Source organism: Lachnoclostridium sp. Marseille-P6806, assembly GCF_964238185.1.
In the GTDB taxonomy this organism is placed as follows: Bacteria; Bacillota; Clostridia; order Lachnospirales; family Lachnospiraceae; genus Brotaphodocola.
In genome coordinates, this window is sequence record NZ_CAXSLG010000013.1 from 1 (window position 1) to 57671 (window position 57671).

Below are 57671 nucleotides of genomic sequence, written 5' to 3' on the forward strand. Positions count from 1 at the left end.
CTTTTGTTCTCAGCAGCAACTCGTTTATCTTATCACAGTCGCTTGCGTTTGTCAACAACTTTTTTTATTTTTTTCAACTTTTTATTTTTCTTTTAAAGCTGACCACCGTTTTTCGCGGTGGAGCTTTAATATACCATTTTATAGTGGATTTTGTCAAGGGATTTTTTCAATTTTTTTAACTGTTTTTTTCATATTCTTTTCATACACTATATCTTGTGTTTTTCCATCTGCTCTTCCACATTTTTCCATCTCCGTCTATCCCAAACTGTTGATCGCACTGTACAGGAGCCAATTAAACAAATTGTGATGATACAAATAAGAAAGCCATATACTGCCTTCTATCTGGGCAAGTACCGGCTGAGCCCACACAGCTGCTGAACAAAATCCAAGAGCCACTCCTGCTGCCCACAGCACAGCAAGCCCCTGAACTGCCCCCAGAAGCGCACCTGCTATCTGGTTCATTCCGGAAAGGATTGGAAGATGTGCCATCAAATCCAGCCATTTTATCACAAATCTAATCAGAAAATATACTGCTGCAAATAAAACCACAGAAACAATCAGATTAAGCACCATATTAGCCAGACTGGCTCCCAGATACTCAAAAAAACTGTCCACTCCCAGCAGATTGTAAATTTCATGATTATTATTCTCTAAAAGAATTTCTTTCATCTGCTCCGGCAGCTTCAAATTCTCAATAGACTGGCGTTGTTGAGCTGGAAGGGTAACAGAAAGTCCTATGCCCCCATCCTTTAATCCGCTCATATGAAGCAGCCCCTGCCCTATCGCCCTTCTGAGGCCCGTATTGGCAGCCAGAAGCCCTGTCATGTATGGAACCGCTGTCCGAACCACTGTCAAACTTAAAACCAGCGTCAGCACCCCCGTCGCCATTTTTAAAAATCCTCTGTAATGACCATATAAAACCATAGAGAGCAAGAACACCCCTGCTCCTATGGATAACCAGTGTTCTGTCAGATAATTCATATTATTCCTTTTCTGTCCTTCATTTTCTGTCTGCATCTGCCCTGAACACAATCTGCCATTTTCCTCGACCTCTGTCTGTTCCGGCAGATACACTCATTTTCTGCAAATTGCTTTCCTATTCTCAGATGTCCCGCGCGCCTTCGCCACCCAGCACCAGCATCTCAATCGCCTGGGCCACACCATCCTCATCATTGATTCCAGTTATATAATCTGCCTCCGCCTTCAGGATCTCCGCCCCATTTCCCATGGCTACACCAATTCCTGCCATGCGAATCATAGAAATATCATTTTCTCCGTCGCCAAATCCCATAGTTTCTTCCGGCCGAATCCCAAGATAGGAAGCAAGACGAAGAATTGCCTCTCCCTTTGATGCTCCGATGGCATTTATTTCCAGATTATTAGGGAAAGAGGAGCTTACCAGCACATCGCCTCTGGCCTCTAATGCCGCTCTGGCTCTGCTGCGCTCATCCAGATCGCCAAAGAAATAATTCACCTTTTCGGCAGGCTTTTTCAGTTCGCGAACCCGCTCCTCCACATCTGGAACGGCTTCCCTTGTATCCTGTATCATTTTCTGAAGCGCAGGCTGAATGCCAAAGTCTTCCATATGTTCCAGGAACCGTTCCTCACCAAATGCATGTCCATCCGTGTATACATCATACATGGTATGGAATTTCTTTGCTAATTTCAGCAGTTCTGCCGCCTGCTGCCATGTCAGCTTTCTTTCATCCAGAATTCTTGATTCAATGATATCTTCCACAACAGCTCCGTTGGTAGTAATCGCATAACGAATTCCCGGAAAACTGCGAATAAACTCCGGTACTCCAAACCAAATTCTTCCGGTACAAGGCACAATCCAAATCCCTCTCCGGATACACTCCTTTAATACTCTTTCGTTTCTGGAAGAGAGACGCTTCTGGCTATCCAGAAGCGTCCCGTCTAAATCCAGAGCAATTAATTTGATCTCTGCCATATTAAATAAAATGCTCTTCCTTTAAAATTAATAAACCATCTTTGTCATATTTTGAAGAAAACAGTCCCTTCAGACGACGTCCCACAGAAGGACGTTCTGCCTTGTCTGCCGCTTCTTCTATCAAATCCTCTGCTGCTGCCCGTGTCAGAGGAATGCCGTCCTCTTCCATAATTTCAATCCGCTCGTAGAGAGCCAGCATACTCTTTCCAGTAATACTGCAGTCTATCTCAGAAGCATATTTACATGCATACTGAGCAAATTCATCAATATCCATTTCTTCTTCATCTTCCAGATGCTCCGGTTCCCGATCATCTTCATAATAATCTCCCGGCCCCGGCATCCGCATTGCACTGCTGCTCTCTGGAACAATATGACGAATCGGACGATCATCCTCCGGATAAGCCGGCACTTCCGGCTCCGGCATTTCCTCCGTACAGGATTTTTCCGGAATTACAGGAGCCTGCTCCTTTTCTTCTGTTTGTTCCGGCTCCTGAAATTCACAGCCAATGCACTCAAATTTATCTGCCAGAGACGGATTCTGCGCATGCATCATTTCCAGCTGCCTTGGATTGTCAATCAGGATAATCCGCATACCTGTTGTATCACGGCTCATCAGCTGTTCCAGCTCCTTCTGCATCTCAGGCGTCAGATCTCCGGCCTCTTCAATAATCAAATCTTTACCTGCAATTTTATCTCTGCTGGCAAGCACGCCTCGTTTATTCAGTTTGGATCCTGTAATCTTGGCTACCGGATTTTTAACTCCGGTTTCTCTCTGAATCTGCTTTAACGTCTCAACAGCCATCTGAAAGCCCTTTTCCGGTGTACGGGCTTCTATCATCAGATGATTGGTCATTCTCGGCAGTTCTTCCTCTTCCAGCGCTTCTGCTGTCACTTCCTCCTCTGGCAGCTCAGAAACAGCTTCTGATGCAGACGGAGCCCGTTTAATAGCGCTGAGAATCCTGGTTTTTTCCAGTTCGGACTCCTCCTCTGACGGCACTTCTCTCTTCAGCCGGGACATCTCTCTTGCCAGACTTTCTTCTGTCTCTGCCTGTTTTACAGCGGCGGTAATCGTCTCACGCTCCAACGGAAGTACCGTATCCTCGTGATTCTCAGCTGCCGGCTCTGGCTGGTAATCTCCTGCTTCATATTCCGGTGCCTCTTCCGGCTCTTCTTCCTCCAAAGCAGTTTCTTCTTCATGATAAATCTGCTCCTGGTTCTCCACAGCTTCCTGTTCCGGCACTGCATAAGGACGTTCCTGACGCAGAACCTCTGCCTTACTGTCTTCCGGATCCTGATCGTCATACTCAAAAGACTGCTCTACTGCCCGCAGCTTCTCTTCGTATTTTTCTCTGTTCTCCACCAGATCCATCTGATATTGATTTAAGGGCGCATACTCCTGCTTCAGGTCCATTGCCTTATCTACATACTTGCCCAGACCAAACATCAGCATAATCTTATCACAGGTGCTGACACAGCGTTCAATATCACCAACCTCATGATACCGCTCAGCCAGCTCATACAGCCACTTCTCATCCAGCTCCTCTGCTGTATATCCTTCCAGAGAATGGATCTGCTGCTCCAGGGGCGCATCCATCTGTCTAAGAATCATATAGCGCAGCAAATGCTGGCGAGGATCATCTCCTGCCAGATCGCAGAATTCTCGATAATATGCCTCTGCCTCCTCCAGATTTCCCTCCTTCAGAGCCAAATCTGTCAGCTTGTAAAGCAGACGCTTTCCAATCGGCGCCCGCTCAAAGGCCAGAAGCAGAATATCCTTCGCATCCTGGTATTCATGATTTTTTTCATAAATTGTTGCAACCATGGAAAGCAGATTTGCATTTCGCACCTTTTTCCAGTCAATGGTATCCACAATTTTCATGGCCGTCACATAATCGCCGCGGGCCACCATTTTGCGCATCTGCTCCACTTTTATATTAAATTCATATTTATCCATCTTATGCACTCCTCACGCCTGCCAAAAGGCTGCTACAGCTCTATTCGCCCCTCCAGGGCTCTCAGCAGGGTTACCTCATCAATATATTCCAAATCGCCGCCTACAGGTACGCCGCTGGCAATCCGGCTCACCCGGATTCCCGTGGGCTTAATCAGCTTGCTGATATACATTGCCGTTGTCTCACCCTCAAGGCTTGAGTTTGTCGCAATGATAACCTCCTTCACATCTCCCTGCAGACGCTGCATCAGCTCCTTCAGCTTAATATCATTGGGACCAATGCCCAGCATGGGAGAAATCGCTCCATGAAGCACATGGTATACCCCGTCATATTTTCCTGTTTTCTCATATGCAGCGAGATCTCTTGTATTCTCCACTACCATAATCGTCCTGTGATCCCGCTTTTCGCTGCTGCAGATAGGACACAGCTCCTGATCTGTCAGCGTAAAGCATTCCCTGCAGTACCGAATATTGGCTTTTGCCTGGGTAATGGCGCCGGTCAGGCTGGCTACCTGTTCCTTTGGCATATTGATAATATGAAAAGCCAACCGCTGGGCTGATTTGCTGCCGATCCCCGGCAGCTTTGACAATTCTTCGATCAGCGTTGTGATCTGCCTGCTGTAATAATCCATATCAGAACGGGAATCCTCCGCCAAGGCCGCCTAAACCGCCGGTCAGCTTGGCCATTGCCGTCTGAGACTCCTCTTCCATTTTGCGAAGCGCCTCATTGGTAGCTGCCACAATCAGATCCTGAAGCATCTCAATGTCGTCCGGATCAACAACCTCCTCTGCCAGCTTTACAGAAACAACTTCCTTCTTGCCGGAAACTGTTACGGTAACTGCTCCGCCGCCTGAAGAAGCAGAATATTCCTTCTCCTCCAGCTCTTTTGTTGTCTCCTCCATTTGACGCTGCATACGCTGCGCCTGTTTCATCAGATTATTCATATTGCCCGGCATACCGCCCGGGAATCCACCACGCTTTGCCATGATGTTTGTCCTCCTCAATTTTCATAACGATTTTAAACGGCTCTTTTATTCCTCAAACTCAATATCTATATGAACCGCTTCTTTTAATTCCTCATCACTTACATAAATGGTATTCATACGCTCGCCGACACTTTTCAGGCGGGCCTTCAGATACAGCTCTTTTCCGTATTTTTCCTGAATATACCGCTCCAGTTCACCCAGAACCGTTGCCCTGCTGCCAATAGCATAATTATCAGGGCTGGAAAATACCACGCAAAGGCAGCTGTCTCCGCTGGGTTCCAGCACCGTGTCCCGAAAGCTGGGACGAATTGCTCCTCCTAAATCCCGGATAATTTTTCCCCAGTCCTGACGAATCAGATTCAAATCCTCCAGCTGAGCTCTGGGAATTGCCACCTGCGGCGGCATTTCTCCTCCCGAACCGCCTTCTTCCTGGCCCGGAGAAACTCCTGCAGCTGTACTGTTTAAAGACGCACCGCCGGAATTTCCCATCCGGGCTGCCATCTGCTGCATCAGCTCCGGCGTAACCTGAGGCGTTTCTTCAATCCTGGCCTCCAGCTCATTAAGCCTCTGAAGAATGGAGTCCAGATTCGGCTCCATCTGCGGCTTTGTCAGCTTAATCAGGGCTATCTCAATCAAAACCCGTTTCTGGGAAGCATAGCGCAGCTGGTTGGAAAGCTCAGAAAAGATGCGGATAAACCGCATCAGCGTCTCCCCGTTTACCATCTTTGCCTCTTCTCGAAGAAGACGCAGATTGTCCTCAGACATTTCCAGCATGACCTCCGCGTCCTCTGTGGTTTTCAATATCAAAAGATTTCTCAGATACCAGATAAAATCCACCACAAACTGTCCCAGCTCACGCCCTTGAATCACCATTTCCTCCAGACAGTGAATACAGCCAGCTGTGTCTCCTGCAAGAATTTCCCGCAAAAGCTGACTGAACACGCTGGAATCGACAGCTCCCAGCACCTCCAGCACATTATCATAAGTCAGCAAAGTACCGAAATGGAATGCAACACACTGATCCAGCAGACTCAGCGCATCTCGCATGGAACCATCTGCCGCCTTTGCAAGATAAGTCAGCGCCCGCTCCTCTACCGGAATCTGCTCCGCATCTGCCAGCTCCCGCAGCCGCGCCGCTATGGTCTCAATGGTAATCCGCCGGAAATCATAGCGCTGGCATCGAGACAACACCGTAATAGGTATTTTATGAACCTCTGTTGTTGCCAGAATAAAAATCACATAGGACGGTGGCTCCTCCAGGGTCTTTAAAAGTGCATTGAATGCGCCCGTAGACAGCATATGCACCTCGTCAATAATATAAACCCGGTACCGCCCTTCTGTGGGCGGATACTGAACCTGTTCCCGAATTTCTCTGATATTTTCCACACCATTGTTGGAAGCCGCATCAATCTCAACTACGTTCATAGAACGGCCGGATACAATGCTCTGGCAGCTCTCACACTCTCCGCATGGGCTTCCGTCAACAGGATGTTCACAGTTGACTGCCTTTGCAAAAATCTTGGCAATGGTAGTTTTTCCGGTTCCCCGTGTTCCGCAGAACAGATAGGCATGACCAATGCGCTGCCCGGTTATCTGATTTTTCAGGGTCTGTACAATATGATCCTGTCCCTTAACGTCCGCAAATCCTGTCGGCCTCCACTTGCGGTACAGCGCAGTATATGACATAAATCAAAAACTCCTTATTTTCTGCAGATCTCCGGAATTCTATCTGGAGCTTTGCAGTTATTTTTATTCGTCACCAAAACTGATACCCAGCATTTTTGCCTCTTTAATAATAGAGCTGTTCGGATCTACAGTTTTCAAACGTCCCGCTACCTCTGCAAGAGGAACCTTGGTAATCTCATTGTTATGCACAGCAACCATGTAGCCATATTCCTTATCCTGAATCAGCTTGGCTGCTGCTGCGCCTAAACGGGTAGAAAGCACACGATCATAGGGGCAGGGTTCTCCGCCTCTCTGAGTATGGCCCGGAACAGTAACCCGCACCTCCTGGCCTGTCTTTTCTGTAATCTTTGCTCCCAGCTCATAGGCCACAGACGGATACACAACTCCGTTTTTCTTCTTTTCTTTCAGCTCCTTTTTGGTGAGCATGGCGTCCTCTTTGGAAATGGCGCCCTCTGCCACAGCCAAAATGGAAAAACGCTTTCCCTGTCTATTGCGCTCTCTCAGCGCGCCTACAATCACATTCAGATCATAGGGGATCTCCGGCAGAAGAATAATATCTGCTCCGCCTGCCAGTCCGGCATAAAGCGTCAGCCAGCCAACCTTGTGCCCCATAACCTCCACAATGAATACACGTCCATGGGATGCTGCGGTAGTATGAATGCAGTCGATGGCATTGGTTGCTACATTAATGGCGCTCTGAAAGCCGAAGGTCACATCTGTTCCCCACAGATCGTTGTCAATGGTCTTTGGCAGGGATACCACATTCAGCCCTTCCTCTCGAAGAAGATTGGCTGTTTTCTGGCTTCCGTTTCCGCCCAGAACCACCAGACACTCCAGCTTTAATTTTTTATAGGTGTGTTTCATTGCTTCTACTTTGTCAAGGCCGTTTTCATCCGGCACCCGCATCAGTTTAAAGGGCTGGCGGGAGGTTCCCAGAATGGTTCCGCCCTTGGTCAGAATACCAGAAAAATCAGATGGTTTCATAATTTGATAATCTGCATACATCAGGCCTTTATAGCCGTCCTCAAATCCAATAATCTCCACATCATCGTACATTTTATACAGAGACTTTGCCACGCCCCGCATGGTTGCGTTCAGGCTCTGGCAGTCACCGCCGCTGGTCAGCATTCCAACTCTCATCGAAGCCACATCCTTTCTGTTGTTATCACATCTTTTTTCGTTGTTTTCCACATCAGATTAAAATAAGCCCATTCTGATATATTATAATACATATAGCAAGCGCGGGCAAGTAGGAATCTGCCGAAACAGCAGGAAGAAACGAGGTTTTCCGGGAATAAACAGACAGAAAAAGAGCCGCATGCATCTCTGCACCCGGCATACTGATTCTAAATTATTATTTTAATCCGCGCACCCCGCTTTGTATACGGCTCACAGGCGTTACCCTGACAGCCAGCTCGGTCCAGGCACCCTTGCGGCACACAGAAGGACTCACTTAGTGCTGCTGCATTCCTGCCCTGACACGGTTCATGAGGTTCTGTTGCGCAAGACCCAAACGTCAACGCCGCTTACCAGGGGCAGCCCTGCAAGAACATATCCGAGGCGGGATATCACCCCTGCTGGAGCGGATTGCAGGTTCAGGGCACCGCTATCTCCCCGGCTGCGCGGAAGCTTTATGACAATTTTACGCCAGTTAAGTATACCCTACCGCCATAGTTTTGTCAAGATTTCTATTGCCGAAATGCCTGTGCCTATGTTAAACTGGCCATTAAAAACACAAATAGATACTGATACACACCACCTATTATGATTTCAAGGAGGCTGCTTTTATGACTGCTTTTACTGCATATGTCCTGATTCCCGTCTACACCTTTCTTTTTGCCATAAACAGCGACTGGTTCCGCACCAATTTTTCCGTGCTGGGAAATATTGCCGGAAGAAAAGAAGCCTTTGTCCTGTGGGGACTGATTGTGGGAATCTATTTCTTTTTTATTCTCCGGAGAATTATCCGCCATATGCCCCGAAAGCCGACAGCCAGCTGGCTGGTCTATCTTGCTCTGGTGCTGTTGGACTTTGCTGTTACCACGCCTTATCTTCCAGAGCAGATGCCCTTAAAGGCCAGTCTCCACATTGTCTTTGCTTTTCTTGCTGCTGCCTGTCTGACCATCTGCCTGTTTTTCATTGTGCTCCGACTGTACCAGACTGCGGAACCAAAAAACAAAACCATTTACCGGTTGTATCTGGCAGGGCTGGCAGCCATTGTGCTGATTTCCGGCTTTCTGTTTGTTCTGGCAGGAATTGTCAGCAGCGCCCTGGAAATCTTTTTTACTGTTTCCGCTACCCTTATGGCTTACCGGCTATATCTGCGGGTTTGCCCCCGTCCATAAGCTGCTGCGCTTTCTGTTCTGCTTTTTTCTTCCGGAGATTCCGGAAGAAATCAGAAAGCATGGTAGAACAGGTTTCTCCCAGAATTCCAATTCTCGTTTCCACCTGGTGGTTAAAACCCTCCTCATGAAGCATATCCAGCACCGAACCGGCGCAGCCGGCCTTTGGATTCATACATCCAATTACAACAGCAGGAATCCTTGCCTGGACAATCGCACCGGCACACATAGGGCAGGGCTCCAGGGTTACATACATTGTGCATCCCTCCAAACGCCAGTCTCCCATTTTCCTACAGGCTTTTTTTATCGCAATCAATTCCGCATGGGCAAGAACCGTTTTATCTGCCATCCGGCGATTGTAGCCCCGCCCAATAATTTTCCCCTCATATTCAATCACACATCCAATCGGAACATCTCCCAGGGCCAGCGCCTTTTTGGCCTGACGGATCGCTTCTCTCATAAAACGCTGATCCTGTTTTTGCTGAATGATTTGATTTTCTTCCTGTAAATTTCCCATTTTTCTTTCCCTTCAGGTATTTGGATTTCTCTGAAAACCCTTCCTCCTGTTTCTTATTTCCTGTGGTATAATATCTGCATAACTGTAAACGCTGCCTTTCACAGCAGTTTCAGTATATACGAAAATCAGAGAAATGGAAATATGTAAAATGCAAGAGTCAACAAATCCCCTTATTATCTGCGGACTGCAGAAAACCACGCTCCTAGACTATCCCGGATATGTGGCTGCAACAATTTTTACTGGAGGCTGCAACTTTCGCTGTCCCTTTTGCCATAACAGTGAAATTCTTGGAAACGATGCACCCCCTCTGTACTCTCCTGATGACATTCTGGCTTTTTTAAAGAAAAGAAGCCGAATTCTCGATGGAGTCTGCATCAGCGGCGGAGAACCCTGCCTTCAGCCAGAAGCGCTGGAGGACTTCATCCTTCAGGTCCGCAGTCTTGGACTGCGCATCAAACTGGATACGAACGGAAGCCGCCCTCAGGTTATCCGGCATCTGGCAGAACAGGGACTTCTGGACTACATTGCCATGGACATTAAAGCCGGACCAGAGCATTATCCTGCAGTCTGCGGAGTTTCCCCTGATATAGATTCTGTGCAAGAATCGGTTCAGTGGCTGCTCTCCGGAGCAGTTCCATTTGAATTCCGTACGACAGCTGTAAAGGGCCTGCACACCAGCGAGGATTTCCGTCAAATCGGTCCCTGGATTGCCGGGTGTCCTGATTATTATATTCAAAATTATGTTCCATCTGAAAGAGTCCTTCACCCAGACGGATTTTCCTCATTTACAAAAGAAGAGCTGCTTTCTTTTGCGGAAATTACTGCCCCCTTTACAGGTCAGGTTAATCTTCGCGGAATCGATTACTAATGGCTCTACAGGCGTATATCCGTATACCAGTATCCGAATCTCCCGTCTTCATCTGGCTGTTTTTTTGCCAGCACAAAATGGGGAAAACCGAACATCGAGGCCATATATTTTTCATTGCTGAAATAGTGTCCCGGAACGCCTAAAAGATAGCGGATTTTTCCTCCGGAATCAGACAGACGGGCCAGGATCAAATGGCGGTAATTATAGTATCCGTGCAGCAGAAAGCTGTTATTGCCGTACACCCATATTTCTCTTGGAAGCAGTCCAATATCCTGAGGCTTAATGGAAAGAATTTCACAGCCACTGTCACACTCAAAGGCCAGAACTCTTGTATACTTTCTCTGAAAGCGTTCCCACAAATCACTTCTGTTGTTTTCCTCTGCCTCCTGACGTTCCAGTTCCCGTAAAACTGCCGGATTTTCCAGTTCGGGATATGGTGTCTCCTGTTCTCTTTTCAGTCCTGATGTCTGCGACTGCACTTCCTGTCCAGCTGTTCCCTGCCTGATTGAAGCAGGCGGCGCTGTCTGGGACTCCTCCGGCTGCAGAAGCAGGGACTGAAGAACCCCTGGCTGCAAAATATTTTTCAAACGTGACAGACGAGCTGCTGCTGCGCTGTTTCTTGTTTTTCCGAATGACTTATGAGGCGGTCTGTTTACCAGCTCATCTGTCGAGCCAGAAACTGGCTCACCGGATAAACCAGGCGTTGGCTGCGCCTCCATTCTTCCAGAGAGAGCATCTGAAATTTTTCCCCTCTCCTCCTGATTTTTACTGCTTTTCTCATCCTCCTCCCAGGGAGCAATTGTCTCCAGGCGCTTCTCCTCCCGTTTTAATTCCCGTTCAATTTCTGCTGAAACCGGGAGATGCATTTCCAGTATTTTTTTCATCTGCTGCTGTTCTGCCCATTCCTCCCCCCTTTCTGTTTTCAAAATCTCTTCCTGTTTTTCCAGATTCCTCTCCCCCGAAGGTTCTCCTCTTGGCTCTTCCGGAACTTCTGGATTTTTCAGGTTTTGAACCTCAGATTCTTCTTTCTTTTGCTCTTCTGGCTGCTTTTCGCTCTGAGCCTTAAATTCTTCTCCTCCTTCCTGGCTCTTATCTTCCGGCGCTTTCTCACTCACCCCCTCAGTCCCTTCCCCTATTTGCTCTTCTGACCTTTTCTCCCCTAAAATCCCGGAGACTTTTCCCCATGGCTCTTCTGATACCTTCTCGCTCTGAGCCTTAAATTCTTCTCCTTCTTCCTGTTTCCTCTCTTCTGTTTTCTCCTCACTCTGAACCTCTAAAGCTTCTCCCCCTTCCGGCTCTTTTTCACTCCCTTCCCTCTGCTTTTCCAGTTCTTCTGTTTCCAGCTCCTCTGATATCTCAAGCTGTCCTGTTGCTTCCTGTTCTATTTCAGTCTTCAGGGCTTCTGCTGCCTGAAGTCCGTTTCTGCCAGTTTCTGCTGTCCGCTTCAGCGCCGTCATAGTCAACGCCCTGCTGATTGCTTCAACACTGCTGTCCCGTCTTCTCATATTTTCTGATGTAATATCTGCCAGCTGAACCTCTGCCGTCTGTGCCACCGCATCCTCCCAGACCGTTGTATAACTTCTCCAGGTACTTGTCACATCATGGATGGTCAGCCCATAGAACTGATCTGCGGAAATCCCGCTCCCCTCCACATTTTCTGCATTTACCTGTGTTCGAAACTCCCCTGCGCCTCCCCGAATAAAAATTCTCCCAAGAAGAATTTCCGCTTCTGGAGCCAGCAAATAAACCCCTGTTTCATTACTTCCCACAAAAACTCTTTTCACATTTACCTGTATTCTGCACTGTCCCCCTCGTATCTCCACCTTGGCATATCCAATATTTTTTCCTTTTATGCCGCCCTCATATGCATAAATGTATGAGATTAATCTTCGATAATCAGACATGCTATCACTCCTTTGATAAACATTTTATGAAATAACCATTGCAACTATGACCTAAAAATGCTATCCTATGATTAGATTTTAACAAAAAATTTTTTATTTTCAGGGGGTATTACCATGCAAATCATCAAAGCAAAGGATTACAATGAGTTAAGCCGCAGAGCAGCCCATGTTATTGCAGCACAGGTTATTTTAAAACCAAACTGTGTACTGGGACTGGCTACCGGTTCTTCACCCATCGGCACCTACAAAGAGCTGATTGAGTGGTACAATCAGGGCGATCTGGATTTCTCCGGCGTTTCTACTGTTAACCTGGATGAATATAAAGGACTGAATAGAGATAATGACCAGAGCTACTACTATTTCATGTACAACAATCTGTTCAAGCATGTAAATATCGATCTGGCCCGCACCAACATTCCTGATGGAACCGAGCCGGACAGTGACAAAGAATGTGCCCGCTACAACAACGTTATCAAAGAGATCGGCGGCGTGGATCTTCAGCTTCTTGGCCTTGGCCACAATGGACATATCGGATTTAACGAGCCGGATGACACCTTTGCTACTCTGACCCACTGCGTAGATCTGCAGCCCAGCACCATTGAAGCAAACAAGCGTTTCTTCGCCAGCATTGACGACGTTCCGAAGCAGGCTTATACCATGGGAATTCAGACCATTATGCAGGCAAAGAAGGTTCTGATGGTTGTCAGCGGCGCTGACAAAGCTGATATTCTGAAACAGGTTATCAGCGGACCGGTTACTCCTCATGTTCCGGCTTCTATTCTGCAGATGCATCCGGATGTAACCATCGTTGCAGATGAAGCAGCTCTTTCCAAATGCGATCTGTAATTACGCAGCCTATTTGAGAGAAAGTAAATTTGTTCACGAAAACTATCAGTCGATAACTGTGTATAATAAAACAGGGCTTCGCAGCTGCAGATATATCATCTGCAAAAACGAAAGCCCTGTTTTTTGTCTGAAATCTCATTTTCTAGGCATTTTCTGTAAAATAATTAGCCAGACGGGCAAACTGTTCCAGAGTCAGAGCCTCCCCGCGCACTGTTGCCGGAACGCCGAGACTTTCAATTGCCCTGGCAATCTGCTCCTTGGAATAATGCAGCTCTGAGGAATTGTTCAGGCCATTCTGAAGAGTTTTTCTCCGCTGATTAAAAGAAGCACGAATCAGACGGAACATCAACCCGCTGTCCTTTACCTCAACCGGCGGCTTCTGATGTCTGGTCAGCCGAATTACCGCAGATCCTACATTAGGACGGGGAATAAAGCAGTTGGGCGGAACATTCGCCACAATATAAGGCTCTGCATAATATTGAACAGCCAGAGACAATGCTCCGTAATCCTTTGATCCGGGACCGGTCTGCATCCTGTCTGCCACCTCTTTCTGCACCATAACCGTAATATTATCAATAGGAACTTCACTCTCAAACAGCCCCATGATAATCGGCGTTGTAATATAATAGGGCAGATTTGCCACAACCTTAATGGGTCGGCCGCCATTATATTCTTCTGCCAGCTTTTTAATATCCACCTTCAGGATATCCTCGTTAATGACCGTGATATTATCATAATCCTTTAAGGTATCTTTCAGAATCGGAATCAGATTCGAGTCAATCTCCACTGCAACTACCCGGCCGGCTGCCTCAGCAAGACACTGAGTCATTGTGCCAATTCCGGGACCGATTTCCAAAACCATATCCTCTTTTGTCACTCCTGCAGCCCGGATAATTTTATCCAGCACATGCGTATCAATCAAAAAATTCTGTCCGAATTTTTTTTGAAAGGCAAATTCATACTTTTGAATCACTTCAATTGTGTTCTTGGGATTGCCTAATCTGTTTTCCATGCAGTTCCATCCTCTCACAAATCTTTCACATTTTTTCCATATTCCAGTCACATTTTTCAGATATATTAGTTATTGTCAGCAACATAAATACGCTTTTAACTTTTTTTCATGCACATGCCGGCAGGATCCCCCTCAAACCCTGCCGGCCTTTCCTCGTTTTCACGGAATCTCCCAGCAGTCCTCTTTTCGTCGATTTTCCTACGCTTTTTCCGGATTTACAGCCGATACAGATTTCTTGCATTCTGATTGGTGATCTTTATCACCTCTTCCGGTGAGATGCCTTTTATCTGGCTGATCGCCTCTGCCACATAAGGAAGATTCAAAGAGGAATTGCGTTTTCCCCGATTAGGAACAGGGGAAAGATAGGGGCAGTCTGTCTCCAGAACAATCCGGTCAAGCGGCATATACTCCACTACCTCTTTCAGCTTTCTCCCATTATTGAAGGTCACAACTCCACCGATTCCCAGATAAAATCCCATATTCAGATACTCTCTGGCCATCTCTGTTCCGTAAGAAAAGCAGTGAATCACTCCGCCGATTTCTCCTGCCTTCTCTGCCTTCATAATATCAAGCGTATCCTGGGCCGCATCCCTGCTGTGAATAATCACAGGAAGCTTTACCTCTCTTGCCAGCTGAAGCTGGCGCACAAACCAGTGCTTCTGAATCTCCGGATCCGGCTCTTTCCAGTAATAATCCAGTCCGATTTCGCCAATGGCTACGACCTTTTTTTCACCGGAAACGTGCTTCAGCCAGTCCATCAAATTGTCGTTTAATTCCTCTGTTTCACTGGGATGAACCCCTACAGCTCCATAGACAAAGGGGTATTTTTTCATCAGCTCCAGCGTATTTTTTGTTGTCTGGATGCTGGCTCCTACATTAACTACTGCTTCAATTCCATGAGTACTCAGGCTATTTAAAAGCTCATCCCGATCCTCCTGAAATGCCTCATCATCATAATGAGCATGAGTATCAAAAATCATATTATGACCTTCCTTCTGATTGTTTTTCGGAAAATTTCCTGGATATTTCTTTATACAAGCCCATATATCAGCGCAAGCACCGCCATGTGCAGTGGATAAAAGAAATAACCTGCATATTTGCCTTTCCATTTCCCCCGCGTCCCATTATAAAGAAAAATGAAAATAAAAGACAGGGCAAATGCCGGTAAATATTCCAGACGCTGTTCGATAACTGCCATCCATAAAAATCCCATAATACACATCTGCTTCCTATCCCACCGGAACCAGTAGAAAATCGCAATCAGCATAATTCCTGTATAATCATAATCGCATCGTACTATCCAGGCGGCCGCGCAAAAAAAGAAAATTACAAATAATTGGGCCATAAGCTCCAGCTGAAAAATACCCGAACTGTAATTTCGCCCTTGATCCAGGGTATTCTTTTTTTGAATATCAAGTCTCTCCAGCACTTCCATCATCAGCAACCCCAAAAACAGTGTTATCATCACATTCTGGGAACTCCAATCAACAAAAAGCCTGGTTCCGCTGGTAAGCAGATCAAATGGAATCTCTGAAATCAGGGAAAATATTCCCAGGCGTATCGCGTATCGCCGCCTGCTCTTTGTATGTAAAAAACCTTCCACCAGCAAAAAACAAAAAACAGGAAAGGCCATCCGGCCAATCGCCCGCAGTACACGATACAGCAGAAAAAGGGCAGGCACTTCTTCCCCTGCCTGCAATGCAGGCGTTAGCATTCCCACTCCGATAAACAGATATGCCATATGATCCACAAGCATACTGACAACGGCAATCAGCTTTAACTGATTGCCGTTAAATCCTATCCGCATTTTGTCTGCGTCCCTATTAACAAATCTCTGCGCCTGCCGGCATCTTCTTTTCCGGAACCATCAAAGAAAGATTGCCCTCTTCATCTTCCGCGCACAGAATCATACCTTCAGACATTACTCCGGCCAGCTTTGCAGGCTTTAAATTTACCAGAACCATCACCTTTTTGCCCACCATCTCTTCAGGAGAATAGTGCGCCTTAATGCCGCTGACAATCTGCTTTACCTGGCTTCCGATCTTAACCTGAGAGCAAAGCAGCTTTTTGGACTTGGGCACTGCTTCACAGGAAATAATCTCGCCAACCTGGAACTGCATTGCTGCAAAATCATCATAGGAAATCTCCGGCTTTGCCTCAATATCAATCACCGGCTCCTCCTGCTTTTCCTCTGCGTCAGCTGCGCCGTTTTCTGCTGCGGCAGCTGCCGCCTGCTCTGCCTGAAGCTTCTCTGCCTTTTCCAGAACCTCCTTCACATCCATACGGGCGAAGAGAATTTCCGGCTTGTCTGTTACCTTTCCGCCTGACGGATACAGACCAAAGGTATCCATCTGATCCAGAGTTCTCTTTTCTGCCTGAAGCTGAGACAGAATCTTCTCAGAGGTTTCCGGCATAAAGGATTCCAGAAGAGAAGCACCAATGGTAATTGCCTCTACCAGATTGTAGAGAACCGTTGCCAGACGGTCCTTCTTATCCTTATCCTTAGCCAGAGCCCAGGGCATAGTCTCATCAATATATTTGTTGCAGCGGCGGAAAATGCCAAAGATCTCGGTAATAGCATCTGCTACTCTCAGCTGATCCATTTTTGCTACTGTTTTCTTCACAGCATCTAATACCACTGCCTTTAAGTCCTCATCTACTGCCTCAGCTGCGCCGCCGTTTCTTACGGTTCCGTCAAAGTATTTGTTGGACATGGAAATCGTGCGGTTGACCAGATTTCCCAGGATATTTGCCAGATCAGAGTTCAGCCGCTCTACCATCAGCTCCCAGGAAATGACGCCGTCATTATCAAAGGGCATCTCGTGAAGAACAAAATAGCGGACTGCATCCACACCAAAGAAATCTACCAGCGTATCTGCATACAGAACATTTCCTTTGGATTTACTCATCTTGCCGTCGCCCTGAAGCAGCCAGGGATGTCCAAACACCTGCTTGGGAAGGGGCAGATCCAGAGCCATCAGGAAAATCGGCCAGTAAATGGTATGGAAACGGATAATATCCTTACCAATCAGATGAAGATCTGCCGGCCAGAATTTGTCAAACAGCTCGCCGTGATTGCCATCACAGTCATAGCCCAAACCAGTAATATAGTTGGTCAGAGCATCCAGCCATACGTAGGTTACATGCTTCGGATCAAAGGATACCGGAACGCCCCAGGTAAAGGAGGTTCTGGATACGCACAGATCCTGCAGACCCGGAAGCAGGAAGTTGTTCATCATCTCATTTTTCCGGGATACCGGCTGAATAAACTCCGGATGCTCATTAATATAAGCAATCAGACGATCCGCATACTTGCTCATTTTAAAGAAATACGCCTCTTCCTTTGCTGGCTGAACCTCCCGGCCGCAGTCAGGGCACTTGCCGTCTACTAACTGAGATTCTGTAAAGAAGGACTCACAGGGAGTACAGTACAGACCTTCATAATAGCCCTTGTAAATATCGCCCTGATCATACAGTTTTTTGAAAATCTTCTGAACCTGAGCCTCGTGATCCTTGTCTGTAGTACGGATAAACTTATCGTAAGAGGTGTTCATCAGATCCCAGATCGTCTTGATCTCTCCGGCAACGCCGTCAACAAAATCCTGGGGAGATACGCCTGCTGCTTCAGCCTTTAATTCGATCTTCTGACCGTGCTCATCAGTTCCTGTCTGAAAGCGGACATCATAACCTTCCGCTCTTTTAAAACGGGCAATGCTGTCTGCAAGCACAGCCTCGTAGGTGTTTCCAATATGGGGTTTTCCGGATGTATACGCAATCGCGGTAGTAATATAATATGGTTTTTTACAATTACAATTCTGATTCTGACACATGAGCCATTTCCTCCAAATTATAGAAATAAGTAATCAAACTATAGCATAAACCGCCCGAAAACACAAGGAATCCGGGCGGAATGTTACATAAGTTGTAATTTTATTGAGTATAGATTATAATAGGAACACTTAGGAGGATTCATTTATGCATACAAAAAGAACCTGGTTTTCCGGCCCCTTTGCGGCCCTGCTTCTCTGTGTGGCTCTGCTTTCCGGGTGTGTGCCGCGGCCCTCGGCGGACATAGCTACTACAGCAGCACCCTATCCCCAGGAAGAGAAGCTTCCCTACGAACAGTATCAGGAAAATGAACTGAAGGAACAGTCGCGATTTTCCCAACTAGAAGAACAATTATTCCGCGAACAGGTATGTGGCTGCCAGCTGGATCTTCAGTATCTTCTGCGGCATCCGGAAAATTTTGGAATTTCTTCTGCGGAAAATCTCTTCGCGCCGATTTCCATGGATGCCATGGAAGAAAACCGGCAGACCCGACAGCAGCTGAAGGAAGAGCTGGATTCTTTCTCTCCTGCGCTCCTTTCTGAAAAGCAGAAGGTCACCTTTCACATTCTGCAAAGCCTTTTAAAAACAGAAGCTTTAAGCGAAGGGCTGGAGCTTTACTATCAGCCGCTTTCTGCAACCATAGGCATACAGGCTGAACTTCCGATTCTGCTGTGTGAGTACTCTTTTTATGAAAAACAGGATGTAGAGGAATATCTTGCGCTGCTGGATGCTATTGATGATTATTACAAGGAGATTCTCGCCTTTGAACAGCAGAAGGCTGATGCCGGTCTGATGATGAGCGACACCTGCATCGACCATGTCATCGAATCCTGTGAAAGCTATCTTTTAGTTCCGGGAAACAATTTTCTCATCGACAGCTTTAACCAGCGGCTGGAGCAAATTGCCGATCTGACAGAAGAAGAAAAAAACTCATTCCGCCAGCGCAATGAACAGCTTCTGGAGGAGAGCTTCGTTCCCGCCTATCAGACACTGATTGACGGCATGAAAGCGCTGAAGGGTACAGGAACCAACGAGGGCGGTATGTGCGGATTTCCTGACGGAAAAAAATATTACAAATATCTGGTCTATGCCAGTACCGGCACCTCATACCAGTCCGTAGAAGAGCTGATTGCCGCTGTGGAGCAGACCATCAATAAAAAGCTAAAAGAAACCTCTGCCATTTTAAAAGAGCATCCGGAGTTTGGCAGCCTTCTGGAAACCAGCCAGTTCCGCCAGACAGAACCGGCTGCTATGCTCGAAGAATTAAAAACTCTGACTGCCGCTGACTTTCCACCGCTTCCGGAGTGCAGCTACACACTGAAGGATGTCCCCAAGGCTCTGGAGCTTTCCTTAAGCCCGGCCTTTTACCTGACATCCCCCATTGACGACATTACTGACAATGTCATTTATATTAACCACAATCCCCAGTATACCTCTGAGTCCCTGTACCCGACCATTGCTCATGAGGGGTATCCGGGACACCTGTACCAGAATGTGTATTTCCACAGCTCCGATGCTTCTGATTTGCGGAAAATTCTGTCCTTTAATGGCTACAGTGAAGGATGGGCTGCCTACGTAGAAGCACTTTCCTACACTCTGGATAATGGTCTGGATCCGGAATTTGGGCGCCTGCTGGCATCTAACTCCACGGCAATTCTAGGGCTTCATGCCTATCTGGATCTGGCTGTCAATTATCTTGGCTGGGATCGAAATCAGGTTGCTGAATACCTTTCTCAGTTCTATGAGGATCCAGGCGCTGTCAGTGATGCCATGTTTGAAGCCATGATCGAAAATCCGGCCAACTATCTGTCTTATTTTGTAGGCGCTATGGAAATTCAGAATATGCGTGAAAACGCAGAGAAAAATCTGGGCTCCCGATTCAGCCCTTCAGAATTTCATAGATTTATTCTGGATATGGGAAATGCCCCCTTTGACGTGATTCAGCCCTACTTTACCTCCTGGCTGATGGAACAGAAAATGTAGCAAACTTTCAGATGAAAAAATGAGACAAACGGTACCCTGATAGTTGAGCACAGTCTCTTTTTCTGTGTCTCGCTATCAGGGTACCGTTTGTCTCTTACATGTTTAACAATTTATAAATTTCCTATGAAAAATTCCTGCGCAGTTCGCACCCGTTCACGCTCTCCTCCTTCATGTCCAAAACCAGGAAGAATTTGAAGCTCTGTTTTTACCCCCCAGTCTTCAAGGTTTTTCTGAAGACTTTTCATTCTCTCTACACGGTTTGTACCGTATGGGGAGTCCCCTATAAACTTTGTATCATTTTCTCCGACAGTAATCTGAACTGGTATTTGTTTCACTGCCTCAATATCCACAGATTTTCCAAAATATTCTTTAAAATCTCTAACTCCCCAAAAGTAATCTTCATTCAGATCGAGAAAAGTCGGGCGCCCCGGAGCGCCAATAGAAACAGCCAGCAGCCGCTCTGGATGAGCAAACAGAAACCTGTTGGTAAACTGTCCGCCTCCAGAATGTCCAAAAAGGAAAAAACGCTCTGTATGGATACCGGGATATCGGTTTGCCATATCTTCTACCATATCCAGTAAAATTTGATCATACCGGATTCCATCACATGATAAAAGTTTGTAGCTGTTAAAATCATCATGATCAATCAATCCGCCGGGAAACAACGGCGCCAGAATTGCGATATGATTCTGATCTGCTAATTCCTTAGCTTCTCGAATATAATCTTCTACCGCACAGCCGGTTCCATGAATAATTACCATCAAACGGTAATCTGGATTTTTTTCGTCATAATAACTATCCGGAAGATGAGCCCAATAGGAAAACCTCTGGTCTGCAGGACAATACCACAGCATATTCAGATATGCATTTCCAAATAGATTTTTTTGTTGTTCCAATGTTAAATTGGATACTAATGGATTTTTCCCTTCCATGAAATTCTACCTCCAATTTTACAAAAATCGTCCAAAGAAGAAACTTGCTACAACAAGCATGATTGCTCCTCCGATTCTAGATGAAATCTGAGCATATGACATCATTTCCATGCGGTTAGCTGCACCAAGACATTGAACGTCGCCTGAGCCTCCGCCATTAGCCATACAAAGACCTGCTGTAAGCATAGCCTCTACCGGATAGAAGTGGAGCAGTCTGCCCACAATAAAAGTTCCCAACATCGCTCCGATAACGGTTACTACAATAATAAGAAGGTTTGCTGGATTGGTAAAAACTTTTGCATAATCACTTAAATTTGTTCCGATCCCTACAGTAATCATTAAGGGGAAGGACATATACTTAACAAAAAACATCTGCATTCCCTTAGCTCCAGCCTTGATATTTGCCGGAAGAATATTGGAAATGTTAAGAGCAGCCATAAGAATAACCATAAATGCGAAGGTATGAATGGAAAAACCAAGATCCAGGCGGTTATTTACAATGGAAATATGCTTGGAATAAAGGTCTGCCATTGAAAAACAACAAAGACCAAGAGCTAATCCAGTAGCATAGTCCGCTATAGTCGGTTTTACTTCTTCCGTTTTTGCTGCTGCATTTTCTATTCCGCGCATAAGCTGACCGTTTCCAGTCCAAGAAGGCTTCGCCTGCCCCAATTTATTCAATAAAGCACTCATGAAAACAGCCACAAGATTTCCCAGACTGATAATTGCAAATGCTGATGCATACCATGCAGAACCATCACCACCAGTAGCGGCTTCCCACATACGGCTCATGGGCTGGATGCCTGCGCCATTTCCACCGCCCATAACAGGAATCGCGTAAGTTGTAATTGCATCAATCGCTCCAACTCCGGTAATCGCACCGACAATACCTGCAAGTCCCAAAGCTCCTGCTACACCTGCAAGAATCGTCGGAATATATCCTGCAAAAGATTTTATTAACATCTTACGATCAACGGATAAAACGGATCCTGTAATTAAAACCATTATGTATAGATCAAGGAATCCTGTTGATCCATTAAAATTATTCAGAGCTTCTTTCGCACCCTCTCCAATCAAATTAAATGTATTCATAGCGCCAGCCATCAGACAGGTGAAAAGCATTCCGCCTCCAAACCAGCTGTTCCAAATCGGAATGTGATCTCCAATCCATCCCAGCATAGTTCCAACGATCAATGCAAAGCCCAATGCTCCAATCATATTAGACAGCATCCAATCTTTTGAAGCTAAAAAAATCATAATAATGTTCAAGACCAAAAACATCCAGAGTGGAAAACCAAGAACTTTCGTATTTTTTAACTTTTCCATAACAACCTCCTGAAATTTTATTTTCACGTTACATTTACCGGTAAATATTATGGCTATATTATATAATAATCATTGTAATGCGTTCAAGTTTTTGGTTATTCTGTATATGGTTTGCTTTTATAACTGTTTGGAATCAAACTATATCTGTCTAAAAAAAGCCTGCTTTTCAGCAAGCTTTTTTATGCAATACAGAAGAAGGCTTCCAATATTACTCATTTTTTTATTCTAAACCGGAATAACGCCTATTCCAATTTGGTATTACGAAATCTCTGTCCTACCATAAAACGCCAAAATTCCTGGGCCTCTTTAGGAAGAATACGTCCCTTTTTTCTAGCAACAATAACATAACGGTAAATACCTTCTTCTTTTAACATACCATAAACTACCTGGTCAGTATGCTCTGCCTTCATTACAGTAATCCTTGGAACCAGGACAATTCCACCTCCTCCGCAGGCTATCGCGTAGCGGGTGTCCACATAATCAATCCGTAATGGAGCCGTGGGCCGGATTCTAAATTTTTTTAAGAATGCACACTCCGCATAATAAAGACTGTGTTCCGGTGTAGATAAGATATAACGAAGAGCGGGAGAGCGGAATTTTTCAGCTTCGATAAGCACCGGATGAAATAGATTTGAGCCTGTAGTATCTATACCCGAAAGAAGTTCATTGCCGATTGGGATTACGAATACTAACGGATCCTCCTCCAAAGGCATATATTCTATTTGCCCCGACATGACAGGATCTGTATAAATAGCCAAATCTACACTTTCCTCTTCCAAAGCTTTTTCACATTCTTCCGCACTCATATCCAGATACTCTAAAGATGTTTCTGGATAACATTTTAAAAAATCTGCTGTATGTACGCCTGCATAGTGTCCGCCTCGATGAGTGGTTGCCACTCGGACTGGCCTGACCGGCATTTTATTTGCTTGAGCAAGACTACAATTCAGTTCCTTTTCTAATTCCTGATATTTAACAGCAAATTCTAAAAAAATTTTCCCTTTTTCTGTAACCGTCAACGGCGAATGGCTGCGATCAAATATCTTAAATCCCAGTTCAGATTCTAACTTCCCCAGTTGTTTTGTCAGAGCTGGCTGCGACATGAATAATTGCCTCGCAGCTCCGGAGATGCTCTTACTGTCTGCAACAGCAAGGATATATGAAAATACATTCGTATCCATTGCGCCCTCCTTGTGTCATTTTTTCTTGTTACTTGTTGAAAAGAATAGAGGCTAAGGTAAAATTTCTCCTAAAAACACTGCAGGTAATACCAGGGCAGAAACAACCGTCCCAGCCACCCTGCTGCCGGAAAATACCTGCTGATATCTGCCAAAACAGGACAAAAGATCAAACTTCCCATAAGAAAAAACGGAATCAGACAGCAAAGAATTTCCGGTTTTTTCCACATCAGTCCCAGCAGCCGGGAAAACAGAACAACTGCCAGCCCATAAGCGGCCATGATTCCCGCTTCCGCTGCAAGACCTGAGATTCCAGAAAAATTCTCCTCTCCCAGCCAGGTAGCCGCCAGTGCTGAAACTGCTGCCAAAAATACCGGGGCGGCCTGGGCAGTCAGCCTGCACCAGCCTCTTTTTCGTCTGTCTATCCATACATACAGATTTCTCCGTTCATCCTCTGCTCCAATGACTGAACCATAAATTCCTGTTACAAATACATACACAGCCGCAAGTCCTCTTACTGGAAATACCCCTTCCATTCCGGCTTTTCTGCCTGAAGCTTCCTGTTGTATTCCCACGATAGAATTCAGAGTTTCATATTCAAATTGAAAAATTCCTCCATTTTCCATCCAAATATTATAATACTCACCGGCCTGAAAGGCAAGCTGTTCTCTTTGTTCCCCTCCAGCTTCTCCTGCAAAAGAAAAACCACGGCCATTTTCCACATAATTTTCTAAAACCTCGCGGTTATACACAGATGCCAGTTCTGCAAATACCACCTCTGTGGATAATTCTGCCGTTGTTGTGGATGGCGCAGAAAAAACACGGATACTTCGTTTATAACTGCCCTCTTCCATCCGCTTTCCCAAATCTGCTGCCACTGCATATCCACATTCCGCTTTTCGGGACGCCACCTGTTCTTTGATTTCTTCTGCAGATTCACACCGGTAAAACAGAAACATACTCTCGCCGGATGCCCTGCTTTTTTCCGTAAGCGCCTGCACCAGCCCCTCTGCCAAAGCATCACCGGAATCAGATTCCACGCACACTGCAATCCGAATCCTGTTGTCTCCGCTTTTTTCCAGATTTCCTATCCACCAGGCCCCTGCCGGAAGGCAAAGAAGAATAAGCACAAAAGAAAAACGGCGCAGATATCGTTTACAGGAAAGAAAAAACCACATAAAGATCTGTCTCATTTTTCCCTCACCTCCAGCGCATAACTTCCGGCAAAAAACACCGCAAACATAAGAATCAGCCGGAACACTGCTGAAAAATTCCAGACTCCGCTTACTGCTGTTTTCATTACATCCATCAAAATTCCTGAAGGAAGAAACGGCGCCAGCTTTCGGACTGCTCCAGGAAGAAACACCAGAGGAAGAAAACCACCTGCCAGGAAATGCTGTGCTGCCGCTGTCAAAAATAAAAGCATCATTCCTCCAAGCAGACTTCCAGATGCCTCAAACAAAAACACTGCCAAAACCGCCGCCCCTGCACAGACAGAGCATATGCAAATCATCTGCCGCAAAAGATCAAACAACTGATTTCCACTTATTTTTCCTGTAAAAATCTCTCCCTCTAACAGCCCATATATCAGCCACATCGGAACCGCTGCCAAAATAAACAGATAACCAAGCCCTGCCACTCTGGCCAGAACTCTCTTTCCCCCTCCAATCCCTGCCCGAGTCAACTGGCTTTTCATTGCCTCATTCCATGGCATCAAATAGCCTGATACAGGAATTGCCATCAAAAGCAGTGCCAAAATAAAACCGCTGATGCCATAATAAGAAACCATATCCAAATCTCCGGTTGCTGAAACCTTCTGGGCCAGAAAATAATCCTCTCTGGCAAGGCTGTAGGACAGATATATTTCATTCAAATCCTGTTCGGAACAGGCAATCGCCTCCTGACTTTCCTCCGGAGAAAGCCCCATGCTTTCACCTTTCGTCTGAATCACCTGATCCCCGGCGTAAATTCCTGCCTGAGCTGAGCCAAGGATTGCTGCTCCTGCCTCTGTCAGCTCCCGGAAAATACGGCCCTCTACTGAAGCTTTCCCTGGAAACACCACGCGGACAGGAAGATTGGTCCCATCCATAATGCTTTCTACCAGACCCTCCGGAATTTTCATAACTGCATAAAATTCTCCGTTTTTCAATCCCTCTTCCGCTGTTTTCCCATCCACAGTAACAAAATCGCAGAGACTGCTTACACTTTCCAAAGACGCGGCCATAGACATGGCTTTTCCAGCCAGTCTGTCATTTTCCGGAAGAACAACGCCAATGGAAATTCTCTCAGAAACCCTGTCTCCATATGCCAGACGGCCTGTGAGGAAGGCGGCCGTCCCTGCCAGAATCAGCAGGGCAGCCATACCAAGATACAGATATCCAAGCCGTTTCAGAGCCCGTTTTACTTCTAACTGAATCAATATGAAATAGGACTTCATTTTCTGTAAACTCCCGCCGTCTTCTATTTTACCTCTATGCCTACTGTATACCTGCAAGCTGAGACATCAGTCCGAAAATATTCCCGTATACCTCCATCATAATCTCTCCCCAGTCCTCTTCTGTTGCTGCCAGCACATCCAGCTCCTCTCCCTCCAGAGGCAATACTTCTTCCGAAAGAGGACCGTATCCCAGCTCACCGCTGAAATTCATGGTAATTCCTTCTGCCTCAACAGACAAGGAGTCTATATCTGCATAGATAGATTTTCCTTTCTCCAGCTCTGTCACCATGCCAGACCCGTGAATCTTTATCGGCTGCATTTCTGGAACAAGAAGTTCCATATCCAGCTGGCAGGATCCACTCTCCGTTATGTAAGTACCAGATGCATTCATTGTAATATTTCCATCTGAGGAAAGAACAGACACCGTATGATCGCTGTCCAGCTGCTCCCCGTCATAGCTTTCCTCTTTTTCATACAGAATATCCGTTGTCGCGCCCTCTGACGTAATGCTGAGACGTCCGTTCATATTCTCTGTCAGGTAGCTTCCACCATGAAGATCCAGAGCAAAATCAATCTGCGCCTCTCTTTTCTCCTTTACAGCCTCATCTGTATTTGCTCCGCTGCCCTCGCCTGTTCCTTTCGCCGCATCACTGCTGTCTCCTGTCCCGGCTTCTTCATTTGTCGGTTCCGATTCTGCTGCTTCCATATCTGCTTCCACAACTGTTGTTGTTCCTGTCAGGCTGGCAAGCCGTCCTTTCGGATCTACATAAACCGTCATATCCACATCCTGAAGAGACTGTTCCAGAATCTGAATCATCCAGTCTGTCTGCTCTTTGACTTCATCATAACTCTGCTGCAGCATTTCCTCTGCGGAGGGAAGATCTCCAGCCGCCATTGCTCCAGAAAACAGCTCTGTCATAGATACGCTCAGTCTCAGCTGATCCAGATATTGCTCTTTCAGTTCCTCATCATTCAGGAAAAAATCCGAGGATGTACGGAGAAATGCAATCAGAGAATCCTTGCTGATCTGTACATGGTATCCTTTACAAACGGTCTCCTTTCCATCTACCAAAAAGCTTCCTTTTTCTGCTTTCTCTACCATCATCGCCTGCTGAAAACTTTCCTTCGCCTTACAGCCCTTTTGATACCTGTCCAAAAGTCCTGGAAAATCAAGCTGTCCCTTTGCGGTTCCATTTTCCGGCTTTTTCATCATCTCCTGCACCAGCTCTGCCAGCTGCTCTGTATCCACTCCAGATGCCTCCAGATAGGGAGCCACCGTTGGAGAATTTTTCAAACTGTCCCCCAGGCTGTCATTTATTTTCAGAGTAAAAACACGATCCACCAGCTCTGGTACAGCTGCCATAAACACCTGATCTCCATAATAGAACTGGAGTTCTGCCAGATCCATATGATTATAATTCAGAGCCATTTCTGCTCTTGATTTCCAGTTTTCCAAATCTGCCTTTGAGCGGATCTCCAAGCCAGCTCCTGTCAGCATCTCCATTCCCGGTTGAGAACAGCCGTCTATCTGCATTCGAAAAATACTTTCACAGTTGACCTTTCCATAATTTTCCAAAAATTCCCTTAAACCAAATATTTCCTCTGCCCCGGTTATCTGATTATCAGAATTTACGCTTTCGAAAGCTGCAATCACCGTTTTTTTCGGATCCTCCATCAGCCGCGGTACTACTGCAATTCCAATTCCCACTGCTGCCACTGCCGCAGCCACACCGATCATCATTTTCCCGGACTTCTTTTTCTCGGGCTTCTTTTTCTCGGGCTCCGGACTTTCGGAAACTGCCTGCTCTGATGCTGCCAACCCATCCGTCGTATCTGACGTCCCTTTTGTTTCCTCCTTCAGGGCATTTGTCTCCACAGTCTCTGTTTCCTGACCACATACACGGCAGATCTTTTCATTTTCCTGTAGTTCAGCTCCGCATTTCATACACTTCATACACATTTCCTCCATTGTTTTTATGGTACCTCTCTCTGTTTCAGCTCCTGAGTATCTGCAAAAGTCCCGTTTTTAAAGCACTTAATCAGTTCCATTTCTGATAATCCGCCGGGAACTGATTCCATGTGCCCGTCCCGCAGCACATACAATTCTGTACACAGGCTTAGCTCCGCCATCTCATGAGATGTTAAAAGAATCGTTCCCCCAAGCCTTCTGTACTGCTCCAGATAATCTCGAATCACGGCCTTGCATTCTAAATCAAGCGCCGCCCCCGGCTCATCTAAAATCAATACAGAAGCATGATTAGACAGGGCACAGGCAATACTCAGCCTTTTTTTCATTCCGCCAGACAACGTGCAAACCGTCTTTTTCAGCATCTGATCCACTCCCAGCATTGCAGCTGGCCCGGAGATGAGATCCTTTTCCAGCTCCTTTTTGCTGCCCCGGTACCAAAGCCTCAGATTATCTCTCACAGTCAGTTCCTCTATCAGCGGATTTTCCTGAGGAACGTAAGCTGCTGCCTGAGAAAAAATCTTTGGATTGCTCACAGCTTCCTGGCTATCAAATAAAATCCTTCCCCCATCTGGTTTCCTTGCTCCGGCAAGAATAGACAAAAGCGTTGTTTTCCCACATCCGTTTCCTCCCACAATGCCCACACAGGTGCCTGGCTTTGCTGAAAATGATATCTTTCTTAATACCGGATGATGCCCGTATGATTTTTCCAGATCGCAAACCTCAAGCATTGCCTTTCTCGCCCCCTTCCCAGAAATTATTCTGAATTTTCTACACTTTATGCTATCACTATACTGTTTTTTCAATTCTTATGCAATGGATGTAAGAAAATTGTATGAATTTCAATACATTCACTTATTCTCTTTTACCCTGTTCCTTCTGAATCAGCACCACATTTGCTTTTTCATATTGATTAAAAACACTTTCATCAAATGCGGAAGCTTCCACTGTACCGTGATACCAGGACTTACCTTCAAAGTATATCTGCAGATCCTGATCCTGAAATCTGCGGCCATGACGGGCATAAATCTCATTTTTTGCCAGCCGCAGGGCATCATCTGACAGATTCAGCAGCTCTGACTCCTTTAAATACACCTGATGGCTGTTCGGGAAAATATATTCTCCCCCATCATAAGAAGCTGTCTTAGAATCAATCTGGAATGTTTTTATAATCTCTTCTATTTGATTCTGCAGTCTGGCATACTCTTCTCGAATGGACTCATCTTCCCAGTAATAACACACATCTGTAGGCTTACAAAGCAGATACACATAGGGACCATCTGTGCCTAACACACGACTTTCTGGTACATCAATGTAAGAACCGTCATCATAAATAACTATGGAAAATATCATCCCATCCCCCATCTTTTCATAAGAGCTTTTCTGATAATAGATCCGTCCGCCATTCTCTCTCTCTTCTTCCACAATCAACTCTAACCATTCATCTGGAATATCAATAGAAAATGCTGGGGGAGATAAACGCTCTGTTTCTTCTTCATTTTCTACCTGAAGCCGCCCGGCTGCCCCGGCTTCCCCGGCTTCCCCCTCTGTCTGAACCGCCTCGGCTGTACTGGCTTCCCTCTCTATCTGAATCTCCCCGGCTGTACTGGCTTCCCCCTCTGTCTGAATCTCTCCGGCTGTCTGACTTTCCGCCTCTGCCATATCCACTGTAACTGCTCCAAAAGCCAGCTCCTGGTTTACCCAAACGCCAATCATTAAAGCCAGAATCACACCTGCAGCTGCTCCAATTCCCGCTCTGAGAATTCTCTCCTGTTTCCTGAATCGCTCCAGTATGCCTGCCTCCTTCTCACATCTCTGCCCCGGCATGGCGTAATTTTTCATAAGCTCCGCCACTTCCCGGTTTTCAGAACTGAAGCTCATAAGCTGACATTCCAGCTCCTGCGCCTCTTCTTCCTTTCCCATTTCCAGATATATCATCCTCAGTTGATTATAAATCCAGGGCCAGGTTCCAGGCTCCTTACTCATCTGGAGATACTGTCTCCCTGCCCTGCAGGCATCCTCCAGCCTGTGTTCCTCCAAGGCAAGTTTCATTTCCAGCCCCTTTGCATAAATCCGTTCTGCCTGTCGCTTTGTAAAAGAAGGCTTCTGAGCCTGAATCTGCTTCTGAAAGTCCTTCTCCGCCTTCGCTTCCTCCATATTTCCCATAAATTCCAGGCATACTGAACGCACCCTGCTCTCCTGAAGACGAAGATACTGGTTTTTACACGGCCAGGTTCTCCAGCAATTTGATATCAGCAAAGCCGCCTCAAACCTTCCGGCCCTTTGAAATCCCAGCGCTGCGTGATACAAAAGCACCTGTCTTTCCCTCTGCATACAGGATCCACAGGCAGCCGCCATCAGATTCGCATATGCAGCCGTAAGCGGTCTTGTCTCCTGCTGCAGCAGTGTCTGCAGGCTTCTTTTTCTCCGTCTCACAATATATGCCCATGGAATCATAATGAGATACAGAAAAGCCATCATGACATAAGAGCTTCCCCGGCAGCTTCCTGATTTCATTATTAGCATATACACCATAATCAGTATGTCTCCGCCAAAGATGATACAAAACGCAGCCTCCTCCAGCGCAGCCCGTTTTTCATACATATGGAAAAGCTGCTCTCCCATTTTCCATGCTGATACGTCTCCTGGCAAACTGTTTTGATAAATCTGATTTGCCACAGACTCTGCTGCAGATCTATATTTTCCTCTTTTTCTCTCATATAAAAACAAAATTAAAAATAAAGTCTCAAACACTGTGGCCAGAAGATATATCCATTTCAAAGTTTTTTTCTCAAATCTGACAGTCAACGGTATTCCTGTTTTCTGCCAGTTTCTTATTTTCCAGCTTCCCTTCTCCTGGTCGTCCACACAGCTCACAAGAATCTCCTGCCTGGTTCCCACTGATTCTTTTGGAATCGTTCCCTGGATTATCCATCCGGTCATCCCTTCCTTTTGCATTTTTTCCTGCTTGAGCTTCAATCCATCCGTCAATGAAGCAATATCCAGCTGAGGATTAGAGGAAGTCACCTCCAGCTGGAATGCAGTATCAAACGGCTGCACAGAAATATCTATTATATGCCAATTTTCCCCTGTTATTACATATAACCGCAATATTATCAAAATCATCAGCACATAGACCGCCGGAACTGTCAGCCACCAACGACTGATTTTTATACACCTGTTTTTTTCTTTCACTTTTCTTCCCCCTTCTTCCTGCCTTAATCTTTGCATAACTGTTACACCTGAAATGATAAAAGAGCCGCCACAAAACGCAGTGAAGTCATTTTAACTTCGTCTGCGCCTTGCAGCCGCTCCCTGTCAATCAACTTATTGGTAACTGCTCAAAACGAGCCATCTTCTTGTCCGGCAAGGCCGAACAAGAAACATCAGAGATTGCTCCCGCCGTCCTGAATAGTTACCATTTATTTCCCTGCATCCTCGAAGGTCATGTTCTCTCCCAGAGTCTGACCATCTGCTGTTACAGTCAGATAAACCAGCTTCATATTCTCAATAAAGGTATTTGCTACAGCCTGCAGCTTCATCTCTGCCTGATCCCCCTCCGGGAACTGTGACAGCTCCAGCGTGCCGTATTCCTTTGTATCATTTTCAATCTTAAAGCCTGGAATCTTCACAACACCAGGGCCAACCTCTTCACTTGCCGGTGTACCCTCTGCCGTAAAGGATACTGCCTTTGTTCCCTCATCAAGAACGTTATACTGAATCAGCAGATCCACCAGCGCCTGAGCATCCAGTGTCTCTACACCTTCCATGGTGCCTTCCAGCTTGGAACCGTCCTCGCTGACTGTATATATCGAAATAATATCCAGATCCGGTGCGTCCAGATCCGGTGTCTTATCTGTTACAACGCCAGGCCCCTGAGTACTCTTGGGAACTGCCATATCAGAATTCTGTACCTCGCCAACCTTATGCTTTTCCATAGTCGGCGTACATGCTGCCAGTGACAAAACCATCATGGCACCAATAAAACACATGACTGCCTTTTTCATAATTGAAAGTGCCTCCTTCTAATTCTCCTCAGTTCTGCGGAACCATCGTTCCAGCTTCGCAAGTGCTTTTACCAGACTTTCTGTCTCATCCTCAGTCAGATTTTCCAGCACAGCTTCGATCATCTGCCGATGAAACTCTTCATGATGGCGGTAAGCCCGCAGCCCTTTTTCCGACAGAGAAATATAAACCACTCGCCGATCCTCTTTTCCTCTTTCCCGGATCACATAACCCTTTTTCACAAGGCTGTTCATGGCTATGGTCAGAGTTCCTACTGTCACAGAAAGCAGCTTGGCTATGGTTGACATATTCTTAGGCTCTCCCACTCCGATGGCCTCGATCACATGCATATCATTGTTTGTTATATCCTGATATTCCTGAGTAATAATCGCCTGTTCCTCCAGTTCCATAATATCACGGAACAGATTCACCAGAACATCGTTCAATGCTGCATAAGTATCCACATTTTCTCCTTATCGCACATGAAGGCAAAAAGTCTCTTCATGATTATACATGATTTCTATTTGTTCGACAACCTGCTATTTATTAGGAAATTCTTACAGGGTTGTGTTTTTTTTATGAAAAACCCAAAGTCAGCCATATGCTGACCGCCACTCCCACACCTGTGGCAAATAAAGCTCCTGCCAGGGCATACCGGGTTTTTCTTACATTGACAGAACCAAAGTATACACTGAGACAGTAAAAAACCGTCTCTGTGCAGCTCATCATAACAGAAGCACACATTCCCAGAGGGGAATCCGGACCTGCCTTTTCAAACAGATCCAACAGAAGCCCTGTGGCAGCCGAGTTGGATACCAGACGCACCAGCGTAACAGGAACCAGTTCTGTCGGCAAGTGCAGCCACCCAGCCGGGATAGAAAGCCACTGTCCCAGAGTCTCCAATAGGCCAGAGCTTCTCAGAACACCTACAGCAATCATAAGTCCCACAAACACCGGAAGCAGTCCGGCTGCCGTTTTCATTCCTGACGCAGCTCCCTCTAAAAAATCATCAAATACCGGCCGTCCTGACAACAGACCAAAACCTATAATGTAACAGACTGTCAACGGAATCAGAATCTGGGAAATCCACAGGATCATAGACCTTTCCTCCCAGATATCCATTCCGCAATTTTACAGAATATAACAGCTGCCAGTGTAGAACAGCCTGTCGCAATCAACGCAGGCCCTACCACAGCTGCCGGAGCCGCGGAGTGATACTGACTGCGGTAGGCAATCATAGAAACAGGAATCAGCTGCAGAGATGACACATTGAGAACCAGAAAGGTACACATGGCATTGCTTGCCTCTCCCCTGCTTTCCTTTGCCAGCGCCTTCATAGCCTCCAGTCCGGCCGGAGTAGCCGCCATGCCCACCCCCAGCATATTTGCTGCCAGATTGACAGCCAAAGGCTTTCTGGCCGGATGTCCGTCCTTTACATCAGGAAACAGAAAATCCAGCAAAGGACCCATTTTTCCCGTAAACCAGTCAATCAGTCCGGCATTCATTCCTACCTGAAGAATTCCGCACCAAAAAGACATGATTCCCAGCATGGTAAGGGCCAGAGACACCGCCGCCCCTGCAGAATCAATGAGGCTCTGGGTAACCGCACTTAAATTGCCATTTGCAGCTCCCCAGAGCACCCCCGCAAGAATCATAAAGCTCCATATATTATTTAACATCTTCCTGTCTCTTCCCAGCTTCCTTGCTTTCAGTCTATGGAAATAACAGGCTTTTTATGTCTGTCAGACAGGCTCTCCTGCCAGATCCTTTATTACAGCCTCAACCGTTTCAATTTTCTCGGCACGGCTGGCATTGGTGCCGCAGAAAAGCAGAGCCTGATCAAGAACTCCTTCTGCTGCGTTGGACAGGGCCTTTGTAATACAGTAAGGAATGCTGGCCGGATTACAGTGCTCCAGACACTGATAGCAGTGAGAAATCTTTGCATTTTCTCCCTTGGCCTTTCTTTCCTCTACCTGCTCCAGAAAATGGTTCCTGATTGCTCGTCCCGGCATTCCCACCGGACTCTGCGTAATCACAATATCCTCTTCCTTCGCATCAATATAGGACTGCTTGTAGCACATAGGAGCATCACACTCCTCTGTTGTTACAAAACGGGTTGCCACCTGAACCCCGTCTGCCCCCAGCTCCAGCGCGTGAAGAACATCCTGATGCGTGTAAATTCCTCCGGCAACCGCTACAGGAATATGCGTTTCATACTTATCTTCATAGGTCTTTACAACCTTCATAATTCCGCGGATTTCCTCATCGTAGGCATCCTGGCTGTAGGTTTCAGAAACATGAGCCGTATCTGCCCCGTACTGAGCCAGCTGCTCTCTGGAAAAGCCCAGATGGCCGCCTGCCAGAGGCCCCTCAATCACCAGGAGATCAGGAATTCTGTGAAACTTCCGATCCCACATTTTACAGATCACCATAGCTGATTTTGCCGTAGAAACAATCGGGGCAATTTTTGTTTTTGCTCCCTCTGTCAGCTCCGGCAGTGTTACAGGCAGTCCTGCGCCGGAAATAATAATATCAGCTCCAGCCTTGATTGCCTCCTTCACATACAGCGCATAGTTTTTTGTTGCCACCATAATATTGAATCCGATAATTCCATTAGGCGCAATCGCTCTGGCCTTATCAAATTCCGTTTTAATTGCCTTTAAATTGGCTTCCAGAGGCGCCTTTAAAAAGTCCGGATCCTGAAATCCAATCTGAGCAGTGGAAATAATTCCGATTCCTCCGGCCTTAGCCACGGCTCCGGCCAGAGAGGAAAGGCTGATTCCGACCCCCATTCCTCCCTGAATAATCGGGTATTTCGCTATCAGTTCACCTATTTTCAATGGTTTTAATATACTCATTCCTATCTCCTGAATCTGTTCTCCAAAGCTGTATCTCAAACAGAGGAGGCTATATTCTGCGGAACCGCTGATACCTCTGTTCTGCAAGCTCCTCAGGCTTCATATTTTCGTATCTGTTCAGAAAAGCAGACAGCTTTTCTCTGATGATTCCGGCAATTTCAGGCATCGTATCTGCACAGGCCGGCTGTTTCTCCGGAATAACGTCCTCGATCAGACCCATCTCACAGAGATCTGCTGCTGTGATCTTCATAACTCTGGCTGCATCTGCCGCCTTCTTGCTGTCCTTCCACAGAATCGAAGCAAAGCCCTCCGGTGAAAGAATCGAATAAATGGCATTTTCCATCATCCAGACCTCATTAGCCACAGCCATAGCCAAAGCTCCGCCGCTGCCGCCTTCACCAATAACCAGAGAAAGCACAGGCACTGTCAGAGATGCCATTTCAAACAGGTTTCTTGCAATCGCCTCTCCCTGTCCCCGCTCCTCTGCCTCAATACCGCAGAAAGCTCCTGGAGTATCCACAAAGCAGATAATCGGACGGCCAAAGGTTTCTGCCTGCTGCATCAGCCGCAGAGCCTTCCGGTACCCATCCGGAGACGGCATACCAAAATTCCTTCTGATATTTTCCTTTGTGGTTTTTCCCTTCTGCTGGCCGATTACCGTAACCGGAATCCCCTTAAAGGTAGCAATGCCGCCCACAATAGCGCCGTCATCCTTAAAATACCGATCGCCATGGAATTCCATAAAGTCATCAAAAATTGCATCAATATAGTCGGTTGCCACCGGTCTTGCTCCATCTCTGGATAAAAGAACCGTATCCCAGGCACTCTTCCCGGAACGGTTAAAAGAAAACTTTCCAGAAGCCTCAGCCTGTCCGTCTCTTCCGATTCCCGCATTTTTCAGAGTCAGTGCATCTGGCTTTCTGTGCATTCTCAGAATATCTGCAATCACCCGCTTCTGCTCATCACGGGGCACAATCTTATCTACAAATCCATGCTCCAGAAGAAATTCTGCTCTCTGGAAGCCCTCCGGAAGCTTCTGACCAATAGTCTGCTGAATGACACGGGGTCCTGCAAATCCAATCAAAGCTCCTGGCTCCGCCAGAATAATATCTCCCAGCATGGCAAAGCTTGCCGTTACTCCTCCAGTTGTGGGATCTGTCAGAACACTGATAAACAGCTGTCCTGCCTCATGATGGCGTTTCAGAGCTGCTGAGGTTTTCGCCATCTGCATCAGAGATACAATTCCCTCCTGCATTCTGGCACCTCCGGAGCATGCAAAAATAATCACAGGCAGCTTCTCCTCTGTTGCCCGCTCCACCATCTGTGTAACCTTTTCTCCTACAACATGGCCCATGCTGCTCATAATAAACCGAGCATCACATACGCCCACAGCAGCCGGAAGGCCGTGAATCATTCCCTTTCCGGTTACAATGGCCTCATTCAGCCTCGTTTTTTCTCTGGTTGCCTGAACCTTCTTTTCATATCCCGGGAAATCCAGAGGATTGGAAAACTCCATTTCCTGGTTCCATTCCTCAAAGGTTCCTTCATCAATCAGCATTTCGATCCGACGATAGGCATGAACCCGGAAATATCCGCCGCATTTGGGGCAGACATAATAATTGTTTGTTACATCTTCCACGTAAATGGGCTGTCCGCATTTATTGCATTTTCTCCACAGTCCCTGAGGAATACTCGGTTCTTCCGTTTTCTCCCGTTTCCCAGTCTTTACACGACTGTCAATTACAGTATATGTTTTTTTAAACATATCTCTCAGCATAATACTTCTCCTTGCCCTCTGGGCGAATCTCTGAGAACTTCAACAGTTTTTTCCTTCTACTTGCAGTATTCAGGAAAATAATTCGGAATAAAATCCGTATCAATCTCATGGCCATCCTGGTAAACCGGATTGCTCAGAATCTCATACTGGAAATCCAGGTTTGTATCAATTCCCTCTATGATCAGCTCGCCCAAAGCGCTTCTCATTTTTGCAATAGCTTCTTCCCGGTCCTTTCCATGGACAATCAGCTTCATCAGCATGGAATCATAGTTGGCCGGAACCCGGTAATCATTATAAATATGAGTATCTACGCGAACACCGTTTCCGCCTGGAAAATGAACGTTGCTGATCAGTCCCGGACAGGGCATAAAATTCCTGGACGGATTTTCTGCATTAATACGGCATTCAATCGCATGTCCCTGAATATGGATATCCTCCTGGCTGACGCTTAAATGCTCTCCCGCAGCCACACGGATCTGCTCTTTAATCAGATCAATACCACTGACAAATTCCGTTACCGGATGCTCTACCTGAATTCTCGTATTCATTTCCATGAAATAAAAATTCTTGTTCTTATCCAGTAAAAACTCAATAGTTCCCGCATTCTCATAGCCTACCGCCTTTGCGGCACGCACTGCAGTCTCTCCCATTTCCCGGCGAAGCTCCTCTGAAATTGCTACAGACGGAGACTCCTCCAGCACCTTCTGATGGCGGCGCTGAATCGAACAGTCACGCTCGCCTAAATGAACCACATTGCCGTATTTATCTGCCATAATCTGGAATTCAATATGTCTCGGCTTCTCCACATACCGCTCCAGATACATGGTATCATCAGAAAAGCCTTTGATCGATTCCATCTGAGCATTCTGGAAGTTGGAAGTAAAATCCGCCTCACTCCAGGACACCCGCATTCCTTTTCCGCCGCCGCCGGAGGATGCCTTGATCATCACCGGAAAACCAATGGCTTTTGCCATTTCCAGAGCCGCCTCTGCGGTGTAAACCGGCTCCTTGCTGCCGGGAACCACCGGAACTCCGGCCTCAATCATCGTTTTTCTTGCCTCGGATTTATTGCCCATTCTGCTGATAATTTCTGCAGAGGGGCCGATAAATGCAATGCTGCACTTTTCGCACAGCTCTGCAAATCTGGCATTCTCAGACAGGAAGCCAAATCCCGGATGGATTGCCTCCGCCTTCATAGCTACGGTTGCCGCCAGAATTCTCTCAATATTCAGGTAGCTCTGGCCGGACGCAGCCGGACCGATGCAGATAGCCTCGTCCGCCAGAAGCGTATGCAGACTGTCCCGATCTGCTTCTGAATAAACCGCTACAGTCTTAATTCCCATTTCACGGCATGCTCTTATAATTCTCACTGCAATTTCGCCCCGGTTGGCGATTAAGATTTTTTCAAACATGGCTGCGCTTCCCCTCTGCTTCTTAGTCACCTACAACAAAGGTCAGCTCTGCAGAAACAGCAACCTTGCCCTCTGCATTGGTAGCCACGGCCTTGCCTACGCCTACCTTGCCTTTGCTTTTGATAATTTCACATTCCAGCTTCAGCCGATCGCCCGGCAGAACCATCTGTTTAAACTTGGCATTGTTGATAGCTCCGAAAAACGCGGTTTTTCCCTTGTTTTCCTCCAGGCTTAAAATTGCCACTGCACCAACCTGAGCCAGTGCCTCAATCATCAGCACACCCGGCATAACCGGCTGCCCTGGAAAATGGCCGTTAAACTGCGGCTCATTAAATGTAATGGATTTATAACCAACCGCCCGTTTTCCCGGCTCCAGCTCATCGATAAAATCAATCAGCAGGAAAGGATGACGATGCGGAATAATCTCCTGAATTTCTTTAATTCCCAATCTCATATCTTTTCTCCTTACCGGATACGGAACAGGGGCTGTCCGTATTCCACAACATCCTCGTTATTTACCAGAATAGCTTCCACCACTCCGTCATACTCACTCTCAATCTCATTCATCAGCTTCATTGCCTCAATGATTCCGAGAATCTGTCCCTTCTTGACAGTGTCCCCTTCCTTTACAAAGGGCTCTGCCTCCGGAGAGGAAGAACTGTAGAAGGTTCCAACCAGAGGAGAAACCACTACCTTATCAGAATCAATTCCGCCCTTATTTCCGGAACCCGCCTTATCAGCAGCGCTTTCCGGAGCCGCCGAAGCGGTTTCAGCTGCTGCAGGAGCCGGAGCTGCTGCAACAGGCATGGGAACAGGACTCATCATAGGAGCTGCCGGCTGGGAAATTACAACGGGAGCCACCGGAGCCTGGGCAATATTTTTCTTCTTTTTCTTTTTCAGAACCAGCTTCTGGTCCCCTTCCTCATATTCAAAACTGGTCAGTCCATTATCAGAAACTGCCTGAATCAGAGTTACAATCTCATCAATCGTCATGGTCTTATATCCTCCCGTCTTCTCCATCAGCCTTCAAACTTCTTTACCAGCAGAGTTGCATTATGTCCACCAAAGCCCAGAGAATTGGAAAGCGCACAGTTCACATTCATAGAAACGCCTTCGCCCTTGGTATAATCCAGATCACACTCCGGATCCTCTTCCTGAAGACCTGCGGTTGCGTGTACAAAGCCCTCTTCAATAGACTTGACACAGGTAATAAATTCAACGCCGCCTGCTGCTCCCAGCAGATGTCCTATCATAGACTTGGTAGAGTTGATTTTTACATTTCCAGCATGATCGCCCAGAGCCAGCTTAATTGCCTTTGTCTCAAATAAATCGTTGTGATGGGTGCTGGTTCCGTGAGCATTGATATAGTCAACATCCTCTGGCTTCAGCCCTGCATCTGCAATCGCCATCTCCATAGCCTTTGCAGCGCCGCTTCCGTCCTCTGCCGGAGAAGTAATATGATAAGCGTCGCCAGTTGCTCCATAGCCAGCCAGCTCTGCATAAATCTTTGCGCCTCTTGCCTGAGCATGCTCCAGAGACTCCAGGACCACAATGCCTGCGCCCTCACCCATAACGAAACCGTTTCTGTCCTTATCAAAAGGAATGGATGCGCGCATGGGATCCTCGCTGGTGCTCAGCGCTGTCAGAGCTGCAAATCCGGCTACGCCAATAGGAGTAATGCTTGCCTCAGTACCGCCTGCAATCATAACATCTGCATCTCCGTACTGAATGGTACGGAAAGCCTCACCAATACTGTGAGTACCGGTTGCACATGCAGTAACTACGTTAATGCATTTTCCTCTCATGCCAAACTGAATCGAAACATTTCCTGCTGCCATATTGCTGATCATCAGGGGAACTAACAGAGGATTGACGCGGTTTGGTCCCTTCTGAAGCATCTTGCTGTATTCTCTCTCTACAGACTGCAGGCTTCCGATACCAGAGCCTACACTTACGCCTACGCGGAAAGGATCCTCCTGCTCCATATTCAGTCCTGCATCCTCAATGGCCTCTTTTGCAGCACACACTGCAAACTGACAGAATTTCTCCATACGCTTTGCAGCCTTGGGATCCATATACTGCTTCGGATCAAAATCCTTAACCTCACCAGCCAGCTTTGCTTTATAATCTGCTGTATCAAAATAAGTAATAGGGCCGATTCCGACCTTTTTCTCCTTCAGGCCATTCCAGAACGCTTCTACATTATTGCCAATCGGAGTAATTGCTCCAAGACCTGTCACTACAACCCGTCTGCTCATATGTCTCTTTCTCCTTCTCTTTCCTTTACATGGCCATTCCGCCGTCTACACCCACTACCTGTCCAGTTATGTAACCAGCCTCCTCAGAAGCAAGGAATGCAACCAGATTTGCTACATCCTTTGTCTGTCCAAATCTTCTCATAGGAATCTGATTGGTAATATTTTCCTTGATGGTATCAGAAAGAACATCCGTCATCTCTGTTACAATAAAGCCCGGAGCTACTGCATTGCAGGTAATTCCTCTAGTTGCCATCTCTCTGGCAACTGCCTTGGTCATACCGATAACACCGGCCTTTGATGCGCTGTAGTTTACCTGTCCTGCATTTCCCATTACGCCGGATACAGAAGAGATATTGATGATTCTTCCAGACTTCTGCTTTAACATCTGGCGGGAAATATTTTTAATGCAGTTAAAGGCGCCCTTTAAGTTGGTGTCAATCACTGCGTCAAAATCCTCTTCACTCATCTTCATCAGAAGATGGTCTCTGGTAATTCCTGCATTGTTTACAAGAATATCCACGCGGCCGTATTTTTTCACTACATAATCCATCAGCTCTGCTGATTTTGCAAACTCAGATACGTTGCACTGAACAGCCTCGGCCTTTCCGCCGGCCTCTTCAATTTCCTTTACCACTTCTTCTGCTCTTGCTGCAGAACCATTGTAATTGACAATCACCACAGCGCCCTTTGATGCCAGAGTAACTGCGATCTCACGGCCAATTCCGCGGCTTGCACCGGTTACTACTGCAATTTTATCTGTTAACATCTTAATTCCTCCACAACCTTGTCTACATCTTCTAGCTTCTCTATATTAAGAACCTTTACCGTTCTGTCTATCTTCTTCATAAAACCGGCCAGAGTTTTTCCCGGTCCGATTTCAATAAAGGTGTCCACTCCGTCAGCCAGCATTGCTCTCACACTCTGCTCCCATCTTACGGAGGAGGATACCTGCTTCATCAGCAGAGGCTTTACATCAGCTGCATCAGTCACATACTCAGCCGTTACATTTGCCACATACGGAATGCTGAGCGGATGAATCTCCACCTGCTCTAAAACCTCTCCCAGCTTCTCGCCTGCTCCTGTGAGCATTCTGGAATGGAAGGGGCCGCTTACATTCAGCATAATCGCGCGCTTTGCGCCTGCTTCCTTTAACTTCTCACAAGCAGTTTCTACTGCTTCTTTCTTTCCGGAAATTACAATCTGTCCCGGACAGTTGTAATTGGCAATCTGAACTCCGTCTATTCCGGAAATCACCTCTTCAATAGCAGAGGCATCCATAGCCAGAATTGCAGCCATGGCGCCCTGCCCTACAGGAACCGCCTCCTGCATGAGAATTCCTCTCTGTCTTACAGTAGCAATGGCATCCTTTTCTGTCATTGCACCGGCAGCATAGAGTGCGCAATATTCACCCAAGCTCAGTCCTGCTGCCACATCCGGCTTCACACCCTTCTCTTCCAGCACCTTTGTCATAGCAATGCTGGTGGTTACCATAGCCGCCTGTGTATACTCGGTGATATCCAGTCTGTCATTTTTCGTAAAACACAGCTCCGGAACGGAAAAGCCCAGAATCTCTGTTGCCAGGTCAAATACCTGTTTTCCGATCTCCGTCTGCTCATAGAAATCCTGTCCCATACCGCAGACCTGTGCTCCCTGGCCCGGGTAAATAAATGCGATCTTACTCATTCACTCCTGCTCCTTTACATCTTACTTGCGTCCAAGCAGCTTCTCTGCCTGTTCCATCATTTCTTCAATCATTTCCTGACAGGTCTGTTCCTTAGAAACCATACCTGCAATCTGTCCTGCCATTACAGTACCGCCGTTTACATCGCCTTCCTGAACAGCCTTCCGAAGGGTTCCCAGAGTCAGATACTCCAGCTCTTCAAAAGACTTTCCTTCGTTCTCCAGTTTAATGTATTCCCGAGTCATCTGGTTGCGCAGACAGCGAACCGGATGGCCGTGAGTTCTTCCTGTTACTGTGGAATCAATATCCTTTGCTTTCAGAACTCTGTCCTTGTAATTCTGATGCACCACACATTCCTTTGCTACCAGGAAGCGGGTTCCCATCTGAACTGCCTCTGCTCCCAGCATAAATGCAGCTGCGATTCCTCTTCCGTCACCGATTCCGCCTGCTGCGATAACCGGAATGGAAACTGCGTCTGCAACCTGAGGAACAAGAGTCATGGTTGTAGCCTCACCAATATGTCCGCCGGACTCAGTGCCTTCGGCAATAATGGCATCAGCGCCATAACGCTCCATTCTTCTTGCCAGAGCTACGGAAGCCACAACCGGAATCACCTTAATTCCTGCCGCCTTCCACATCTCCATATATTTTTCAGGATTTCCGGCGCCTGTAGTAACTACCTTTACGCCCTCTTCCACAACAACCTTTGCAACCTCATCAGCGTGAGGACTCATCAGCATAACATTCACGCCAAAGGGCTTATCGGTAACTTCTTTAACCTTCTTTATGTAGTCGCGGATTACCTCTGCCGGCGCATTGGCTCCGCCAATCAGACCCAGTCCGCCTGCTGCAGATACTGCAGCTGCCAGATGATTCTCAGCCACCCAGGCCATTCCGCCCTGGATAATCGGGTACTGGATTCCCAGCAGTTCTGTAATTCTTGTTTTCATTTCCGTTCCTCCAACAGCCTGAATTCCTTTTTTAAAAGGTGCAGGGCATTAAGCCTCTACACCTTTCTCCTTCAGATAATTCATAACATCACCAACAGTCATCATGTTCTGCAGGTCATCAGAGGGAATCTCAACGGAGTACTCGTCCTCCAGAGCCATAACCAGCTCGAACAGGTCCAGGGAATCAGCGCCCAGGTCATCCTTAAAGGAAGATGCCTCTGTAATGGAATCTGCGTCTACGCTTAACTGATCTGCAATAATCTCTTTCATTTTTTCTAACATGGTTCTTTCTCCTTTTTCATTTAAAATGTTTTATATTTTTATAAAGAGAATGCGCTCCGGGCACATTGCTCCATATTACCCATCATACCATACTTCCTTTTTATCAGAAAGTACTTCTTTTCCGTAATCTTCCTGTTTTACCACTCTACCAGGGCTGCTCCCCAGGTAAGACCTCCGCCGAAGCCTGCTAAAACCAGCTTATCGCCCCTCTGCAGCCTTCCCTGGCGGTTTAATTCGTCCAGAAGAATCGGAACTGTTGCGCCGGAAGTATTTCCATAGGAACCGATATTCATGGGAACCTTATCCAGAGGCTGCTTCAAACGCTTTGCCACTGCCTCGCAGATTCGGTAATTGGCCTGATGCAGCACGAAATATTTTACCTCTTCAATATCTGTTTTACTCTCCTCCAGCACCTGACGGATACATTCCGGAACCTTCTTTACTGCAAATTTGAAAACCTCCTGGCCATCCATATATATGTATCCCAGCTCCGGCTTCCTTTCGTTCAGGAAATTCCCCTCGCTTCTGGCTACACAGGAAAGCACAGGTCCCTTTACACCATCAGATCCCATAACACTGTGAATCACGCCTGTTTTCTCTGCACGAATCACTGCTGCTCCTGCACCGTCTCCAAACAGAACGCAGGTGCCCCGGTCTGACCAGTCTGTCAGCTTGCTCAGACAGTCTGCGCCGATAATAAGAGCTGTTTTATAAATTCCTGCCCGGATAAAAGCCTGTACAGTACTCAGCGCAAACTCAAATCCTGAACATGCTGCGCTGATATCATAGGCCACTGCATTTACCGCGCCAATAGCTGCCTGCACTTCACATGCCCCATTCGGAAAACAGTGATCCGGGGATGAGGTTGCCATTAAAATAATGTCCAGCTCCTCAGCCTTTATTCCTGCATTCTCCAGAGCCCGCTCTGCTGCCCTGGACGCCATGGCGCTGGTTCCCTCCTCCACAGCAATTCTCCGCTCATGAATTCCGGTGCGGGTAACAATCCACTCATCACTGGTTTCCACCAGTTTTGCCAAATCTTCATTTGTCACGATCCGTTCCGGCACATAAGAGCCGGTTCCAATGATCCTGCCTGTCACTGTCATTTTCTTTCCCCGTTCCCAATTGAGATTCATTCTAATATTAGTTTTGTTATCAAATGTTTTGAAACTCAAAGTATTTTCATCTTTTTTATCTTATTCGATCATGAAACGTTTGTCAAGGAAATTTTTGCGACAAAAATCAGGAAAAAACGCCGAAAGAAATACCTTCGGCGCTTTTAAGACGAAAATTAAAAAATTATGCATTTTTTCCCTGATTACTATACCCTGCCGGTGTTGGCCAATGATAACCTCGTTGATTATAAAGTCCATAATCAGATTTAGTATGATACTCTCCTGGACAAAAACCTTTTAATTTTCCATCCTGAATCCATTCCATATCATTTCCGTGAAGGCTTTCTATTAAATATTCCTTCATTTGTATTTCAATTTCCGTATATGCAGCTTCCCCAATACAATTATGAGTTTCTCCCGGATCTTTTTCTAAATCAAATAATTGAAATACGTTTCCACAGGGATAATAAATTAATTTATAATCTCTCCATCGGATCATTCGTGTTGCCTTATCTCCTTCACTCACTTCTCCATAAAGATATGTGTGCTGTTGATCCGAAAATAACGGAATACCTTCCACTGTTTCAGGAATAGGGATATTGCATAAATCTAAAAGTGTCGGCATAATATCACCAAGCTGTGCAAGCTTCTTTTCCACTGTTCCTCGATAATTTTCCAGCGGTTTTCCTGATAAAATAAGGGGAACGCATGTTGCATTTTCATAAAAACAGCGTTTTGCCACCATATTATGATCAAAAAGCATATCTCCATGATCACTAGTAAAAACTAAAATAGTATCGTCTAAGAGATTGCTCTCTCTCAATGTTCCAATCAAAAGTCGTATCTGGTAATCAATATGAGTACACTGGGCAAAAAAAGCTCTCCTTGCTCTTTTTATTTCTTTTTCTGTGTAAATTCCTGCAGCTTCACACATAGCCTTAAAGATATAACTGTCATCCAGCCAATCCTGACCAATTGGTTCCTCTAATTCCTCCTCCTGATACATATCAAGGAATGTCGAAAGTGGAACCAGAGGAGGATGCGGAAACTGATAAGAGCAATAAAAGAAAAATGGGCGCGTAGGATCTTTTCTTTTTATTTGATGCATCATTTCCATAGTTACCCAATTTGTCGGATGTGCCTGTTCATCCAAATGCCATGGACGCGTATAGTAGGTGTTATTCCCCATTGCATGTAAAAATTCTTTTCCAAGATAACCATGCTCGCCCAGCCATATTTGATAATCATCTACTGCTCCCAGTTCATAGCGCCCTTCTTCTGCCAAAATCACATCTTCAAAACCAATACGGTTTCTCTGAGGGTAAACATGAAGTTTTCCTACCGCCATTGTCTGATAACCATTCTTTCGGAAAGTTTCTGCCAGTGTTGGAACATCTGGCATTTCCATACGATCGGAATATACTCGATCTCCATGTGTTTTCGGCGATAATCCAGTCATCATGGTACGACGTGCAGGAATACATACAGGACACTCACTATAACAATTTTCAAAACGAACTCCATTATTTGCCAGATAATCTAATGTGGGAGTCATAATATCTTTCCTTCCGGCACATCCTAAAAAAGATCCTGGCCAATGATCAGTACAAATCATTAATACATTTTTCTGATTACTCATCACAAAATCCTCCTTATAACAATCCCAACATATTTGGAAGAGCCAGTGTAATAGATGGGATATAAGTAATCAAAAGCAATACAATCAACATTACCACAATTAGAGGTAGTGTATGCTTAAACAAGCGTTCAATTGGAACTCCTGAAATACCACTTCCTATAAATAATACGCCTCCTACTGGAGGAGTTATCAGACCAATTCCGCAATTCAAAATCAAAATAGCACCAAATTGGATAGGACTTAATCCAATACTTAACAGAACCGGCATCAAAATCGGAGTAACAATGACAATGATGGATGCCATACCAAGAATGGTACCCAAAACCAGAATAATCAGGTTAATTAACAATAAAAGCAAGAATTTACTATCTGTTAATCCCAACATTCCATTTACTACCATTTCTGGAATTTTCAAATATGTAATGCAAAAACCAAAAGGACCAGATGCTGCAATCAAAATCAATACCGTTGATAATGTTTTAATGCTCCTTTTTACAACATGAAATAATTGCTTCCAAGAAAGCTCACGATAAACAAGCATTGATACAATTAATGCATAAACACATGCAATTGCAGCACTTTCTGTTGCTGTAAAAACTCCCTCCACAACTCCAATGACAACAATCAGAACTGTGCCTAAACCCCAAATTGATTTTTTTAATGCCGTCCAAAGATTAGCTAATGTAAATGGTGTTCCTTTTGGATAATTTCTTTTTACAGACAAATAATAACTGTAAAGCATTAATGCAATTCCCAAGAGAACTCCAGGAACAATGCCAGCCATAAAGAGCGCACTAACAGAAATACCACCTGCTGCCATAGCATAAATAATCATATTATGACTGGGTGGAATCAACATTCCCTGAACACTGCTTGTCATGGTAACTGCTGTAGAAAATTCCTTATCATATCCCTGTTTATGCATCATAGGAATTAAAATGGCTCCCAGAGATGCTGTATCTGCTGTAGCTGAACCAGAAATCCCTCCAAAGAAAATAGATGCTAAAATGTTTACCATTGCAAGTCCACCGCGCATCCATCCCACCAACGCATCAGCAAGTAAAATTAATCTGTCAGAAATTCCTCCCTGTGCCATAATATCTCCAGATAAAATAAAAAACGGAATGGCCAGAAAAGTAAATCCATCGACACTGTCTACCATGGTGTTAATGATCTGAGTCGGCGACAGACCAAGATAAAGGATTGTTAAGGCTGCCGATGCCATCATGGAATAGGAAATATGAAAGCCTAAAATAATCATAATAAAAAAGGAGGCAAGCAAAAGAATAATCGCTGTCGTATTCATATCCTAAAAACCTCCCTTCAAAATACGATATAAAGACATTGCTGTTCCATAAAATCCTCCAATCACAACAGAAAGATAAATCGTACTCATTGGCCATCCTGTTGCAGACATTTTTGCCTTTTGTGTTAAATGCAAAATTTGGATTCCATAAACTATCCACATCACATTTACCAGCATAAGCAAAACATAAGCAAGACGGTGTAAAAAAGCTGCAGCTTTTTTAGGAACCAAAAATTCAATAATTGTCATACGCACATGAAGACCTTCTTTAATTGCATAACCAGCTCCCAGAAAGCACAGCCAAACCATACAAAGAATTGCCAGCTCCTGGGTCCACCGAGGATTCCTGATAAACGGAAGATATCGTCCCAAAACTCCATAAGATACAGAAAATACCATAACGGCAAATATCATAATACACATTACTATCATAAACCGGGAAATCATATCTGCTATTCGATCTAAAATAGACTCCCGTTTTTCTTCTATATTTTGTTCCATATAATATGATTCCTCCTGACAGGAAAAGAAAATCGGCGGAGGTATAGTATACTCCACCGATCCCCCATTCCATAGATTTTAAAAATTAATAAGAAGTGTTTTTAATCTGAGAAATAATTTCTGCATACTCCTCGCCATATTTATCATATACGCTACTGCAAGCCTCCTGCCATTCATTGACATTGACTTCAATTACCTCTGTTCCAGATTCTTTAATTGTCTGTAAATATTCCGCATCCTTGGCATCAGACAATTCTTCAAAGAACGGAATGGATTCCTCAAAGCATTCTTTTATTAACTCCTGATCTTGTTCATTTAACTGATTCCATGTTGCTTCAGAAAACAGGATAAGATTCGGGCTGATTTCATGCTGATCCATTACATAATACTTGGATACTTCCTGAAATGCATTATTCACAAAGCCAGATAATGGCTGCTCTGCTCCATCTACAACCCCAGACTGAAGAGCACTATATAATTCAGAAAATGCAACGGATTGTGCAAAGGCGCCTACTGCTTCTACAGCATCATAGTAAATAGATCCTTCCTGACAACGAATCTGCATATTTTTCATATCTTCCGGCTTTTCTACACGTTTTTCAGTAAAGAAATAGTTTCTGGCAGATTCCTGATATGCCCCAACGCACACCATAGAACTTCCTGATGACTGAACTGTATCAAGCAGTGCCTGACCTTCAGGTGACTTCTCAAAAGCTCGCGCGTGCTCCACTGAGTCAAACAAATATGGAAGTGTAAATACTCCAAGCCCATCACAGCCATAATCCGCAATAACTCCGCTCATAAGCATAGCGGCATCAATAGTTCCTGTCTGAAGTCCCTGCACTGTCGTAGCTTTATCTCCCAATGAACCACTATAGAAAAGTTCCAGTTTAAATCGCCCATCACTTTTTTCTTCTAGAACTTCACCAAATTTTGCGATTCCCTGACACAGAGGGTGATTTTCTCCGTTCTGAAGAGCAAATTTTAAAGTATAATTATCACCTGACGGCGCTTCTTCAGAGGATGCTTCTGACGCTGCATCTGAAGAAGCTGCTGTATTTGCAGCCGCAGACGAAGTCTTTGTCTGCTCCGTATTAGAATTGCCGCCTCCACAGGCTGTTAAAGAAGCCGCTAGTGTACAGGAAATGAAAAATGCCATAAGTTTTTTCATGATAAACCCTCCTAAATGATAAAACAAATCTCTTTACGTTATTTACAAGTGCGCGCTTGTTATGTTAAATTCATTTTATCAATGTAATTTGTAATTTTCCACAGATAAAATCGACTCTTTCTATAACAAAATCGATATTTTTTATATTTTCTTTATATTTATCGTGCAAAAAATGTTTTATTGCACAAAAAATAGACAAATTAGATACTATTCTATATCTTTTTTGTCCATTTTTCCCTGTTCTTATATACAATATTTTTATGTGAAAATGTACTTTCAAATTATGTAATCATACTTCAAGAATCTTTATGAACACTTTCACGGTATTTAGCAGGAGAAATTCCTGTAACCTGCTTAAATGATTTTGCGAAATATGCAGGATCTCCAAAACCTGTCTTCTGAGCAACTATCCCTGGCGTCATTCCATGAAGAAGTAACTTTTTTGCGTGAGCAATTCGAACATTTTTCAAATATCCCATCACTGTCATCCCACTCTCTTCACGGAATAAGCGTCCTAGATATGAACGTTCTAAACATACTTCATCTGCAATATCCTTAAGTGTAATATTTTCAGAATAATGTACTTCTAAATATTTTTGGACTTTTTGAATAGTTCCTGCTTTTCCATAAAGCAGCTCCTCTTTTTGAGCTGGTAAAAGCCCCCGTTCCACCGCTTCGTGAAAAGATTCTATCGAATATGGCTTAACTAAATAATCTAATGCCTGATTCAAAATTGCACCTCTCATATGCTCATAATCTGAATAGGCAGATACAATAATAATTTTTATATCTGGAAGGTTTTCACGAATTTGCGAAGCTGCAGAAAGGCCATCTAACAATGGAAGGTTAATATCCATTAAAATTAATTCTGGCTTTTCCTGAAGGGCAATCGATACAGCCATTTCTCCGTTTGAAGCAGTAAGGATACTTTGCACTTTGGGAAATCCGTCCTGTACCATTTGTACCATTGCCCGACATTCTAAAAGCTCATCTTCAACAATTAATATTTTCATTGGACACCTCCTGAGGAATTAACAAAGTTACACTGCTGCTAATACCAGGTATACTGGCAATCTCCATTTTCGCATTTTCCGGACCATAAAGAAGTTCCAAACGTTTCTGTATATTCGACAGTCCAATTCCGCCCCAATCCTTTTTTAATACTTTTTCTGGTTCAAATCCAACTCCATTATCAGTAACACAAATAGAAACTTTATTTTCTTCCCAAGTAATTGAGATATGAATATGAAGACTCTTTCTATTTCCGAATCCATGCTTAAAGCAATTTTCTACAATTGGCTGAATAGACATCGTAGGAATTTGAATATCGTCTCCTTCTAAATCATTATGAATTTCTGCTTCTATTGCATCATTAAACCGACATTTCTGCAAGAAAAGATATTGTTCAACAATTTCTAATTCTTCGTCCAAAGCTGTCATTCTCTCTTGATGATACAAAGAATAACGTAAAATACGTCCTGTTGCCTCTACCATCTGCATTACTATTTTAGAATCACCAATCAAAGCAGTTACTCCAATTAAATTTAAAGAATTAAACAAGAAATGAGGATTAACTTGAGCACGTAAAGCAGAAAGCTGTGCTGCAATCATCATTGCGTGTTGCTTTTCATTAATCAACCTTTCCTCATTCAATTGTTTCTCAAGACGAGCTTTATTCTTAATATCTCGAATATACTCTCTGATCTCTTGCTTCATATGATTTGCCGTTTGAGAAATTAAAGTAAATTCTCTATATCGAGAAATTTCCAAATCCGGAACATTCCAATTCCTATGGGCCAGCTGATTAAAGTATGTAGTCATATTTCCAAGAATTCTGCGCGTTACAATCGAAAAATGAACCAGAACAACCCCCATTGCAACCGCAGCTACCGAAAATAATGCTGCTACAAGAGAAACTCTGCGTGACAAAGTTTTTGATGCTGTTTCATAAGCTTTCCTTGCATATGTCATATCAGTCTGAGACATTTCCAGTGCCTGCTGCTGATGCATTTTAAGTCCATCAAGAACATACGTATAAACAGTATACCAAGGGGAATGGGTATCAAGACTTTCTTTAATCTGCTCCTGCTGATAAATATTAAAATTATTTAATCGACGGATATTATTCATTGTTACAGATTCACCTTCGCATACCCTCTGGAATGCTGCCAAATCTTCCTCCAATACACGACAGGAATCCAGATAAATTTCAATTCCATCTTCTGAACGTGTACGTACAAATTCTGTAAATACCTGCTCCATATGATATAAATCAGCAAAAATAGAATCACATAATGCCATACGATTAAGAAATTGAAGCTGTAAACGATCCTGTACATTTATTTCATAAATCATAGTTCCTATTACAGAGACAGCCATTAAAAATAACGCAATGCAAAAAGAAAGAAAAAAAGACATAATACCCGGTTGTTTTTTCATAATTGTAGAATCCTCTATATAAAAATATATTTACTTTTCATTATACATGAAGAAGCGACAAGTTTCCACGTTTCTTATTCTATGCTTATTTTTATAATTACAAAAAGGTTCTGCACCGCCTGAAACCATACTTCCTGGCAATACAAAACCTTGTATATTTTCTTTGTTCCTATTCGTCCCTTTCCATCAGCCCCTGATACACATCTCGCTTGGAAATCCCGCGATCTTTCGCCACTTTTTTCATAGCTTCCTTTCGATCCATTCCCTGTGTCAGATACACCTCCATGTGATCTTCCAGGCTCATTTCCTCCCAGGATTTCTGCTGCTCCCGTTTCAGATCCTCTATGCTTCTTCCCTCGATCACAATCACACATTCACCCTTCGGCTCCTCTGTCTCAAATCTTTGAAGAGCCTCTGCAAAGGTGGCCTGATACGCCTCCTCGTACCGCTTAGTCAGCTCCCGGCACAGTGTCAGTCTTCTCTCCATTCCAAGAGCAGCCCCCAGCTCCTCCAGAGTGCGCACCAGATGGTGAGGAGCCTCATAAACAATCATTGTTCTTGTTTCCTGCTTCAGCTCCTCCAGGATCCACTGGCGTTCCTTTTTATCCGTTGGCAGAAATGCCTCAAAACAAAATCGCCTTGTAGGAAGCCCAGAAAGAGTCAGAGCTGTAATGCAGGCCGCCGGACCAGGCAGAGAGGTAACTAAAATTCCCGCTTCATAACACTGCCGCACCAGCTCTTCACCAGGATCTGAAATTCCAGGCGTTCCTGCATCTGTTACCAGAGCAATATTCACGCCCTGCTGCATCTGTCCTACCAGATATCTTGCCTTATCCACCTTGTTATATTCATGATAACTGGTCATAGGCGTTTTAATATCAAAATGATTCAGCAGCTTGATCGTATGGCGCGTATCCTCCGCAGCAATCAGATCTGCTGTTTTCAATGTTTCCAAAACCCGCAGCGTAATATCATCCAGATTTCCAATGGGGGTCGCACATAAATACAGCTTTCCGCTCATGTTCTTCCTGCCTCCTCTCTCATATTCCAGCTTTAATATCCGTATATGGTATAAATCTCATCCGTATAAACTCCTGGTTTTTGATATACAATCACAGGTGCTTCCACCTTCATCATAGAGCGGCCGCCCCGTACTGATTCGATCAGCACCATATTGGCATCCCGATCTACAAAAGGATGAACCAGCTTCATCCTTTTAGGCTCCAGCTTATATTCCTTCAGAACCGTAATAATCTCAGCCAGCCGATGAGGCCGGTGTACCATGTAAAAACGACCGCCCGGCTTTAAAAGCATTGCCGCTTCTCTCGCCACATCCTCCAGAGTACAAAGCACCTCATGGCGGGCAATCGCCTTGGGCAAATCCGGATTTTTCAGTCCGTGGCTGTCATTCATATAAGGAGGATTGGACGTAACCACATCAAAAGAAGCCTTGCCGAAAAGACGGCTGGCTTCCCTGATATCGCCCTGTACAATCCTTACTCTGTCCTCCAGGCTGTTAAGGCCGACGCTTCTCCTGGCCATATCTGCCATTTCCTGCTGAATCTCCAGTCCCGTAAAATCCTTTCCCTCTGTTTTTGCTTCAAGAAGAATAGGAATAATTCCGGTTCCTGTTCCCAGATCAATAGCCCGCTCGCCTTCCTTCACAGCTGCAAAGCCAGACAGAAGGACTGCATCCATGCCAAAACAAAAGCCCTTCTTTTTCTGAATGATCCGGTAGCCATTTCTCTGCAGATCATCAATCCGCTCGTCCTCCAGGCACATACCTGATACTTCCTCGTTCCGATTCATTTTTTCTGCAGTATTCTCTCTATTCATTCAGCTTTGACTTACCCTCTTTTTTCTCCAGAGCCTCCAGCTTCTTCAGCTCAGAATCCTCAACCTCAACTCTTCCCTTTTTCCGTCTCGGTTTAAATTTGAGCTGCTCTACCTTGTACTCCCGAATCTCCTTCTCATCCTTTTCCACAACCACGATCACCTTAACCAGCTGGCGCAGAACATTCACACTCTGAACCTCGCCTTTCAAACCGTCATCGGTTGTTACATAATCTCCGATACCTGGAAGTTTGCTGTTTAAATATTCATACGTTTCTTCTTCGTTTTTTAGACAGCACATCAATCTTCCGCAGACACCGGAAATCTTGGTCGGATTCAGAGAAAGATTCTGTTCCTTTGCCATCTTGATCGATACAGGAATAAACTCAGTCAGATAGGAATGGCAGCATAAAGCCCTTCCGCAAATGCCTACGCCTCCTACAATCTTTGTTTCGTCCCGAACGCCTACCTGACGCAGTTCAATTCTGGTCTTAAACACAGAAGCCAGATCCTTTACCAGCTCACGGAAATCAATCCGGCCATCTGCTGTAAAATAAAACAGAATTTTATTATTATCAAAGGTATATTCCACATCGATCAGCTTCATTTCCAGATTGTGCTTGCGGATCTTTTCCTGACAGATCTTAAATGCATCCTTTTCCTTGGCCCGGTTCAGCTGCTCTTTATTTTTGTCGTCCTTCGTTGCCATACGAATTACAGATTTTAACGGCTGGATCACCTTGCTTTCCTCTACGTCGCGGCTGCCCAGAACCACATATCCATATTCAATTCCGCGGGCTGTCTCCACGATCACATGATCACCCGTCTTAATCTCCATATTTCCGGGAGAAAAATAATAAATCTTTCCTGCATTCCGGAACCGGACTCCTATTACCTTTATCATCTATATTACCTCTTTCTAATTCTCCTTCATTACCAGAAGCATCAGCTCCATTGCCAGATCCATATTGACATTGGCATCCAGGCGCACTCTTGCCTTGTCTATGGCATCCAAAATCTGCTCCAGCCCGTCATAGCCGCTTACCTGGCTGATTTCATTGATCGACCGGTACTCATCCTTAAAGACCAGCAGATTGATATCCTTCGTCACTTTGTAAAGCAGAACGTCCCGATACCACAGCTGCATAAAATCAAGACATTCATAAATATCCAGATTATCCTCCTTCAGTTTTCGGATATAATCCAGAAGCTCGGAAATATCTGCATCCTTCACATGCTTCAGCAGATGAAGAACCTCCTGCCGCATCAAATTAAAATCCTCAGAAGATGCCAGCGCAATAGCCCGTCCCAGATTTCCCCTGGCGAACGCCGCATAAATATCTGCATCTGCTTCCGCAATCTGCATATGCTCTGTCAGATAACTTTTCACTACAAAATCCTTTAGAGGCTTCAGCTTCAGCTGAACACACCGGGAAAGAATTGTCGGCAAAAACGCATCCTGATTGGTTGTCAGAAGAATAATAACCGCATAGGACGGCGGCTCTTCTATGGTCTTCAGCAGGGCATTCTGCGCCTGCTGAGTCATCTTCTCTGCCTCGTCTACAATATAAATCTTATAATAGCTGCTGTAAGGCCGTACCATAATCGTGTCATTGATCTGCTTTCTGATATCATCCACACCAATGCTGCCCGGTTTCTCATGCTCTACATAGATCAAATCCGGGTGATTTCCGCTTAATACCTGTTTGCATGCATGACATTCCATACAGGGCTCGCTTTTCCCTTTTTCACAAAGAAGCGTCAGCGCAAATGCATTTGCCAGAGACTTCCGTCCCATCCCTGCTTCTCCTGTCAGGATATAGGCGTGAGACACTTTATTATTCGCAATGGCCTTTTGAAAATGATCTTTTATCTGTTCATGTCCAATAATATCATGGAAGCTTAACATGGCCTGCACCTCACAATCTGTTCTGAATTTCTATCTTATGTGAAAGTATATCACAGATTCAGGGTTCTGTATAGGAAATTGTATAACTGTTCAGGACGGCATCTTCTTGTCCGGCAAAGCCGAACAAGAAGCATCGGAGATTCCTCCGATGTGAGATCTGGCAGAAAAATCCGCTTACAAGCAAGCTTGACACAAATTTTTCTGCCAGATCTCCCGCCGTCCTGAATAGTTACACAATTGTGTTTTTCAGCTGGAGGACACACTCCTCAAAATCCTCGTTTTCATAGGCTTTTTCAATTCCCAGCCGCTGTAAATTCTCCCTGGAAAAGTCCGCTTCATCTGCCAGAAATCTCCGGCACAGCTCCGCATAATTTGGTTTTTTCTGCTGCCGTTCCCTCCTGAGGGCCCGTTCCAGACGAACGCCGTCATCCACAGCAATATAAAGCGGAATAACATGATCCTCTCCATAATAATTTCTCATATTTTCATAAGAAATCAAAGTCCCAATCGCAAGGTAATCCTCATTTTCCAGATCCACCTGTCCGTCATCTACTGTAGCATAGCTCCAGGGACCGCTTACTGTCTCATAGGTGCGCAGCTCAATCATTTTCCCCTCTTCAGAAAATCTCTGAAGGACTTCCGGCGTTGTAAAATAATATTCTACTCCATCCGTCTCTCCGTCCCGCATCGGTCTGGTTGTATACAGTATAATGGTTTTAAGCTTTGGGCAAACTTCCAAAAGCCTCTTATAAAGGGTATCCTTTCCAGAGGCGCTTTTTCCCATTAGATAAAAAATCTTTCCCATATTATTTCCTTTCCGTCCCAGGACTTTCTTTTAAAACGCGAAGCTTCATGCAGCTTTTATCTGCCATTCCCTGCACTGGAAGTCCCAATCCTTTATAATAAAAAATCTGGTTCAAAATCATTTCTGTTATACACTCTCCCGGCGTCACAATCGGAATTCCCGGCGGATATAAATAAATAAATTCCGCTGAAATTCTTCCTTCGCACTGTTCCAGCAAAAGTGACTCCGACGGCAGATTCGCCGCCTCTGACGGCTTCTTCCGGATATCAGGCTGTTCCCAAATCCAGCAGTTATTTTCCTCTGGCTTCCCGATTGTCACGAAAGCCTTCTCCCTTACCATTTCGACAGATGATTCTGAAGCTTCTTCTGCCAACCTGTTTTTTTCCAGACTTTCATCAATTTCCAGCAAAGCATCTGCCAGACGATCAAGATTCTCCTGACTGTCCATATAAGTCAGGATCGCCACTGCATAATCTGCTCCGCACATCTCCATCTCAATTCCATAATCCCGGCGAAGCCAGTCTCCTAACTGTTCTCCAGATAGATTTTTTCTGCATCCTCTGCACGAAATCACCAGCTTTGACAAGTCAATTCCGTACACTCCATTTTTTAAATTTTCGGACACAGAATATTCATTCAAACCACTGTTTATTTCTCCCAGAATCCGAAGCACCCTCAGATTTTCCAGACGTTTCCGAAGCAACATCAGTCTTTTCCAAAACTGAGCCATCGCGTCCTTTCCATTCTGGCTCATTTCATAAATACACTGTTCTATTCCCGCCATAAATATATAAGATGGACTGCTGGTCTGAAACATCTGCAGATACCGCTCCACCCGGTCTATATCAATTCGTCCCTTTTGTCCATGAAGAAGCGCTGTCTGCGTAAAAGAAGGAAGGGTCTTATGAACACTCTGAATCACCAAATCTGCACCGCACTGAATGGCAGATTTTGGAAATACTCTATTTCCAAAGGAAAAATGAGCTCCATGAGCTTCATCTACAATCAGAGGAATTCCGTGGGCATGAACTATTTTTGCTATTTTTTCAACATCAGATACAATTCCATCATAGGTTGGGGAAACGATCAAAACTGCTTCTGTATCGGGATAACGATCCAAACTATTTTCCACATCCTCCGGAAGAATTCCTCCCTGTATCCCCATATCTTCAATTATTTGTGGATAAATATAACTCACTTTCGCATCCATGAGGATAACTCCGTGATAAGCAGATTTATGACAGTTCCGGCTCATAAGAATCCGCCCTCCCGGCCGTACTGTTCCGCAAATACTGCTGAGAATGCCGCAGGTGCTTCCATTAACCAGATACCATGTTTTATCACAACCATATACTTCTGATGCCCACTCCATAGATTCCTTCAAAATACCTTCCGGATGATGGAGATTGTCAAATCCATCTATTTCTGTAATGTCGATCGAAAAAGGATTTGGAAAATCAAATGTCAGCCAGCTTTCCTGATTTCGTTTGTGACCAGGCATATGACACGGTACCTGATCCGATTTTCCGTAATTCCTTAGTCTCGTAACGAGCAAATCCTCTTTTTTCACATGAATACCCTCTCTTTTTCACCGTTGAATCATAGCTGCTACAAATCATATGAATTGTAGCACAGAACGCCTTTACATTCCACATTCTTTTCTCTATAATAAATGTGCGAAGGAGATGATTTTTTATGCGTCAGATGGAATTTAAAATGGAACGCCAGGGACTTGTACAGGTTGGAGATAAAGTAGAAGTAGTTGAACGGGAAGGTGTTAATTACAGTTATATTATTGAGCCGGCTGTAGCCATGTCCGGCTGTTACAAATCCCGTGATCGTCTGAAATCAAGAGAAGGTATTATCCGGGATATCCGGGAAAATGACCGAGGCTTTTATATTATCGCAGAATTTGATGAATAACAGAAAAACAGGATTATGACAGCTCTTATTTCACTGTCATAATCCTGTTATGATCCGGAATAATCAACGTTTTTCTCCACTTTACAATAGGTG

Annotated in this window: 54 protein-coding genes and 1 other RNA gene (1 of these 55 running past the window's edge); 5 read left to right on the forward strand and 50 right to left on the reverse strand. The window is 45.2% G+C overall.

The genetic code is table 11. The features are described from left to right. Positions 1-255 precede the first annotated feature (255 nt). The 8 genes from ACESON_RS14380 to ffs all read right to left on the reverse strand — a co-directional run bounded on the left by ACESON_RS14380 (position 256) and on the right by ffs (position 8201). The gene (locus tag ACESON_RS14380) at positions 256-981 is read right to left on the reverse strand and encodes a CvpA family protein (RefSeq protein ID WP_177958269.1); all 726 of its coding nucleotides are present in this window, start codon (positions 979-981) and stop codon (positions 256-258) included. 121 nt (positions 982-1102) lie between these two features. Beyond that, complete coding sequence (locus ACESON_RS14385; RefSeq protein ID WP_373110607.1) at positions 1103-1951, reverse strand: Cof-type HAD-IIB family hydrolase; 849 nt, start codon at positions 1949-1951, stop codon at positions 1103-1105. A 1-nt stretch (position 1952) separates the two neighbouring features. Then, positions 1953-3905 carry a tetratricopeptide repeat protein gene (locus ACESON_RS14390; RefSeq protein ID WP_373110608.1) on the reverse strand — a complete coding sequence of 651 codons (1953 nt, stop codon included), beginning with the start codon at positions 3903-3905 and terminating at the stop codon, positions 1953-1955. A 32-nt stretch (positions 3906-3937) separates the two neighbouring features. Then, positions 3938-4534, reverse strand: coding sequence for a recombination mediator RecR (recR, locus tag ACESON_RS14395; RefSeq protein WP_177958266.1), 597 nt, complete (start codon positions 4532-4534; stop codon positions 3938-3940). Position 4535: 1 nt separating this feature from the next. After that, entirely contained in the window at positions 4536-4889 is a 354-nt protein-coding gene (locus ACESON_RS14400; RefSeq protein ID WP_373110610.1) for a YbaB/EbfC family nucleoid-associated protein, read from the reverse strand. A gap of 45 nt (positions 4890-4934) precedes the next feature. Continuing rightward, a complete protein-coding gene (dnaX, locus tag ACESON_RS14405) occupies positions 4935-6575 on the reverse strand; it encodes a DNA polymerase III subunit gamma/tau (RefSeq protein WP_373110612.1) in 1641 nt (546 codons plus the stop codon). 63 nt (positions 6576-6638) lie between these two features. Beyond that, a complete protein-coding gene (locus ACESON_RS14410) occupies positions 6639-7715 on the reverse strand; it encodes a 6-phosphofructokinase (protein WP_373110614.1) in 1077 nt (358 codons plus the stop codon). Between the two features lie 224 nt (positions 7716-7939). Next, positions 7940-8201: signal recognition particle sRNA large type (gene ffs / locus ACESON_RS14415), an RNA gene on the reverse strand. 161 nt (positions 8202-8362) lie between these two features. Between ffs and ACESON_RS14420 the strand changes: the two genes are divergently transcribed. Continuing rightward, positions 8363-8920 (forward strand): hypothetical protein, encoded by a 558-nt coding sequence (locus tag ACESON_RS14420; protein ID WP_177958263.1) that lies wholly within the window; start codon positions 8363-8365, stop codon positions 8918-8920. Here the strand turns inward: ACESON_RS14420 and tadA are convergent. Beyond that, positions 8877-9434: a tRNA adenosine(34) deaminase TadA gene (tadA, locus tag ACESON_RS14425; RefSeq protein WP_177958262.1), complete on the reverse strand. Its 558-nt coding sequence runs from the start codon at positions 9432-9434 to the stop codon at positions 8877-8879. The two genes, ACESON_RS14420 and tadA, sit on opposite strands and share 44 nt — an antisense overlap. Before the next feature lie 148 nt (positions 9435-9582). Here tadA and ACESON_RS14430 point away from each other — a divergent pair, with 148 nt between their 5' ends. Continuing rightward, positions 9583-10302, forward strand: coding sequence for an anaerobic ribonucleoside-triphosphate reductase activating protein (locus tag ACESON_RS14430; protein WP_373110616.1), 720 nt, complete (start codon positions 9583-9585; stop codon positions 10300-10302). Between the two features lie 5 nt (positions 10303-10307). On the opposite strand, the gene ACESON_RS14435 is transcribed toward ACESON_RS14430, so the two are convergent. Next, positions 10308-12206, reverse strand: coding sequence for a DUF6128 domain-containing protein (locus ACESON_RS14435; RefSeq protein WP_373110618.1), 1899 nt, complete (start codon positions 12204-12206; stop codon positions 10308-10310). A gap of 114 nt (positions 12207-12320) precedes the next feature. Here ACESON_RS14435 and nagB point away from each other — a divergent pair, with 114 nt between their 5' ends. After that, on the forward strand, positions 12321-13052 hold the full coding sequence (gene nagB / locus ACESON_RS14440; RefSeq protein ID WP_177958259.1) for a glucosamine-6-phosphate deaminase: 732 nt from the start codon (positions 12321-12323) through the stop codon (positions 13050-13052). Positions 13053-13194: 142 nt separating this feature from the next. Here the strand turns inward: nagB and rsmA are convergent, their stop codons facing one another. The 4 genes from rsmA to metG form a co-directional block, all read right to left on the reverse strand. After that, positions 13195-14064 (reverse strand): 16S rRNA (adenine(1518)-N(6)/adenine(1519)-N(6))-dimethyltransferase RsmA, encoded by an 870-nt coding sequence (rsmA, locus tag ACESON_RS14445; RefSeq protein ID WP_177958258.1) that lies wholly within the window; start codon positions 14062-14064, stop codon positions 13195-13197. 215 nt (positions 14065-14279) lie between these two features. Continuing rightward, the gene (locus tag ACESON_RS14450) at positions 14280-15044 is read right to left on the reverse strand and encodes a TatD family hydrolase (RefSeq protein WP_177993582.1); all 765 of its coding nucleotides are present in this window, start codon (positions 15042-15044) and stop codon (positions 14280-14282) included. 50 nt (positions 15045-15094) lie between these two features. After that, positions 15095-15871 carry a TraX family protein gene (locus ACESON_RS14455; protein ID WP_373110621.1) on the reverse strand — a complete coding sequence of 259 codons (777 nt, stop codon included), beginning with the start codon at positions 15869-15871 and terminating at the stop codon, positions 15095-15097. A gap of 16 nt (positions 15872-15887) precedes the next feature. Next, the gene (gene metG, locus ACESON_RS14460) at positions 15888-17894 is read right to left on the reverse strand and encodes a methionine--tRNA ligase (protein WP_373110623.1); all 2007 of its coding nucleotides are present in this window, start codon (positions 17892-17894) and stop codon (positions 15888-15890) included. Between the two features lie 145 nt (positions 17895-18039). Between metG and ACESON_RS14465 the strand changes: the two genes are divergently transcribed. Next, positions 18040-19875, forward strand: coding sequence for a DUF885 domain-containing protein (locus ACESON_RS14465; protein WP_373110624.1), 1836 nt, complete (start codon positions 18040-18042; stop codon positions 19873-19875). Between the two features lie 110 nt (positions 19876-19985). Here ACESON_RS14465 and ACESON_RS14470 read toward each other — a convergent pair whose 3' ends face one another. The 35 genes from ACESON_RS14470 to ACESON_RS14640 all read right to left on the reverse strand — a co-directional run bounded on the left by ACESON_RS14470 (position 19986) and on the right by ACESON_RS14640 (position 57225). Continuing rightward, positions 19986-20807, reverse strand: a complete 822-nt coding sequence (locus tag ACESON_RS14470) for an alpha/beta hydrolase (protein WP_177958253.1) — start codon at positions 20805-20807, stop codon at positions 19986-19988. Between the two features lie 18 nt (positions 20808-20825). Next, on the reverse strand, positions 20826-22133 hold the full coding sequence (locus ACESON_RS14475) for a 2-hydroxycarboxylate transporter family protein (protein ID WP_177958252.1): 1308 nt from the start codon (positions 22131-22133) through the stop codon (positions 20826-20828). A gap of 242 nt (positions 22134-22375) precedes the next feature. Then, positions 22376-23314: a LysR family transcriptional regulator gene (locus tag ACESON_RS14480; protein ID WP_177958251.1), complete on the reverse strand. Its 939-nt coding sequence runs from the start codon at positions 23312-23314 to the stop codon at positions 22376-22378. Positions 23315-23382: 68 nt separating this feature from the next. Then, positions 23383-24504 carry a hypothetical protein gene (locus ACESON_RS14485; protein WP_373110627.1) on the reverse strand — a complete coding sequence of 374 codons (1122 nt, stop codon included), beginning with the start codon at positions 24502-24504 and terminating at the stop codon, positions 23383-23385. Continuing rightward, entirely contained in the window at positions 24501-25748 is a 1248-nt protein-coding gene (locus ACESON_RS14490) for an ABC transporter permease (RefSeq protein ID WP_373110628.1), read from the reverse strand. Before ACESON_RS14490 ends, ACESON_RS14485 begins: the two co-directional genes overlap by 4 nt. 40 nt (positions 25749-25788) lie before the next feature. After that, on the reverse strand, positions 25789-27702 hold the full coding sequence (locus tag ACESON_RS14495; protein WP_373110630.1) for a zinc ribbon domain-containing protein: 1914 nt from the start codon (positions 27700-27702) through the stop codon (positions 25789-25791). 20 nt (positions 27703-27722) lie between these two features. Next, positions 27723-28445 carry an ABC transporter ATP-binding protein gene (locus ACESON_RS14500; RefSeq protein ID WP_373110632.1) on the reverse strand — a complete coding sequence of 241 codons (723 nt, stop codon included), beginning with the start codon at positions 28443-28445 and terminating at the stop codon, positions 27723-27725. Positions 28446-28569: 124 nt separating this feature from the next. Continuing rightward, positions 28570-30909, reverse strand: a complete 2340-nt coding sequence (locus tag ACESON_RS14505) for a YARHG domain-containing protein (protein ID WP_373110633.1) — start codon at positions 30907-30909, stop codon at positions 28570-28572. Between the two features lie 227 nt (positions 30910-31136). Continuing rightward, positions 31137-31721: a hypothetical protein gene (locus tag ACESON_RS14510; protein ID WP_177958089.1), complete on the reverse strand. Its 585-nt coding sequence runs from the start codon at positions 31719-31721 to the stop codon at positions 31137-31139. Positions 31722-31739: 18 nt separating this feature from the next. After that, a complete protein-coding gene (locus ACESON_RS14515; RefSeq protein ID WP_373110635.1) occupies positions 31740-32183 on the reverse strand; it encodes a MarR family winged helix-turn-helix transcriptional regulator in 444 nt (147 codons plus the stop codon). Between the two features lie 112 nt (positions 32184-32295). Further along, a complete protein-coding gene (locus tag ACESON_RS14520) occupies positions 32296-32817 on the reverse strand; it encodes a nucleoside recognition domain-containing protein (protein WP_177958090.1) in 522 nt (173 codons plus the stop codon). Next, positions 32814-33398, reverse strand: coding sequence for a nucleoside recognition domain-containing protein (locus tag ACESON_RS14525; protein WP_177958091.1), 585 nt, complete (start codon positions 33396-33398; stop codon positions 32814-32816). The genes ACESON_RS14520 and ACESON_RS14525 overlap by 4 nt, the downstream gene beginning before the upstream one ends. Positions 33399-33461: 63 nt before the next feature. Continuing rightward, positions 33462-34577, reverse strand: coding sequence for a nitronate monooxygenase (locus ACESON_RS14530; protein WP_177958092.1), 1116 nt, complete (start codon positions 34575-34577; stop codon positions 33462-33464). Between the two features lie 49 nt (positions 34578-34626). Then, the gene (gene accD / locus ACESON_RS14535) at positions 34627-36354 is read right to left on the reverse strand and encodes an acetyl-CoA carboxylase, carboxyltransferase subunit beta (RefSeq protein ID WP_177958093.1); all 1728 of its coding nucleotides are present in this window, start codon (positions 36352-36354) and stop codon (positions 34627-34629) included. Positions 36355-36410: 56 nt separating this feature from the next. Further along, positions 36411-37766: an acetyl-CoA carboxylase biotin carboxylase subunit gene (locus ACESON_RS14540; RefSeq protein WP_177958094.1), complete on the reverse strand. Its 1356-nt coding sequence runs from the start codon at positions 37764-37766 to the stop codon at positions 36411-36413. Positions 37767-37788: 22 nt separating this feature from the next. Next, entirely contained in the window at positions 37789-38220 is a 432-nt protein-coding gene (gene fabZ, locus ACESON_RS14545) for a 3-hydroxyacyl-ACP dehydratase FabZ (RefSeq protein ID WP_177958095.1), read from the reverse strand. Between the two features lie 11 nt (positions 38221-38231). Further along, the gene (accB, locus tag ACESON_RS14550; RefSeq protein ID WP_373110666.1) at positions 38232-38759 is read right to left on the reverse strand and encodes an acetyl-CoA carboxylase biotin carboxyl carrier protein; all 528 of its coding nucleotides are present in this window, start codon (positions 38757-38759) and stop codon (positions 38232-38234) included. Positions 38760-38785: 26 nt separating this feature from the next. Further along, positions 38786-40024 carry a beta-ketoacyl-ACP synthase II gene (gene fabF / locus ACESON_RS14555; RefSeq protein WP_177958096.1) on the reverse strand — a complete coding sequence of 413 codons (1239 nt, stop codon included), beginning with the start codon at positions 40022-40024 and terminating at the stop codon, positions 38786-38788. A gap of 25 nt (positions 40025-40049) precedes the next feature. Beyond that, positions 40050-40790: a 3-oxoacyl-[acyl-carrier-protein] reductase gene (gene fabG, locus ACESON_RS14560; protein WP_177958097.1), complete on the reverse strand. Its 741-nt coding sequence runs from the start codon at positions 40788-40790 to the stop codon at positions 40050-40052. Beyond that, positions 40784-41707 carry an ACP S-malonyltransferase gene (gene fabD / locus ACESON_RS14565; RefSeq protein WP_373110638.1) on the reverse strand — a complete coding sequence of 308 codons (924 nt, stop codon included), beginning with the start codon at positions 41705-41707 and terminating at the stop codon, positions 40784-40786. Before fabD ends, fabG begins: the two co-directional genes overlap by 7 nt. A gap of 21 nt (positions 41708-41728) precedes the next feature. After that, complete coding sequence (gene fabK, locus ACESON_RS14570; RefSeq protein ID WP_177958099.1) at positions 41729-42655, reverse strand: enoyl-[acyl-carrier-protein] reductase FabK; 927 nt, start codon at positions 42653-42655, stop codon at positions 41729-41731. A 48-nt stretch (positions 42656-42703) separates the two neighbouring features. Further along, positions 42704-42937 carry an acyl carrier protein gene (gene acpP / locus ACESON_RS14575; protein ID WP_177958100.1) on the reverse strand — a complete coding sequence of 78 codons (234 nt, stop codon included), beginning with the start codon at positions 42935-42937 and terminating at the stop codon, positions 42704-42706. 137 nt (positions 42938-43074) lie between these two features. Next, positions 43075-44037: a beta-ketoacyl-ACP synthase III gene (locus tag ACESON_RS14580; protein WP_373110668.1), complete on the reverse strand. Its 963-nt coding sequence runs from the start codon at positions 44035-44037 to the stop codon at positions 43075-43077. Between the two features lie 199 nt (positions 44038-44236). Continuing rightward, positions 44237-45691, reverse strand: a complete 1455-nt coding sequence (locus tag ACESON_RS14585; protein ID WP_373110639.1) for a sulfatase-like hydrolase/transferase — start codon at positions 45689-45691, stop codon at positions 44237-44239. Between the two features lie 13 nt (positions 45692-45704). Next, complete coding sequence (locus ACESON_RS14590; RefSeq protein WP_373110641.1) at positions 45705-46997, reverse strand: TRAP transporter large permease; 1293 nt, start codon at positions 46995-46997, stop codon at positions 45705-45707. A 3-nt stretch (positions 46998-47000) separates the two neighbouring features. Next, a complete protein-coding gene (locus tag ACESON_RS14595; RefSeq protein WP_373110643.1) occupies positions 47001-47498 on the reverse strand; it encodes a TRAP transporter small permease in 498 nt (165 codons plus the stop codon). A gap of 85 nt (positions 47499-47583) precedes the next feature. After that, positions 47584-48669: a TRAP transporter substrate-binding protein gene (locus ACESON_RS14600; RefSeq protein ID WP_373110645.1), complete on the reverse strand. Its 1086-nt coding sequence runs from the start codon at positions 48667-48669 to the stop codon at positions 47584-47586. Positions 48670-48965: 296 nt separating this feature from the next. Continuing rightward, positions 48966-49682 carry a helix-turn-helix domain-containing protein gene (locus ACESON_RS14605; RefSeq protein WP_373110647.1) on the reverse strand — a complete coding sequence of 239 codons (717 nt, stop codon included), beginning with the start codon at positions 49680-49682 and terminating at the stop codon, positions 48966-48968. Next, positions 49663-51108: a sensor histidine kinase gene (locus ACESON_RS14610; RefSeq protein WP_373110649.1), complete on the reverse strand. Its 1446-nt coding sequence runs from the start codon at positions 51106-51108 to the stop codon at positions 49663-49665. Before ACESON_RS14610 ends, ACESON_RS14605 begins: the two co-directional genes overlap by 20 nt. Before the next feature lie 169 nt (positions 51109-51277). Beyond that, positions 51278-52129 carry a 16S rRNA (cytidine(1402)-2'-O)-methyltransferase gene (rsmI, locus tag ACESON_RS14615; protein ID WP_373110650.1) on the reverse strand — a complete coding sequence of 284 codons (852 nt, stop codon included), beginning with the start codon at positions 52127-52129 and terminating at the stop codon, positions 51278-51280. Positions 52130-52161: 32 nt separating this feature from the next. Continuing rightward, positions 52162-52890, reverse strand: coding sequence for a tRNA1(Val) (adenine(37)-N6)-methyltransferase (locus ACESON_RS14620; protein WP_373110669.1), 729 nt, complete (start codon positions 52888-52890; stop codon positions 52162-52164). Positions 52891-52936: 46 nt separating this feature from the next. Continuing rightward, a complete protein-coding gene (locus ACESON_RS14625) occupies positions 52937-53845 on the reverse strand; it encodes a stage 0 sporulation family protein (RefSeq protein WP_177958063.1) in 909 nt (302 codons plus the stop codon). Between the two features lie 15 nt (positions 53846-53860). Next, on the reverse strand, positions 53861-54850 hold the full coding sequence (gene holB, locus ACESON_RS14630; RefSeq protein ID WP_373110652.1) for a DNA polymerase III subunit delta': 990 nt from the start codon (positions 54848-54850) through the stop codon (positions 53861-53863). A gap of 229 nt (positions 54851-55079) precedes the next feature. Continuing rightward, a complete protein-coding gene (locus tag ACESON_RS14635; protein ID WP_177958060.1) occupies positions 55080-55655 on the reverse strand; it encodes a guanylate kinase in 576 nt (191 codons plus the stop codon). A 1-nt stretch (position 55656) separates the two neighbouring features. After that, a complete protein-coding gene (locus ACESON_RS14640; protein ID WP_373110654.1) occupies positions 55657-57225 on the reverse strand; it encodes an aminotransferase class I/II-fold pyridoxal phosphate-dependent enzyme in 1569 nt (522 codons plus the stop codon). Positions 57226-57350: 125 nt separating this feature from the next. On the opposite strand from ACESON_RS14640, the gene ACESON_RS14645 reads away from it, so the two are divergent. Continuing rightward, positions 57351-57578: a hypothetical protein gene (locus ACESON_RS14645; RefSeq protein ID WP_177958056.1), complete on the forward strand. Its 228-nt coding sequence runs from the start codon at positions 57351-57353 to the stop codon at positions 57576-57578. Between the two features lie 25 nt (positions 57579-57603). Here the strand turns inward: ACESON_RS14645 and ACESON_RS14650 are convergent, their stop codons facing one another. Next, positions 57604-57671, reverse strand: partial view of a hypothetical protein gene (locus ACESON_RS14650; RefSeq protein WP_373110656.1) — the end only. The gene runs 1609 nt beyond the window's last position; only the last 68 of its 1677 coding nucleotides appear in the window; the start codon falls outside the window, past its right edge; the stop codon is at positions 57604-57606.

Coding starts and splice junctions, on each gene's coding strand:
- ACESON_RS14380 (WP_177958269.1), bottom strand. CDS start 981: ATGAATTATCTGACAGAACACTGGTTATCCATAGGAGCAGGGGTGTTC.
- ACESON_RS14385 (WP_373110607.1), bottom strand. CDS start 1,951: ATGGCAGAGATCAAATTAATTGCTCTGGATTTAGACGGGACGCTTCTG.
- ACESON_RS14390 (WP_373110608.1), bottom strand. CDS start 3,905: ATGGATAAATATGAATTTAATATAAAAGTGGAGCAGATGCGCAAAATG.
- recR (WP_177958266.1), bottom strand. CDS start 4,534: ATGGATTATTACAGCAGGCAGATCACAACGCTGATCGAAGAATTGTCA.
- ACESON_RS14400 (WP_373110610.1), bottom strand. CDS start 4,889: ATGGCAAAGCGTGGTGGATTCCCGGGCGGTATGCCGGGCAATATGAAT.
- dnaX (WP_373110612.1), bottom strand. CDS start 6,575: ATGTCATATACTGCGCTGTACCGCAAGTGGAGGCCGACAGGATTTGCG.
- ACESON_RS14410 (WP_373110614.1), bottom strand. CDS start 7,715: ATGAGAGTTGGAATGCTGACCAGCGGCGGTGACTGCCAGAGCCTGAAC.
- ACESON_RS14420 (WP_177958263.1), top strand. CDS start 8,363: ATGACTGCTTTTACTGCATATGTCCTGATTCCCGTCTACACCTTTCTT.
- tadA (WP_177958262.1), bottom strand. CDS start 9,434: ATGGGAAATTTACAGGAAGAAAATCAAATCATTCAGCAAAAACAGGAT.
- ACESON_RS14430 (WP_373110616.1), top strand. CDS start 9,583: ATGCAAGAGTCAACAAATCCCCTTATTATCTGCGGACTGCAGAAAACC.
- ACESON_RS14435 (WP_373110618.1), bottom strand. CDS start 12,206: ATGTCTGATTATCGAAGATTAATCTCATACATTTATGCATATGAGGGC.
- nagB (WP_177958259.1), top strand. CDS start 12,321: ATGCAAATCATCAAAGCAAAGGATTACAATGAGTTAAGCCGCAGAGCA.
- rsmA (WP_177958258.1), bottom strand. CDS start 14,064: ATGGAAAACAGATTAGGCAATCCCAAGAACACAATTGAAGTGATTCAA.
- ACESON_RS14450 (WP_177993582.1), bottom strand. CDS start 15,044: ATGATTTTTGATACTCATGCTCATTATGATGATGAGGCATTTCAGGAG.
- ACESON_RS14455 (WP_373110621.1), bottom strand. CDS start 15,871: ATGCGGATAGGATTTAACGGCAATCAGTTAAAGCTGATTGCCGTTGTC.
- metG (WP_373110623.1), bottom strand. CDS start 17,894: ATGTGTCAGAATCAGAATTGTAATTGTAAAAAACCATATTATATTACT.
- ACESON_RS14465 (WP_373110624.1), top strand. CDS start 18,040: ATGCATACAAAAAGAACCTGGTTTTCCGGCCCCTTTGCGGCCCTGCTT.
- ACESON_RS14470 (WP_177958253.1), bottom strand. CDS start 20,807: ATGGAAGGGAAAAATCCATTAGTATCCAATTTAACATTGGAACAACAA.
- ACESON_RS14475 (WP_177958252.1), bottom strand. CDS start 22,133: ATGGAAAAGTTAAAAAATACGAAAGTTCTTGGTTTTCCACTCTGGATG.
- ACESON_RS14480 (WP_177958251.1), bottom strand. CDS start 23,314: ATGGATACGAATGTATTTTCATATATCCTTGCTGTTGCAGACAGTAAG.
- ACESON_RS14485 (WP_373110627.1), bottom strand. CDS start 24,504: ATGAGACAGATCTTTATGTGGTTTTTTCTTTCCTGTAAACGATATCTG.
- ACESON_RS14490 (WP_373110628.1), bottom strand. CDS start 25,748: ATGAAGTCCTATTTCATATTGATTCAGTTAGAAGTAAAACGGGCTCTG.
- ACESON_RS14495 (WP_373110630.1), bottom strand. CDS start 27,702: ATGAAGTGTATGAAATGCGGAGCTGAACTACAGGAAAATGAAAAGATC.
- ACESON_RS14500 (WP_373110632.1), bottom strand. CDS start 28,445: ATGCTTGAGGTTTGCGATCTGGAAAAATCATACGGGCATCATCCGGTA.
- ACESON_RS14510 (WP_177958089.1), bottom strand. CDS start 31,721: ATGAAAAAGGCAGTCATGTGTTTTATTGGTGCCATGATGGTTTTGTCA.
- ACESON_RS14520 (WP_177958090.1), bottom strand. CDS start 32,817: ATGATCCTGTGGATTTCCCAGATTCTGATTCCGTTGACAGTCTGTTAC.
- ACESON_RS14525 (WP_177958091.1), bottom strand. CDS start 33,398: ATGTTAAATAATATATGGAGCTTTATGATTCTTGCGGGGGTGCTCTGG.
- ACESON_RS14530 (WP_177958092.1), bottom strand. CDS start 34,577: ATGAGTATATTAAAACCATTGAAAATAGGTGAACTGATAGCGAAATAC.
- accD (WP_177958093.1), bottom strand. CDS start 36,354: ATGCTGAGAGATATGTTTAAAAAAACATATACTGTAATTGACAGTCGT.
- ACESON_RS14540 (WP_177958094.1), bottom strand. CDS start 37,766: ATGTTTGAAAAAATCTTAATCGCCAACCGGGGCGAAATTGCAGTGAGA.
- fabZ (WP_177958095.1), bottom strand. CDS start 38,220: ATGAGATTGGGAATTAAAGAAATTCAGGAGATTATTCCGCATCGTCAT.
- accB (WP_373110666.1), bottom strand. CDS start 38,759: ATGACGATTGATGAGATTGTAACTCTGATTCAGGCAGTTTCTGATAAT.
- fabF (WP_177958096.1), bottom strand. CDS start 40,024: ATGAGCAGACGGGTTGTAGTGACAGGTCTTGGAGCAATTACTCCGATT.
- fabG (WP_177958097.1), bottom strand. CDS start 40,790: ATGTTAACAGATAAAATTGCAGTAGTAACCGGTGCAAGCCGCGGAATT.
- fabD (WP_373110638.1), bottom strand. CDS start 41,707: ATGAGTAAGATCGCATTTATTTACCCGGGCCAGGGAGCACAGGTCTGC.
- fabK (WP_177958099.1), bottom strand. CDS start 42,655: ATGAAAACAAGAATTACAGAACTGCTGGGAATCCAGTACCCGATTATC.
- acpP (WP_177958100.1), bottom strand. CDS start 42,937: ATGTTAGAAAAAATGAAAGAGATTATTGCAGATCAGTTAAGCGTAGAC.
- ACESON_RS14585 (WP_373110639.1), bottom strand. CDS start 45,691: ATGAGTAATCAGAAAAATGTATTAATGATTTGTACTGATCATTGGCCA.
- ACESON_RS14590 (WP_373110641.1), bottom strand. CDS start 46,997: ATGAATACGACAGCGATTATTCTTTTGCTTGCCTCCTTTTTTATTATG.
- ACESON_RS14595 (WP_373110643.1), bottom strand. CDS start 47,498: ATGGAACAAAATATAGAAGAAAAACGGGAGTCTATTTTAGATCGAATA.
- ACESON_RS14600 (WP_373110645.1), bottom strand. CDS start 48,669: ATGAAAAAACTTATGGCATTTTTCATTTCCTGTACACTAGCGGCTTCT.
- ACESON_RS14605 (WP_373110647.1), bottom strand. CDS start 49,682: ATGAAAATATTAATTGTTGAAGATGAGCTTTTAGAATGTCGGGCAATG.
- ACESON_RS14610 (WP_373110649.1), bottom strand. CDS start 51,108: ATGAAAAAACAACCGGGTATTATGTCTTTTTTTCTTTCTTTTTGCATT.
- rsmI (WP_373110650.1), bottom strand. CDS start 52,129: ATGAGCGGAAAGCTGTATTTATGTGCGACCCCCATTGGAAATCTGGAT.
- ACESON_RS14620 (WP_373110669.1), bottom strand. CDS start 52,890: ATGTGCCTGGAGGACGAGCGGATTGATGATCTGCAGAGAAATGGCTAC.
- ACESON_RS14625 (WP_177958063.1), bottom strand. CDS start 53,845: ATGATAAAGGTAATAGGAGTCCGGTTCCGGAATGCAGGAAAGATTTAT.
- holB (WP_373110652.1), bottom strand. CDS start 54,850: ATGTTAAGCTTCCATGATATTATTGGACATGAACAGATAAAAGATCAT.
- ACESON_RS14635 (WP_177958060.1), bottom strand. CDS start 55,655: ATGGGAAAGATTTTTTATCTAATGGGAAAAAGCGCCTCTGGAAAGGAT.
- ACESON_RS14645 (WP_177958056.1), top strand. CDS start 57,351: ATGCGTCAGATGGAATTTAAAATGGAACGCCAGGGACTTGTACAGGTT.